Origin of the sequence: Asticcacaulis sp. AC402, from assembly GCF_000495835.1 — a bacterium.
In the GTDB taxonomy this organism is placed as follows: domain Bacteria; phylum Pseudomonadota; class Alphaproteobacteria; order Caulobacterales; family Caulobacteraceae; genus Asticcacaulis.
In genome coordinates, this window is record NZ_AWGC01000001.1 from 169,359 (window position 1) to 225,554 (window position 56,196).

55 protein-coding genes and 1 pseudogene (1 of these 56 cut by a window edge) are annotated in these 56,196 nt (G+C 60.3%); 34 read left to right on the forward strand and 22 right to left on the reverse strand.

Annotation, left to right across the window (positions count from 1 at the left end; genetic code table 11):
* The 5 genes and pseudogenes from ABAC402_RS21885 to ABAC402_RS41200 all read right to left on the reverse strand — a co-directional run.
* Nucleotides 1-582, reverse strand: the 5' portion of a protein-coding gene (locus ABAC402_RS21885) for a Gfo/Idh/MocA family protein (protein ID WP_031235012.1). Its footprint begins 516 nt before the window's first position; only the first 582 of its 1,098 coding nucleotides appear in the window; the start codon lies at nt 580-582; its stop codon lies off the left edge, out of view.
* Nucleotides 575-2,113: a sugar MFS transporter gene (locus ABAC402_RS21890; protein WP_023447753.1), complete on the reverse strand. Its 1,539-nt coding sequence runs from the start codon at nt 2,111-2,113 to the stop codon at nt 575-577. The genes ABAC402_RS21885 and ABAC402_RS21890 overlap by 8 nt, the downstream gene beginning before the upstream one ends.
* A gap of 111 nt (nt 2,114-2,224) precedes the next feature.
* On the reverse strand, nt 2,225-2,977 hold the full coding sequence (locus ABAC402_RS21895; protein ID WP_023447754.1) for a hypothetical protein: 753 nt from the start codon (nt 2,975-2,977) through the stop codon (nt 2,225-2,227).
* A gap of 124 nt (nt 2,978-3,101) precedes the next feature.
* Complete coding sequence (locus ABAC402_RS21900; RefSeq protein WP_031235015.1) at nt 3,102-3,935, reverse strand: helix-turn-helix domain-containing protein; 834 nt, start codon at nt 3,933-3,935, stop codon at nt 3,102-3,104.
* Nucleotides 3,936-4,012: 77 nt separating this feature from the next.
* Nucleotides 4,013-6,161: pseudogene (locus ABAC402_RS41200) on the reverse strand (alpha-glucuronidase family glycosyl hydrolase).
* A gap of 494 nt (nt 6,162-6,655) precedes the next feature.
* Here ABAC402_RS41200 and ABAC402_RS21910 point away from each other — a divergent pair.
* Nucleotides 6,656-7,414, forward strand: coding sequence for a FadR/GntR family transcriptional regulator (locus ABAC402_RS21910; RefSeq protein ID WP_023447758.1), 759 nt, complete (start codon nt 6,656-6,658; stop codon nt 7,412-7,414).
* Nucleotides 7,415-7,416: 2 nt separating this feature from the next.
* Here ABAC402_RS21910 and ABAC402_RS21915 read toward each other — a convergent pair whose 3' ends face one another.
* Both ABAC402_RS21915 and ABAC402_RS21920 read right to left on the reverse strand, forming a co-directional pair.
* Nucleotides 7,417-8,625 (reverse strand): glycosyltransferase family 4 protein, encoded by a 1,209-nt coding sequence (locus tag ABAC402_RS21915; protein WP_023447759.1) that lies wholly within the window; start codon nt 8,623-8,625, stop codon nt 7,417-7,419.
* 367 nt (nt 8,626-8,992) lie between these two features.
* Nucleotides 8,993-9,922 carry a ribokinase gene (locus ABAC402_RS21920; RefSeq protein ID WP_023447760.1) on the reverse strand — a complete coding sequence of 310 codons (930 nt, stop codon included), beginning with the start codon at nt 9,920-9,922 and terminating at the stop codon, nt 8,993-8,995.
* Between the two features lie 105 nt (nt 9,923-10,027).
* Here ABAC402_RS21920 and ABAC402_RS21925 point away from each other — a divergent pair, with 105 nt between their 5' ends.
* From ABAC402_RS21925 to aqpZ, 7 genes are all read left to right on the forward strand, one after another.
* Complete coding sequence (locus ABAC402_RS21925; protein WP_023447761.1) at nt 10,028-10,645, forward strand: TetR/AcrR family transcriptional regulator; 618 nt, start codon at nt 10,028-10,030, stop codon at nt 10,643-10,645.
* A gap of 271 nt (nt 10,646-10,916) precedes the next feature.
* On the forward strand, nt 10,917-11,603 hold the full coding sequence (gene rutB / locus ABAC402_RS21930; protein ID WP_031235017.1) for a pyrimidine utilization protein B: 687 nt from the start codon (nt 10,917-10,919) through the stop codon (nt 11,601-11,603).
* Between the two features lie 9 nt (nt 11,604-11,612).
* Nucleotides 11,613-11,999 (forward strand): pyrimidine utilization protein C, encoded by a 387-nt coding sequence (gene rutC, locus ABAC402_RS21935; RefSeq protein ID WP_023447763.1) that lies wholly within the window; start codon nt 11,613-11,615, stop codon nt 11,997-11,999.
* A 1-nt stretch (nt 12,000) separates the two neighbouring features.
* Complete coding sequence (rutD, locus tag ABAC402_RS21940; protein WP_200862115.1) at nt 12,001-12,825, forward strand: pyrimidine utilization protein D; 825 nt, start codon at nt 12,001-12,003, stop codon at nt 12,823-12,825.
* Nucleotides 12,825-13,904 carry a pyrimidine utilization protein A gene (gene rutA, locus ABAC402_RS21945; protein ID WP_023447765.1) on the forward strand — a complete coding sequence of 360 codons (1,080 nt, stop codon included), beginning with the start codon at nt 12,825-12,827 and terminating at the stop codon, nt 13,902-13,904. The genes rutD and rutA overlap by 1 nt, the downstream gene beginning before the upstream one ends.
* Before the next feature lie 327 nt (nt 13,905-14,231).
* Nucleotides 14,232-15,164 carry a nucleoside hydrolase gene (locus ABAC402_RS21950; RefSeq protein ID WP_023447766.1) on the forward strand — a complete coding sequence of 311 codons (933 nt, stop codon included), beginning with the start codon at nt 14,232-14,234 and terminating at the stop codon, nt 15,162-15,164.
* Between the two features lie 156 nt (nt 15,165-15,320).
* Nucleotides 15,321-16,010, forward strand: coding sequence for an aquaporin Z (gene aqpZ, locus ABAC402_RS21955; protein ID WP_023447767.1), 690 nt, complete (start codon nt 15,321-15,323; stop codon nt 16,008-16,010).
* Nucleotides 16,011-16,043: 33 nt separating this feature from the next.
* Here aqpZ and dinB read toward each other — a convergent pair whose 3' ends face one another.
* Nucleotides 16,044-17,141, reverse strand: coding sequence for a DNA polymerase IV (dinB, locus tag ABAC402_RS21960; RefSeq protein WP_023447768.1), 1,098 nt, complete (start codon nt 17,139-17,141; stop codon nt 16,044-16,046).
* Between the two features lie 243 nt (nt 17,142-17,384).
* On the opposite strand from dinB, the gene ABAC402_RS21965 reads away from it, so the two are divergent.
* The 9 genes from ABAC402_RS21965 to ABAC402_RS22005 all read left to right on the forward strand — a co-directional run bounded on the left by ABAC402_RS21965 (nt 17,385) and on the right by ABAC402_RS22005 (nt 29,147).
* The gene (locus tag ABAC402_RS21965; RefSeq protein WP_023447769.1) at nt 17,385-18,179 is read left to right on the forward strand and encodes a DUF72 domain-containing protein; all 795 of its coding nucleotides are present in this window, start codon (nt 17,385-17,387) and stop codon (nt 18,177-18,179) included.
* On the forward strand, nt 18,176-19,177 hold the full coding sequence (locus tag ABAC402_RS21970; RefSeq protein WP_023447770.1) for a Gfo/Idh/MocA family protein: 1,002 nt from the start codon (nt 18,176-18,178) through the stop codon (nt 19,175-19,177). Before ABAC402_RS21965 ends, ABAC402_RS21970 begins: the two co-directional genes overlap by 4 nt.
* Complete coding sequence (locus ABAC402_RS21975) at nt 19,174-19,875, forward strand: DUF6445 family protein (RefSeq protein WP_023447771.1); 702 nt, start codon at nt 19,174-19,176, stop codon at nt 19,873-19,875. Before ABAC402_RS21970 ends, ABAC402_RS21975 begins: the two co-directional genes overlap by 4 nt.
* Before the next feature lie 284 nt (nt 19,876-20,159).
* Nucleotides 20,160-22,502, forward strand: a complete 2,343-nt coding sequence (locus tag ABAC402_RS21980) for a glycosyltransferase family 4 protein (protein ID WP_023447772.1) — start codon at nt 20,160-20,162, stop codon at nt 22,500-22,502.
* 96 nt (nt 22,503-22,598) lie between these two features.
* Nucleotides 22,599-23,924: a glycoside hydrolase family 130 protein gene (locus ABAC402_RS21985; protein WP_023447773.1), complete on the forward strand. Its 1,326-nt coding sequence runs from the start codon at nt 22,599-22,601 to the stop codon at nt 23,922-23,924.
* A 239-nt stretch (nt 23,925-24,163) separates the two neighbouring features.
* On the forward strand, nt 24,164-25,642 hold the full coding sequence (gltX, locus tag ABAC402_RS21990) for a glutamate--tRNA ligase (RefSeq protein ID WP_031235020.1): 1,479 nt from the start codon (nt 24,164-24,166) through the stop codon (nt 25,640-25,642).
* A gap of 368 nt (nt 25,643-26,010) precedes the next feature.
* Nucleotides 26,011-26,574 carry a gluconate 2-dehydrogenase subunit 3 family protein gene (locus tag ABAC402_RS21995; protein ID WP_023447775.1) on the forward strand — a complete coding sequence of 188 codons (564 nt, stop codon included), beginning with the start codon at nt 26,011-26,013 and terminating at the stop codon, nt 26,572-26,574.
* 54 nt (nt 26,575-26,628) lie between these two features.
* Nucleotides 26,629-28,320 carry a GMC oxidoreductase gene (locus ABAC402_RS22000; protein WP_023447776.1) on the forward strand — a complete coding sequence of 564 codons (1,692 nt, stop codon included), beginning with the start codon at nt 26,629-26,631 and terminating at the stop codon, nt 28,318-28,320.
* Nucleotides 28,321-28,331: 11 nt separating this feature from the next.
* On the forward strand, nt 28,332-29,147 hold the full coding sequence (locus ABAC402_RS22005; protein WP_023447777.1) for a sugar phosphate isomerase/epimerase: 816 nt from the start codon (nt 28,332-28,334) through the stop codon (nt 29,145-29,147).
* 124 nt (nt 29,148-29,271) lie between these two features.
* On the opposite strand, the gene ABAC402_RS40560 is transcribed toward ABAC402_RS22005, so the two are convergent.
* Entirely contained in the window at nt 29,272-29,439 is a 168-nt protein-coding gene (locus ABAC402_RS40560; RefSeq protein ID WP_023447778.1) for a hypothetical protein, read from the reverse strand.
* Nucleotides 29,440-29,850: 411 nt separating this feature from the next.
* Between ABAC402_RS40560 and ABAC402_RS22010 the strand changes: the two genes are divergently transcribed.
* The 9 genes from ABAC402_RS22010 to ABAC402_RS22045 all read left to right on the forward strand — a co-directional run bounded on the left by ABAC402_RS22010 (nt 29,851) and on the right by ABAC402_RS22045 (nt 37,328).
* Nucleotides 29,851-30,144: a DUF883 C-terminal domain-containing protein gene (locus ABAC402_RS22010; RefSeq protein ID WP_023447779.1), complete on the forward strand. Its 294-nt coding sequence runs from the start codon at nt 29,851-29,853 to the stop codon at nt 30,142-30,144.
* A gap of 241 nt (nt 30,145-30,385) precedes the next feature.
* The gene (locus tag ABAC402_RS22015) at nt 30,386-30,796 is read left to right on the forward strand and encodes a hypothetical protein (RefSeq protein ID WP_023447780.1); all 411 of its coding nucleotides are present in this window, start codon (nt 30,386-30,388) and stop codon (nt 30,794-30,796) included.
* Between the two features lie 104 nt (nt 30,797-30,900).
* Entirely contained in the window at nt 30,901-32,775 is a 1,875-nt protein-coding gene (locus ABAC402_RS22020) for an ATP-binding protein (RefSeq protein ID WP_023447781.1), read from the forward strand.
* Nucleotides 32,772-33,242 (forward strand): response regulator, encoded by a 471-nt coding sequence (locus ABAC402_RS22025; RefSeq protein ID WP_023447782.1) that lies wholly within the window; start codon nt 32,772-32,774, stop codon nt 33,240-33,242. Before ABAC402_RS22020 ends, ABAC402_RS22025 begins: the two co-directional genes overlap by 4 nt.
* Complete coding sequence (locus ABAC402_RS22030; protein ID WP_031235022.1) at nt 33,235-34,842, forward strand: response regulator; 1,608 nt, start codon at nt 33,235-33,237, stop codon at nt 34,840-34,842. Before ABAC402_RS22025 ends, ABAC402_RS22030 begins: the two co-directional genes overlap by 8 nt.
* A gap of 301 nt (nt 34,843-35,143) precedes the next feature.
* Complete coding sequence (locus ABAC402_RS22035; protein WP_155847263.1) at nt 35,144-35,719, forward strand: hypothetical protein; 576 nt, start codon at nt 35,144-35,146, stop codon at nt 35,717-35,719.
* Nucleotides 35,720-35,737: 18 nt separating this feature from the next.
* A complete protein-coding gene (locus ABAC402_RS40045; protein ID WP_023447785.1) occupies nt 35,738-35,911 on the forward strand; it encodes a hypothetical protein in 174 nt (57 codons plus the stop codon).
* Between the two features lie 8 nt (nt 35,912-35,919).
* Nucleotides 35,920-36,222, forward strand: a complete 303-nt coding sequence (locus tag ABAC402_RS22040) for a hypothetical protein (protein WP_023447786.1) — start codon at nt 35,920-35,922, stop codon at nt 36,220-36,222.
* 347 nt (nt 36,223-36,569) lie between these two features.
* Entirely contained in the window at nt 36,570-37,328 is a 759-nt protein-coding gene (locus ABAC402_RS22045; protein ID WP_023447787.1) for a sensor histidine kinase KdpD, read from the forward strand.
* Nucleotides 37,329-37,451: 123 nt separating this feature from the next.
* Here the strand turns inward: ABAC402_RS22045 and ABAC402_RS22050 are convergent, their stop codons facing one another.
* The 3 genes from ABAC402_RS22050 to ABAC402_RS22060 all read right to left on the reverse strand — a co-directional run bounded on the left by ABAC402_RS22050 (nt 37,452) and on the right by ABAC402_RS22060 (nt 39,126).
* Nucleotides 37,452-37,634 (reverse strand): DUF1328 domain-containing protein, encoded by a 183-nt coding sequence (locus ABAC402_RS22050; protein ID WP_023447788.1) that lies wholly within the window; start codon nt 37,632-37,634, stop codon nt 37,452-37,454.
* Nucleotides 37,635-37,946: 312 nt separating this feature from the next.
* Nucleotides 37,947-38,669 (reverse strand): response regulator, encoded by a 723-nt coding sequence (locus tag ABAC402_RS22055; RefSeq protein WP_023447789.1) that lies wholly within the window; start codon nt 38,667-38,669, stop codon nt 37,947-37,949.
* Nucleotides 38,670-38,805: 136 nt separating this feature from the next.
* Entirely contained in the window at nt 38,806-39,126 is a 321-nt protein-coding gene (locus tag ABAC402_RS22060; RefSeq protein ID WP_023447790.1) for a 4a-hydroxytetrahydrobiopterin dehydratase, read from the reverse strand.
* 141 nt (nt 39,127-39,267) lie between these two features.
* On the opposite strand from ABAC402_RS22060, the gene ABAC402_RS22065 reads away from it, so the two are divergent.
* Both ABAC402_RS22065 and ABAC402_RS22070 read left to right on the forward strand, forming a co-directional pair.
* Complete coding sequence (locus ABAC402_RS22065) at nt 39,268-41,172, forward strand: glycoside hydrolase family 2 protein (RefSeq protein ID WP_023447791.1); 1,905 nt, start codon at nt 39,268-39,270, stop codon at nt 41,170-41,172.
* 136 nt (nt 41,173-41,308) lie between these two features.
* Nucleotides 41,309-41,662 carry an endonuclease domain-containing protein gene (locus tag ABAC402_RS22070; protein WP_023447792.1) on the forward strand — a complete coding sequence of 118 codons (354 nt, stop codon included), beginning with the start codon at nt 41,309-41,311 and terminating at the stop codon, nt 41,660-41,662.
* 98 nt (nt 41,663-41,760) lie between these two features.
* Here ABAC402_RS22070 and ABAC402_RS22075 read toward each other — a convergent pair whose 3' ends face one another.
* The 5 genes from ABAC402_RS22075 to ABAC402_RS22095 form a co-directional block, all read right to left on the reverse strand.
* A complete protein-coding gene (locus tag ABAC402_RS22075) occupies nt 41,761-42,555 on the reverse strand; it encodes a sugar phosphate isomerase/epimerase (protein ID WP_023447793.1) in 795 nt (264 codons plus the stop codon).
* A gap of 50 nt (nt 42,556-42,605) precedes the next feature.
* Nucleotides 42,606-43,487, reverse strand: coding sequence for a phenylalanine 4-monooxygenase (phhA, locus tag ABAC402_RS22080; protein WP_023447794.1), 882 nt, complete (start codon nt 43,485-43,487; stop codon nt 42,606-42,608).
* Nucleotides 43,488-43,661: 174 nt separating this feature from the next.
* Nucleotides 43,662-43,967 (reverse strand): transcriptional regulator, encoded by a 306-nt coding sequence (locus ABAC402_RS22085; RefSeq protein ID WP_023447795.1) that lies wholly within the window; start codon nt 43,965-43,967, stop codon nt 43,662-43,664.
* Between the two features lie 5 nt (nt 43,968-43,972).
* Complete coding sequence (locus ABAC402_RS22090) at nt 43,973-44,563, reverse strand: hypothetical protein (RefSeq protein ID WP_235079888.1); 591 nt, start codon at nt 44,561-44,563, stop codon at nt 43,973-43,975.
* A gap of 29 nt (nt 44,564-44,592) precedes the next feature.
* Nucleotides 44,593-45,186, reverse strand: coding sequence for a hypothetical protein (locus ABAC402_RS22095; RefSeq protein ID WP_031235024.1), 594 nt, complete (start codon nt 45,184-45,186; stop codon nt 44,593-44,595).
* Nucleotides 45,187-45,435: 249 nt separating this feature from the next.
* Here ABAC402_RS22095 and ABAC402_RS22100 point away from each other — a divergent pair, with 249 nt between their 5' ends.
* Nucleotides 45,436-47,526: a prolyl oligopeptidase family protein gene (locus ABAC402_RS22100; RefSeq protein ID WP_023447798.1), complete on the forward strand. Its 2,091-nt coding sequence runs from the start codon at nt 45,436-45,438 to the stop codon at nt 47,524-47,526.
* Between the two features lie 249 nt (nt 47,527-47,775).
* Here ABAC402_RS22100 and ABAC402_RS39055 read toward each other — a convergent pair whose 3' ends face one another.
* Nucleotides 47,776-48,426, reverse strand: a complete 651-nt coding sequence (locus ABAC402_RS39055) for a LytTR family DNA-binding domain-containing protein (RefSeq protein ID WP_023447799.1) — start codon at nt 48,424-48,426, stop codon at nt 47,776-47,778.
* Nucleotides 48,427-48,669: 243 nt separating this feature from the next.
* Here ABAC402_RS39055 and ABAC402_RS22110 point away from each other — a divergent pair, with 243 nt between their 5' ends.
* The gene (locus ABAC402_RS22110; protein ID WP_031235026.1) at nt 48,670-49,662 is read left to right on the forward strand and encodes an alpha/beta fold hydrolase; all 993 of its coding nucleotides are present in this window, start codon (nt 48,670-48,672) and stop codon (nt 49,660-49,662) included.
* 43 nt (nt 49,663-49,705) lie between these two features.
* Here ABAC402_RS22110 and ABAC402_RS41065 read toward each other — a convergent pair whose 3' ends face one another.
* From ABAC402_RS41065 to ABAC402_RS22120, 3 genes are read right to left on the reverse strand one after another with little or no spacing between them, the layout of a single operon-like run.
* Nucleotides 49,706-49,828 (reverse strand): hypothetical protein, encoded by a 123-nt coding sequence (locus tag ABAC402_RS41065; protein WP_023447801.1) that lies wholly within the window; start codon nt 49,826-49,828, stop codon nt 49,706-49,708.
* Nucleotides 49,829-49,885: 57 nt separating this feature from the next.
* Nucleotides 49,886-51,046: a hypothetical protein gene (locus tag ABAC402_RS22115; protein WP_023447802.1), complete on the reverse strand. Its 1,161-nt coding sequence runs from the start codon at nt 51,044-51,046 to the stop codon at nt 49,886-49,888.
* Nucleotides 51,043-51,927 (reverse strand): response regulator, encoded by an 885-nt coding sequence (locus ABAC402_RS22120; RefSeq protein ID WP_023447803.1) that lies wholly within the window; start codon nt 51,925-51,927, stop codon nt 51,043-51,045. Before ABAC402_RS22120 ends, ABAC402_RS22115 begins: the two co-directional genes overlap by 4 nt.
* A gap of 154 nt (nt 51,928-52,081) precedes the next feature.
* Here ABAC402_RS22120 and ABAC402_RS22125 point away from each other — a divergent pair, with 154 nt between their 5' ends.
* The 4 genes from ABAC402_RS22125 (at nt 52,082) to ABAC402_RS40055 (ending at nt 54,235) form a co-directional block, all read left to right on the forward strand.
* Nucleotides 52,082-52,498 (forward strand): hypothetical protein, encoded by a 417-nt coding sequence (locus ABAC402_RS22125; protein ID WP_023447804.1) that lies wholly within the window; start codon nt 52,082-52,084, stop codon nt 52,496-52,498.
* A gap of 149 nt (nt 52,499-52,647) precedes the next feature.
* The gene (locus tag ABAC402_RS22130; RefSeq protein ID WP_023447805.1) at nt 52,648-52,998 is read left to right on the forward strand and encodes a phasin; all 351 of its coding nucleotides are present in this window, start codon (nt 52,648-52,650) and stop codon (nt 52,996-52,998) included.
* Between the two features lie 36 nt (nt 52,999-53,034).
* Nucleotides 53,035-53,823, forward strand: a complete 789-nt coding sequence (locus tag ABAC402_RS22135) for a 3-hydroxybutyrate dehydrogenase (RefSeq protein ID WP_023447806.1) — start codon at nt 53,035-53,037, stop codon at nt 53,821-53,823.
* 205 nt (nt 53,824-54,028) lie between these two features.
* On the forward strand, nt 54,029-54,235 hold the full coding sequence (locus tag ABAC402_RS40055; protein WP_155847265.1) for a hypothetical protein: 207 nt from the start codon (nt 54,029-54,031) through the stop codon (nt 54,233-54,235).
* Nucleotides 54,236-54,312: 77 nt separating this feature from the next.
* On the opposite strand, the gene ABAC402_RS22145 is transcribed toward ABAC402_RS40055, so the two are convergent.
* The gene (locus ABAC402_RS22145) at nt 54,313-56,166 is read right to left on the reverse strand and encodes an ABC transporter ATP-binding protein/permease (protein WP_023447808.1); all 1,854 of its coding nucleotides are present in this window, start codon (nt 56,164-56,166) and stop codon (nt 54,313-54,315) included.
* Nucleotides 56,167-56,196: the final 30 nt, after the last annotated feature.

Genomic DNA, 56,196 nt, shown 5'->3' on the forward strand with positions numbered 1-56,196 from the left:
GAAGGCGTGGGTCCCGATGTCGCCGGAACAGCCGCCCAGGCCGGAACGCGACGGGTCGGTGCGCCAGTCGGCCTGTTTGTTGGACACGGCCTGCGTCAACCATCCCTGGCTGTATTCAACGACGATCTTCCGCACCTTGCCCAGCACACCGTCGGCGACCAGTTGCCTGGCCTCACGCACCAGCGGGTAGCCGGTGTAGGTATGGGTCAGGCCATACTGTCTGCCGGTGGCGCGGACGATGTCGCGCAGCGACTTGGCTTCTGCCAGAGTCAGGGTCGCCGGCTTGTCGCTCATGACGTGGACGCCCGAGGTCAGGGCTTTTTGTGCGATGGCGAAATGCGAATCGTTGGGCGTGGCGACGCAGACAAAGTCGACCTCGCCGGAACTCAGCATGGCGTCGATGCTGGGCCAGGATTTTACGCCATAGGCCGCAGCACCTTCCGCCGACTTGACCGGATCGCGACTGAAGACGCCACCGGCCAGGACGATCCGGCGATCCAGCTGAGCTGCCATGACGTGGACGGCGCCGATGAAAGATCCCGGGCCGCCGCCGGCCAAACCCATGCGCAGTGGCTTAGTCATCCTTCTTTTCACCCAAAACCACCGGCTTGTAGCCGCCACGAGAACGGAACCAGAAGATCAGGCCCAGATAGACCAGCAGAGTGAAGAGCGGCAGAAGGGCCATTTCCTTCAACGCGTCCTTCTTGGCTGTGACCGAAAGTTCGGTGAAGACCGCCTTGTCGGCGTCTGGTGCCGCGGCGACCTTGGCCTCGTCCAGAGCCGGGTAGCGGCCGAAAATGCTGACCTTTTCCTGGGTCAGATAGGTGGCTGTCAGGGCGGTGCCCTGGGCTTCGTCGTGGCGCTTCAGGCCTTCGCGAGTCGAAGAGTCCTGGGTGGCGCCCAGAAGGACCGTGCCCAGGATACCAGCGGCCAGCATGCCGGCGCCGCCAAACATATTGATGCCGACGGCACCCGCCTTGGGGAACTGTTCAGACGCCACAGCCATGCTGGTGCCCCAGAAGAAGCTCTTGCCAATGCCGTAAAGCGTCGCTGCAGCCAGAATGGCCGGACCGGTCGCGCCGGCCATCATAAAGATGCCGACAGCGGCCAGGGCCGACGCGAAGGCCAGCACCCCCAGCGGCTTGAACTTTTCGATCAGCGTACCAGCGAAGATGCGGATCACGAAGACGATCAGGTTGGTGTAGATCAGCACCCAGCCGGCGGCGAGGCCGATCTTTTGCATTTCCGGCCCCATCAGCTCCGAAATCCAGCTGTCGGTCGCCAGTTCGGTCACCGCCAGCGGCATCATCAGCAGCAGGAGCAGGATGAATAGCGGGCGGCCCGGTGCACGCGCGAAAAAGGCGTAGATCAGGGTCAGGACAGCGACGGCGCCGAAGGTCGCAACCGGCGGCAGCGAGAAGACGCGGCCGATTTCCAGCATGATCAGGGACGACAGGATAAAGGCCGAGACAAAGCCGGCCTCGCCCAGCATGGTGCGGTAGGAGACGCCATGGGCAACGCGTTCGCTGACGGGGAATTTTTGTGCGAGCAGCAGGAAAGTATAGACCAGGATCGGGATGATCATCAGTCCAACCGTAACGCGCCAGCCGGCTTCCGGGGCAAAATAACCCAGGGCCATGGCCAGGAGTCCGCCGAGAATCATGCCGCCTGGCCAACCGGCATGCAGCCGGTTCAGCCATTTCGGCTTGTCATGGCTGTAGACCGTGGCGATCAGCGGGTTGGCGGCGGCTTCGACCGCTCCATTGCCCAGCGCCATGATGAAGGTGCCGATATAAAGCATCCAGTAGCCGTCCGCCATAAACAGCAAACCCAGGCCGACGACGTGACAGATAGCGGCAAACCAGTAGGTCAGCTTGAACCCGACCTTATCGATGACCAGCGAGATCAGGACGATCGAGATGGCGAAGGGCCACAGGCCAACCCCGGCCAGTTCACCCTTCTGGGTCTCGCTGAGGCCGAATTCGGTCCCCCAGTGCCCAATAACCAGGGCGCGCAGAATAAAGCAGAAGGACGTCGCCGTAATGGCGGCGAAGGACATGGCGAACAGACCGCCATTGCCTTTTGTCGCGGAAATTGAGGTATCGGTTGTCAAGGTTCCCTCCCGAGGAGCCGCCGCTTAGGCTGCGGATTTTGACTCGGGAGGTAAGCATAAAGTGTAATCGATTACAAATGGAAATACTGATGAGATAAGCGCTTCGTCGCCCTACCCGGTCAGCCACTGCTCCGCTATGGATTTCCACGCCGGCCAGAAATAGACCCAGCAAGACGCCACCTGCACGGCCGTCATGAAGACCGCTCCCCACACGAAGGCGGGTACCAGGCGGCCAAGATGCATAAGGTCGCGCACTGCCATCATCAGGGTCAGGACGATCGGGGCGGCGTTGAAGGCCAACCAGAAGGTTGTGAAGTTGAACGAAAGACCAACGCTCTCCAGCAGGCCGAGAATGGGGCCGGTCAGCCAACGGCCATAGCCGGCCGTGGTGATGGATATCAGGGCCAGCATCATCAGGCGCTTGTGCGCTTGCGCGTTGGCGCGCAGGACAATGGCGGCGGATGCCAGGACGCCGAACATGACTACGCCAGCCATGGCGATGACCATGAAGGCAGTTTTCGCGCCAGACGTTCCCAGGGCGCGGCGCTCGAAATCGATCTCCGCCCACGGGCCGACAATCAACATGAACATGAGCAACAATATGCCAAAGCTGCCGAAGAGTTTATGCAGCGAGTATTTTCCGGCACGAATGAGCAGGATCTGCACGGTTTGCAGCACCATCCAGCCTACATAGGCAGCGGCATGGATATGGACTATCAGTGGATAGTGAAGGCCCTGCATCCGTTCGTATTTTTTGGCGATGTCGCCGCCAAAACCGGCAAACATGCCGATCCAGATGACGACCATCAGAAAGAGGAAGAAATGGCTGTCCCGGCTTTTGGGGAGCGCTGCTGTGTCCGACATGTCCGTATCTCTGTGAAGGAGGGCTGGCCCCAGTTTACAGGCGGCAGGCCCTTTTTCGGTGGTACGGAACGGACAGGTTACGTGCGTTTCCCGAAAAGGGGCGTCCACCTTATCGGATTGCGCTCTAATCTTCGCGGAAACCGAACCGTCGCTCGGGCGAAGCGGCTTCAACCGTGCGAAAATCGTTGGGCGCCATCTCACAGAATTCGCGGAAATCTCGCCGGAGATGGTGATAGTCATAATAGCCGGCCTCAACGGCCAGGCTGAGCCAGTCATACGTCGGATAGCGATTGCTGAAGCGGACCAGTTTATCGAAACGGGTAATACGAGCGAACAGCTTGGGCGATACGCCAATCCGCTCATCAAAGACGCGGCGCAATTGCCTTGCGCTGATGCCGTGGCGACGGGCCAGCCGATCGATCTCCATCGATGGATGTTGCAACAGGCGGAGCGCTATGGCATCGGCGGCTGCCATCGGACGCTGCCTGCGTTGATGGTGTCGCTGAAGCCAGGTTTCGGCGGCGCGAATCCTGCGGCCGGAGTCTTCTGTATCTTCGACCTCACGGATCAGGCCAGCAAAGTCCGGCGGAAAGACGGCTTCAGCGTCGATGTCGCCATCGGTTAGTTCGCCGAGATTCAGACCCGTAAGTGCGTGCAGCGCGCCGGGCTGAAACTCGATCTGGTAGACGCTGAAATCTCGCCCGCCCTCACGCAGGGTCGTCCGGGTGGGCTGGCCGATCAAAACGGCGCGCGGCTTTCGTCTTGACTCGGTCGCGTAAAGGGGCCGGATCCATTCCGGATCACGGCTGTAAAAGGCCAGGGCCGGCGACGGGCGAGGCCAATAGGGCTTCAGCGGGACGGATTCCGATGTCGCAAAACTCAGTCGGATAATCTGATGTTGACGGATGAGGTGAACCAGGTGGGGACTGGGTGGCAGAAACTCAAACCGGACGAACATGACAAAGCCCCGCAACTTCATTGTTCACCATAGCCTGAATTGTGCGTCAGCAGGTGGTAAAAAACGGTCTGCGTGCTTTACCCCTGCCCCGGCGCGTACGGGAAAACGCGCTTGCGGTAGTCTTCCACGGTGATACCCGGCAGGGTATAGCCCGCCGGCAGAGGCCGTTTTGACACCGACTGGAAATAGGTCAGGCAGGCGTCGCGCCACCACTGGGCCTCGCGCTCCTGAGTTTTCAGGTTGGCGGCTACGGCATCGAAGCGCGCCGCATCGATTTTGCCTGCCAGCCCGACCCAGATCCGACGCATGCCCGACACCTCGTCGACGCCCTGGCTGTAGGTGACAACCAGTTCATCCCACAGCGGCCGACCCGACTTCATCTTGAAGTCCCACGGCACATGGTGGAACCACAGCAGGAAGCGCTCGTCGGTCTTTTTCGGGTCGATCCAGGGCTTGGCGGCGGCAGGGTGATATTGCGCCAGGGCGTTGGAGCCGGTCTTGGTGCGGTCGAAGCCGATGCCGTTGAGATCGGCCCTGTGGTAATAGGCCGGGTTCCATTCGGGCCGGCCCAGTTCCGACACCCACGGTCCCGGACCGTAGTGGTGGCCGGTGTCCATGAGGTGCGCCAGGCCGAGCGGTGTCATGTAGTGAACGACAGCTTCGCGCGAACCCATCATCATGTTCACAACCGGTTCGACGACCGCGGGGTCGTTGCTCCAGGTCAGGCGCGCCCAGTCCCTGGCGATGTCAGCGCTTTTTGCGTCCGGATTCCAGGCGAAACGACCAAAGGCGTACCAGTTGGCCTGGTCGAAGTCCGAGCCCGACCAGTTACGGTCGTCGCCGATGTTGGCCACACCGGCCATACCGGTGAGTTTATGGCCGTCCAGCGTCCCATCGATGACCTTCGCCACGGTCGAGCCCTTGCCCCTGGGCGAAGGTGTCGGCCTGCAGGGCTTCCTCCCACATCGGCGCCAGATAGGCGAGATGAGTGGCGAAACCGAGATATTCCTTGGTTATCTGGAACTCCATCATCTGCTGGGTTTTTGGCATGGCGCCGAACAGTGGATGGAAGGGTTCGCGCGGCTGGAAGTCGATGGCGCCGTTCTTGATCTGGATCAGGACATTGTCGGCAAACTGGCCGTCGCTCGGCTGGAATTCGAGGTAGGCCTGTTTGGCGCGGTCGGTGGCGTCGTGTTCGGAATAGACGAAGGCGCGCCACATGACGATGCCGCCGTGCGGTTTCAAAGCCTTGGCCAGCATGTTGGCACCCTGGGCATGGCTGCGTTTGTAATCGCCAGGACCAGGCTGGCCTTCGGAATTGGCCTTGACGAGAAAGCCACCGAAGTCGGGGATGACGGTGTAGATCTCATTGGCTTTCATCTGCCACCAGGCGGCGACAGCCGGGTCTTCCGGATCGGCGGTTTTCAGCCCGCCCAGTTCCATCGGGGCGGAGAACCGCGCCGACAGATAGACCTTCATGCCGTAGGGCCGCAGAACAGCGGCGATGGCCGCGGCCTTCTTCAGATAGGGCTCGGTCAGGGAGTCGGCCTTGGCGTTGACGTTGTTGAGCACGGCGCCGTTGATGCCGATAGAGGCATTGGCGCGGGCATAGTCGGTGTAGCGCGGATCGACCAGGTCGGGCAGCCGCCACCAGTCCCAGATCGAGTCACCCGCATAACCGCGCTCGACATGGCCGTCGAGATTGTCCCAGTGGTCGAGAACGCGCAGGTCCAGTTTCGGGGCTTCGCGGATGTCGAGGCCGGCGGTCGGCTGGCCCGTCTGGATGAGTTTCAGGTAGCGAAAGGCGCCGTACAGCACGCCGATGTCACTGCCGCCGGCGATGATCGTGACCGGATGGCCGTCAAGGATCGTCGATTTGATGACGAAGCCTTCGCGATCGAGGTCGGCCGGGATAGCAAAACCGCGATTGTCGGCGGGCGTGACGAGCACAATGGCACCGTCTGTGATGGTTTTGCTGGTCAGAGGTGTTGAGCCCAGCATGCCGCCCAAGCCGCGCTGAAGTTCTCTGGCTGCCGCATCGAATGTCGGGCTATTGGCAGTGACAATGACGGTGGCTAGGGTTTTGTAGTCGGAGGTCTTTGCGGCCTCGACCGGTTTGTAGCGCAGCCAGAGGTCATAGCCGTCCTCGCCTCTCATAGGGTCGGCGTGGGCGGCGGTCGTGGCGCAGAGCAGCAGGCAGAAGGCGATCAGCAGTGGACGAAGCATTGGCATATTCCTCCCGGTGCATCCGGTTTTGCTGTTTAGAACCGCGAATGAACACGAATAAGCGCGAATGTTCCGACCGGTTCTGACGCTGCCAAGCTGCCGTTCTATTCAAGTCGTGGAACCACCGATGGACACCGATAAACACGGATTTATTCGCGTTCATTAAAGCGAGATGGCTTTAGGTAGAATCACCATCTCGCTCTAAGTTTTTGTTTTGTCGCGCAATTTATCCGAAAAGCGCGTCACACTTTATCGGATTGCGCTCTAGCGTTCATTCGCGGTTTCAAGCCCTGTTTAGATCAAGCCGCTTCGCGGGATCAGATTGCCCTGAAATCCATGTTTATCGGTGTCCATTCGTGGTTCAAAATCTAATCAGCTCTACCAGTTGAACATCCTCCCGTCACGCAGACGATTCATCGGCAGGCAGTTCCTGCATTAAACTTGTCGTCTGAAATTGCGCAGTATATGAAACCTCACGTCCATATGCATTGCCAATGTCAGTATCCAAAAAGCTCTACCGCCAAATCGCCGATTCCATAGCCGCAGACATCGACTCGGGACGCTACAAGCCCGGTGACCGGCTTCCGACCGAGCGTGACCTGGCTGTTCAGTTCGGCGTCTCGCGCCCGACCCTGCGTGAAGCCTTGATCGCCCTGGAAATCCTCGGCATGATCGAAGCCAAACACGGCCTTGGCATTCTGGTCACCGAAAACAAGGGCAAGGCCGCGCCGATCAGCGATTCCGAAATCGGCGCTTTTGAGTTGATCGAGGCACGGCGGCTGTTCGAAGGCGAGGTCGCGGCCATGGCGGCGACCCTGGTCCATGACGACCAGATCGCCGAACTGGAAAAGCTGGTGCTGTCTATGGACGATCCCGATCCAGCCAAGGCCGAGGCCGCCGACCGCGAGTTCCACATCAGCATCGCCAACATTACCGGCAACGGCGCCATGGTCGCCTGCGTCGAGAATCTGTGGGACTGGCGTTATCGCTCGCCCCTGGCCAAGGCCATCCTGGCGCGGGCGGCGGATCTCGGCATGAAGCAGCGCATCGACGAGCATACCGGCATTATGAATGCACTGAAGGCGCGTTCATCGGTACAGGCGCGTCAGGCGATGCATGACCATATGGACCGGGTGATCGATCACCTGCTGAATGCAACCGAGGTACTTGCGGTCGAAAACGCCAAACAGGCCTGCCATGACCGCCGCAAGGCGATGAGCCGGCGGTTCAAGGCCTTGTCTGCCAGCGGGTAGAACTACCAGTCTATGCCAGTCGCCTCCCGGAACAGGCCCAACTGCTTTTCCAGGCAGAGGGGCAGGCTATAGCTATCGACGATCGTCGCCCGGGCATTGTCGCGTAGCCGCTGCTTGTCGGGATACTCCATCGCCGCCAGGACGTCGTCCGCCACCTTAGCGGGGTCGAAGAAGTCGGTGAACAGGCCGTTTTCCTTGTCGCGCATCACCTCGAGCACGGGGGCCGTGTTCGACGCCACGATGAAACAGCCCATCGACAGGGCCTCCATCAGCGACCACGACAGCACGAATGGATAGGTCAGATACAGGTGTAACGACGAGACGCTCAAGACCGACAGATATTCACCATAGGTCCGCTGGCCCAGAAAGTGGACCCGACCTTCCGGCAGTTCGACCTCCTCCAGCATCTTCTCACGCCACTTGGTTTTGGAACCGCCGACGCCGTAGGAGACCTCATCGCCGCCCATCACCAGGACCGTGGCCTTGGGCCGGCCCTTCAGAATCGCCGGCAGGGCGCGCATGAAGGTCGGAAAGCCGCGCACCGGCTCCAGATTGCGCGCGACATAGGTGATGACCTCATCGGCCTTCGTAAGCACACGGCCGTTATCCAAGGTGATGCTGGCATCCGGTTTCTGTTTGACATGTTCGGTATCGATGCCATCAAAGATGGTCCGAATGCGATCCCGTGCCCAGGCCGGATAGGTCGACTTCTGCCAGTCCATGGCGCTCCAGCCCAGGTCGGCGATCGATTGGGCAATCTGAAGGTGGGAGTTCGACACGCGCAGATGACAGGCGCCGTTCAGGGTCTGCGGCCTGGCCGGATCGAAGGTGGTCATCGGCCCGTCGGGCTCGAAAAAGTACTCGCTGTAAGAGATCAGAGGGGACGTCGGATAGATGTCTTTCAGGAAAAGAGTCTCGCCCCAACCGGGGTGCCCGACCATCAGGTCGGGGATGAACTGTTTGGAAGCCAGTTGCTGGCACACCCGCACGACGGCCTGGCCGTGCAGGACGGCGTCTTCGACGCTGCGCAAGTAGGGGTGGGTGTCCTTTTTCACCTCACGCGGAGCCGGATAGGTCAGTCGCACCACCCCTTTCAGTTCGCGATCGTCGCGTCTCGTGATAAAGGCAACCTGATGGCCGCGCTCGGCCAGATAGCGAGAAATGTGCTTGAATTGCCCCGGCATATTGCGGTGGACGAACAGGGCTTTCATGCGCGCTTCCGGTTATCGTTTTTGCGGTAACCCTGTCTATGCGGTGATGCACAACGGAGCAAGCCTTCACTTAGTCTCTACCGCTTTGCCTGCCGGCAAGGCCGGGGGATAACTAAACAGCGGATGGCCCGGCGAAAAGCTAAACTCTATTTGCGCTCTTTCTTCGCCGCGCTCTGCGCCACGAAACGCACCGCCAGGCGCGCCGGCAAGGGATGGCGCCAGGCGTGGACAATAACAATGGCCCAAGCCAGGCAAGGCTGTAAGCTTTTGCACTGCATGACGGAAGCCGGGGCGCTGATCGTGCCTGAACGAATTGGGCTTAGGCGCCGGTTCGCAGATGTCAGGCAAAGCGAAAAGACTTGCGTGCTCAGAGGGCAATCTGTGGTTGCTGCGCCATCAGTTCGGCCACTTCGGCCGGCGTCGGACAGGCATTGGCCGATGGTTTGGTCACCGACAGGGCGGAGGCGGCGCAGCCATAGCGCATGGCCTCCAGCAGGCCGTCCCCGGCGACCAGACGGGTGACCAGGGCGCCGTTGAAGATATCGCCTGCGCCGGTGGCATCGACCGCCTTGACCTTGTAAGCTGGCAACCGGACCAAGGCGCCATCCATGAGGGCGGCGCAGCCTTCCGAGCCCAAAGTGACCAGGGCCTGTTTAGCACCGGCGGCTATCAACGCATTCAAGCCGGTGATCAGGGAGGCATCGGATACGTCGGAAATGCCGGTCAGACGCATCAGTTCAGTTTCGTTGGGCGTGACGAGGTCCGCCAGGCGCATCAATTCCATCGCCGCCGGATCTACCGGCGCCGGATTAAGCACGGTCAGGACGCCGTGTTGGCGGGCAACGTCCAGGGCGCGGCGAACAGTGGCCAAGGGGACTTCGAGCTGTACCACCAGGGCGGAGGCAGAGGCGATGAGGCTACTGGCGGCATCGATATCGCCGGGTGACAAGAGGCCGTTGGCGCCAGGCGTAACGACGATCATGTTCTGGCCGTCTTCAGCGACCAGGATATTGGCCAGACCGGTCGTGGCACCGGGCATGCCCTTGACATAGTCGGTCAGTACGCCGTTTTGCGCCAGAAAAGCCGTCGCCTGGGGGGCCAGGGCGTCATCACCAACCGCAGCGACCATGTGGGCGGGTGGGCCCAGCTTTGCGCAGGCGACGGCCTGGTTCAGGCCCTTGCCGCCGATAGCCTGGCGCATGGCCTTGCCGATGATAGTCTCATTGGCTTTGGGCAGGGCTGTAACGTCGAGAAAGACATCGACATTGATACTGCCGGCAACGACGATATGCGACATGGCGGTTTTCCCTGTTTCGCGCAAATTTGCATGAAAACAGAAGTTTGCCAGCTTTTTCTGATTGCGCCTTCAAATTTTTACGCAGAAGGCTTAGGGTGGGTGGCCATGGGGAAACCGCTACAGTCACGGCTGAAACAGCGCAATACGGCCAAGATCCTGGACGCAGCCCAGCATGTCTTTGCGACCTATGGTTACCACGGCGCCACTATCGACAAGGTCGCGGCGCGTGCCGACATGTCGCAACCCAACCTTCACAACTATTTCAAAACAAAGGCGGACCTTTATGCCGCCGTACTGGACCAGACGCTGAGCCTTTGGCTGGACCTGATCGGCGATCTCGATCCAGCGGGGGAGCCCCAGGAAGAGCTGCGGCGCTACATCGGTCGCAAGATGGAGCTGTCACGGCAGTTTCCGGAATCGTCACGGGTATTTGCCAATGAGGTTCTGCAAGGCGCTCCGGTGCTGAAGGTGATGCTAAAAACGCGGGTTCGCGATAAAGTCCGTCTGTTTGCCGAGGCGATCGACGGATGGGTGGCGGCGGGAAAGATTCGCAGCGTCGATCCATACCATCTCGTGTTTTTGATCTGGAGCGCGACCCAGCACTATGCCGACTTCGGGGCGCAGATCCGGGTGATCATGGACGTGCCGAAACTGACAAAGGTGCATTTCGAAGCGGCGGAGGAGTCGATATCGGAGATCATCGTGCGCGGGTTGGCCTTGTGAGCTTGGAACCGGCCGCGTAGCGGCAGTTATCCAAAGATTTGGAACCGCGAATGAACGCGAATAGACGCGAATATCTATGGTCATGCCTAAGCTTGTGCGATGGACTCAGAACCTGCAGGCCTTCGGCTTTTCCCTAATTTGCGATTATTCGCGTTCATTCGCGGTTCCAAACGCATTTATTGGACTGCCGAAAAACGCGCTTGCCACGGCCGAAATTCTCTGATTAGCTTATCAATTCACAAGCCTGCATCCGATGAGGAGCAAGGGTTTCATGAGCGCTGACACACCCCCGTTTGACCTGCCCGCTCGGCCGGAAGCGCTCTCGCTCAAGGCGCTTGAGACCGCCGTGATCGTGATCGACATGCAAAACGCCTACGCCTCGCCAGGCGGCTATGTCGATCTGGCCGGTTTCGATATTTCCGGCGCCCGGTCGACCATCGCCAATATCAAACGCACCCTTTCCGCCGCCCGGGAAGCCAGCATCCAGGTGGTCTATCTGCAAAACGGCTGGGACCCCGACTATGTCGAGGCCGGCACGCCGATGTCGCCCAACTGGCACAAGTCGAATGCGCTGAAGACCATGCGACGCAACCCCAAGCTCCAGGGCAAGCTGCTGGCGCGTGGTGGTTGGGATTACGATATCATCGACGACCTGCAACCCCAGCCCGGCGACATCAAGGTCGCCAAGACGCGCTATTCCGCCTTCTTCAATTCGCAGCTCGACAGCATTCTGCGCTCGCGCGGCATCCGAAATCTCATCTTTGTCGGCATCGCCACCAATGTCTGCGTCGAAAGCACCCTGCGCGACGGTTTCCATCTCGAATATTTCGGCATCATGCTGGAAGACGCCACGCACCAGTTGGGGCCGGCTTTCATCCAGCAGGCCACGGTCTATAACATCGAGACCTTCTTCGGCTGGGTCGCCACGGTCGACGATTTCATCAACGCCATTACCTGAGAGGTTCATATGCCCAAGACCGCGATCAACCCACCTGGTTTCCCCAAGCCGCTGGCCCCCTACTCCTCCGGAACCAAGGCCGACGGCATCGTCTATGTCTCCGGCACCCTCGCGATCAACCCGGACGGCTCGATCCATGCCCCGGACGACGCGTCGGCCCAGACCCGCCATATTCTGGAGACCATCAAGAAGGTGGTCGAGGCCGGGGGCGGCACGCTGGACGACGTCACCTTCAACCACATATTCCTGACCGACTGGGCGCATTACGCCGCCATGAACGCGGTCTACGCCGAATATTTCCCGGGTGAAAAGCCGGCGCGCTTCTGCATCCAGTGTGGCCTGGTCAAGCCTGGCCTTGTGGTCGAAATCGCTTCCGTCGCGCATGTCGGTCGCTGAGTTGACCCCTGTTTCAGAAGGCGATTTTCAGTTCATCAACGGGCTGGCCGTAACGGTTTACGGCTCAGGCCCACCCATTATCATGTCACCCGGCCTGGGCGGTTTGGGCAGCTACTGGCGGCCGCAACTGGGCGCACTGAGCGACTATCAGGTCATTCTCTACGACCACCGCGGCACGGGGGAGAGTGCGCGCGATATCGGTGATGATTACAGCGCTTCCGACCTGGCCGACGACCTCTATCGCATCATCACCGGGCTGGACCTGGACGCCGCCCACATCGTCGGCCATGCCGCCGGCGCGGTGGCGGCGTTGCAACTGGCGTTGGACCGGCCCGACAAGGTCAAGTCGGTCACGGCCGTCAATGGTTGGGCCAAGGCCGACCGCTATTTCAAGCGCTGTTTCGATATCCGCCTGGGCATCTATGAGGCCGGCGGGCCGGAAGCTTACTTACGCGCCCAGCCATTATTCCTGTTTCCGGCGGAGTGGATCGCCGAACACCTCGACGACCTGGACGCCCAGGCCGCGCATCATGCGCCGGGTTTCCAGAGCGAAGCGACCCTGCGCGCCCGTATCGGCGCCCTGGCAGAGTTCGATATTTCGAAAAGACTAGGCGATATCGAAGCGCCCGTTCTGGTGATCGGGGCGCTGGATGACATGCTCGTGCCGGTGCGCTGCTCGGTGACTCTGTCGGAAGGTTTGACCGATGCGCAGTTCGTCGGCCTGCCGTGGGGCGGCCATGCCTGCAACGTCACCGTGCCGGAAGAGTTTAACGGATACCTGACACAGTTTCTCACCGCGGTCGAAAGCCTGGAAGGACAAGAGTAATGGAAATTGGCGTCTTCATCCCCATCGGCAACAATGGCTGGCTTATCTCCGAGAACGCGCCGCAGTACATGCCATCGTTCGAGCTCAACAAGACCATCGTCCAGAAGGCTGAAGGCTATGGCCTCGACTTTGCGCTCAGCATGATCAAGCTGCGCGGGTTCGGCGGCAAGACCGAGTTCTGGGAGCACAATCTCGAGAGCTTTACCCTGATGGCCGGGCTGGCCGCGGTGACGTCGAAGATCAAGATCTTCGCCACCTCGGCGACCCTGACTCTGCCTCCGGCGATCGTGGCGCGGATGGCCTCAACCATCGATTCCATCGCGCCGGGGCGGTTCGGCATCAATCTGGTCACCGGCTGGCAGAAGGCGGAATACGACCAGATGGGGCTGTGGCCAGGCGAGCAGCACTATCTCAAGCGCTACGATATGCTGAGCGAATACGCCCAGATTTTGCGCGACCTGTTCGACACCGGGGTGTCGGACTTCAAGGGCCAGTACTTCGAGATGACCGACTGCCGAGTCAGTCCGCGGCCGGCGTCATCGCCCAAGATCATCTGTGCCGGCTCATCCGACGAAGGCCTGGCCTTTTCGGCGCAGTATGCCGACTATGCGTTTTGCTTAGGGGTTGGGGTCAATACGCCGAAGGCGTTCGAGAAGAACAATGTCCGGCTGAAGGCGGCGACCGACAAGACCGGCCGCGAGGTCTCGACCTTCGTGCTGATGATGGTCATTGCCGATGAGACCGATGCGGCTGCCGAGGCCAAATGGCAGTCCTATCGCGATGGCGTTGACGAGGACGCGGTCAAGTGGCTGAAGGCGCAATCGGCGCCCAATGCCGTCAACAAGACGACCAATACGGTGCAGTTGTCTGACACCGTGTCGGCGGTGAACATCAATATGGGTACGCTTGTGGGTTCCTACGCCAAGGTCGCCGCCATGCTGGACGAAATGGCCGAGGTGCCGGGCACCGGCGGCGTGCTGTTGACGTTTGATGATTTTGTGAAGGGGATGGATGACTTCGGCACCAAGATCCAGCCGCTGATGAAAACCCGCCAGCATCTGAAGGTGGCGGCCGAGTAATACCAACCCGCGAAAATCTTGACTCATCGTGGGTTGGCAAGCGCGACTGCGCGCCCGAGCTTTTGCGAGGAGCCATGCGGCGCTTGAGCTGAAAAAAACGAATACCAAGCGTCATTCTTTATGAGGCTTGGTATAAGCCGTATTTTCCCTTTTCCTGCCGGCGGGAAGAGGACGAGAGCGGAACGAAGTGAAGGCGATCGGCGCGGGCCTGCGAGGCTGAGAGGCCTTCCGAAGACGATGGCGCACCGGAAATTGTGCTGGCCCCTCACCCTAACCTCTCCCCGTGAAGAACGGGGAGAGGGGCTTTACGGAGATCTCTCCCACCCCATGCGTAAAATCATCATCGATACCGATCCGGGCCAGGACGATGCCCTGGCCCTGCTTCTGGCCCTGGCCTCACCGGACGAGCTCGACATCCTGGGCATCGTCGCGGTGGCCGGGAATGTGCCGCTGCACCACACACTCAATAACGCCCGCAAGATCGTCGAACTGAGCGGCCGGACCGACATCAAAATCTATGCCGGTTCCGACCGGCCGCTGCGCCAGACCCTGGTCACCGCCGAGCACGTCCATGGTGCTACCGGCCTCGATGGTCCCGATTTACCGGAACCAACCCATCCGGTCGAAACCCAACACGGCGTCGACTTTATCATCGATACCTTGCGAAACGTCACCGACGTGACCCTGGTGACTCTTGGCCCCCTGACCGATATCGCCAAGGCCTTCCAGCAAGCGCCGGACATCATTTCTAAAATTCGGGAAATGGTCATGATGCTGGGCGCCTGGCGCGAACTGGGCAATGTTACACCGACCGCCGAGTTCAACGCCTATGTCGATCCGGAAGCCGTCGATATCGTGTTAAACAGTGGTGCCAACCTGACCCTGCTGCCGCTCGACGCCACACACAAGGTGCAGTCGACCCAGGACCGGTTGCAGGTTCTGCGCGACATGGCCAACCGAACCGGACCGCAGGCGGCTATCATGCTGAAGGCGTCGGAAGCATTCGATATCAAGAAGTTCGGCTGGGATGGTGCGCCGCTGCACGATCCGTGCACCATCGCCTACCTGCTGAAGCCGGAATTGTTCACGGGCCGCGCCGTCAATGTCTCTGTCGAAACCCAAAGTCAGCTAACGCTCGGCATGACCGTGGTCGACTGGTATCGCGCCACCGATCGCTGGCCCAATGCCAACTTCATCCACGATGCCGAGGCGGTGGGTTTCTACGACCTCTTGTTTGAGCGCCTGCGACGCCTACCTTAAGGGTTCACAGGAGAACCCGCATGGTCAAGGCGCTGCGGGTCGACGCAACCGCCGGACGACCAGCGCGACGATCCTGACGCCATAGCCAATTTGCGTAAAAAAGCGCACACTCTCCTGGCGCACGGTGCGCGAAACGATTCCAACAGGGGAAATGTCATGTTCAAGAAGCTTTCGGCGGAAGTTTTTGGTACGTTTTGGCTGGTGTTTGGTGGTTGCGGCAGTGCGGTTCTTGCGGCCGCGTTTCCAGAGGTCGGGATAGGTCTGACCGGTGTTTCCATCGCTTTCGGTTTAACGGTGCTGACCATGGCCTATGCGGTCGGCGGCATCAGCGGTGGGCATTTCAATCCGGCGGTTTCACTGGGTCTGGCGGTGGCGGGTAAGTTCAGTTGGGCGTCCCTGCCGGGCTACTGGATCGCGCAGGTCACCGGGGCGATTCTGGCTGGCGGCGCCCTGTATCTGGTAGCGACCGGCAAGGCCGACGCTACCGTCGGCGGATTTGCCAGCAACGGCTATGACGCCCTGTCACCCGGCGGGTTTTCGATGACGGCGGCTCTGATCATCGAAGTGCTGCTGACGGCCTTTTTCCTGATCATCATTCTGGGCGCGACGTCCGGACGCGTGCCGGCCGGTTTTGCGCCGATCGCCATTGGCCTGGCGCTGACCCTGATCCATCTGATTTCCATTCCGGTCACCAACACGTCGGTTAATCCGGCGCGCTCGACCGGCGTCGCCTTGTTCGCCGAAACGGCAGCCCTGTCCCAACTCTGGTTGTTCTGGGTCGCTCCGCTGGTCGGCGCCACCATCGGCGCGCTGATCTACAGGTTGCTGTGGAACGAAAAAGCGTGAGTTGCAGGGGCCGGTGGTGTCAAACCGCCGGCCCTACAACAGCAGGCTCAACTGCCTCATGTCCTGCGGTTCATCTTCCTCGTCCTCGCTCAATGACGACAGGCTGATCCCCAACAAGCGAATGCTCTTCACCACCGGAAACACACCTTCCAGCAGGTCGCGGCCTATCCGCGTCATCGCGGTCTTGTCGGCCAAGGGCGCAGCGAGCGTGCGCGAACGGGTTATGGTGGTGAAGTCGCTGTATTTGACCTTCAAGGTCACGGTCCTTCCCTTGATCTGGTTGGCCTCGATATGGCGCCAGACCTTGTCGAGGATCGGCTGCAACTGCTCCCAAGCGCCGTCCAGGGTCGAAACGTCTTCGAAGAAGGTGTTCTCACCGCCGACCGATTTGCGCTCGCGGTCAGGCTTGACCTGGCGGTGGCAGATGCCGCGCGAGACGTTGTAATAGTAGCTGCCGGAAATACCGAAGTGCTTCTGGAGGAAGGCCAGGGACTGGTTACGGATGTCCAGACCGGTATAGAGCCCCAGCCGGTTCATCTTCGCCGCCGTCGCCGGGCCGACACCATAGAACTTTTTGACCGGCAGGGTCGCCACAAAGTCTGGTCCCTGGGACGGTTTGATGACGAACAGGCCGTCGGGCTTCTTCTGATCTGAGGCGATCTTGGCCAGGAACTTGTTGTAGGACACGCCCGCCGAGGCCGTCAGTTGGGTTACCTCACGGATGCGGGCGCGGATTTCCTCCGCGATTTGGGTCGCTGAGGCCATGCCTTTCAGGTTTTCCGTCACGTCGAGATAGGCCTCGTCCAGCGACAGAGGTTCGACCAGGGACGTGTAGTCGAAGAAGATGTCGCGGATCTGGTGCGACACCTCGCGGTAGACCTCGAAGCGGTGCTTGACGAAGATCAGGTCGGGGCATTTGCGTTTCGCCGTGACCGAGGGCATGGCGGAATAGACGCCGTGTTTGCGTGCTTCGTAGGAGGCTGCTGCCACGACACCGCGCAGGCCACCGCCGCCGACGGCGACGGGTTTGCCGCGCAGTTCCGGGAAATCGCGCTGTTCCACCGACGCGAAAAAGGCATCCATGTCAACATGGATAATCTTTCTCTGGGGCGGTGTATCGGCACTGTCCATCGTCTGACTCAGGAGACTTGACTCACACCATATAGTTGGAACATTAAGTGAACAACTTATATTTTGACGCCACCCTTATCGGGCGGTAGAGCCTGTTTTAAAAACCTGTCAGGCTGAGCCGAAAAGGGCTGGTTTCGAGAACCGGAGCGGAGCGTACTTAAGTACGTGAGCACCGGAAGCGCAGAAAACAGCCCTTTTGCAGGCCAGCCGGACGGATTTGCATTCAGGCGACAGGAGGGTGCCATGGCAGGAAAGATCTATGTGGGCATCGGCGGCTGGACCTATGAACCTTGGCGCGGGCCCTTCTATCCGGATGGTCTTAGCCAGAAGCGTGAGCTCGAATACGCCGCGGCGAAACTGACCTCGATCGAAGTCAATGGCACCTATTACAGTTCGCAAAAACCTGAGACCTTCCGCAAGTGGCGCGAAGAAACACCCGACGATTTTATCTTTTCGCTCAAGGGTTCGCGCTACTGCACCAATCGCAAGGATCTGAGCCAGTCGGCCGAGTCGGTCGACCGTTTCCTGAACAGCGGCATCAGCGAACTGGGGCCGAAACTCGGTCCCCTCAACTGGCAGTTCATGGCCACCAAGACGTTCGATCCGGTCGATTTCGAGAACTTCCTCAAACTTCTGCCGCCCGAGGTCGACGAGGTTAAGCTGCGCCACGCCGTCGAGGTCCGCCATAACAGCTTTTGCTGCGCCGAATTCGTCGACCTGTGCCGCCGTTACGGTGTCGCCATCATTACCGGCGTCGACGATCCGGACTTCCCGGTGATTGCCGACCTGACCGCCGACTTCGCCTATGTCCGCCTGATGGGCAGCCAGGAGAGCGAGCCGCTGGGCTACACGCCCCAGGCGCTGGACGAGTGGGCTTACCGCGCCCGCACCCTGGCCGAAGGCCAGGTGCCCCATGATCTCGCCACTTTTGGCGGACCGCGGGCCGCGAAGGACCACGACGTCTTCTTTTACGTCATCGGCGGCCACAAGGTGGTCAACCCGCAGACCGCCATGGCACTGATCGAGAGGCTGGCATGAAACGCGTTGTATGGGGTGTTTTGTCGACGGCCAGGATCGGCATGAACAAAGTCATTCCGGCGCTGCTGAAAAGCGACCTGATCCGCGTCAAGGGCATCGGTTCGCGCAGCCTGGTAGCGGCGCAGCAAGCCGTGGCAAAGCTTGGCCTGGAAGAGGCCTATGGCTCGTATGAGGATTTGCTGGCCGACCCCGAAATCGAAGTCATCTACAATCCCTTGCCCAACCATCTCCACGTGCCGATGACTCTGGAGGCGGCCCGCGCCGGCAAACATGTGCTGTGCGAAAAGCCGATGGCGCTGAACGCAGCGGAGATCGAAGCCCTTAGAAGTATCAAAGACATTTATATCCAGGAAGCTTTTATGGTGCGGCATTCGCTGCAGTGGATCGAGGCCCGGCGGCTGATCCGCGCCGGCGCCATCGGCCAGCCGCAGATGATCCAGTCCTATTTCAGCTACGACAATCTCGATCCCGGCAATATCCGCAACAAGGTCGAATGGGGCGGCGGCGGGCTGCTCGATATCGGCTGCTACCCGATCGTCGCCGGCCGTTTCTTCTTCGAGACCGAGCCGGAGCGGGTCATGGCCCTGATCAAGCGTCATGAAACCTTTGGCACGGATGTCATCGCCTCGGCCCTGCTCGACTTCGGTCATGGCCGCCAGTTGACCTTCACCGTCTCGACCCAGGCGGGACGCAGCCAGTGCATCAATGTCTTCGGCACCAAGGCGCGGTTGAGCCTGCCCATCCCGTTCAACCAGCCGCCCGACCGCGAGCAGAACATCGTCATCGACAATGGCGCCACGCTGGACGGCGGCACAGCGGTGACGCACACCCTGCCGCCAGCGGATCAGTATCAGCTGATGGCCGAGGCCTTCTGCCGGGCGGTGCGCGGCGAAGCCCCCCTGCCCTACGGTATGGACGATGCCAGCGCCAATATGCGTATCATCGACGCCCTGTTCCGTTCGGAGCAGTCCGGTGCCTGGGAAGAGGTGGCCGCTTGAGCGAGCCGTTGCAGGTCAATCCCCTGGCCGAGGTGAGCCTGCGACGGGTCGGCCGCGAAGGCCACCCGTTGCTCGTTATCGACGATGTTCTGCTGGAGCCGGACGCCCTGGTGGCCATCGCGGCAGAAGCGCCGTTTTCGCCACCGACCGGCACCTACTATCCAGGCCTGAATGCACCCCTTCCGCGAAGCTATCTCGAAACCCTGCTCCCGGTACTGCGGCCCAGTTTCGAGCGGGCGTTTGCGATCACCAGCGACACACCACTGGTGGCCAACGGCTTCTTTGCCCTGGCCACCCACCGGCTGGAGGATTTCGGTCCGTGGCAGAAGATTCCGCACTATGATCAGCTCAGGCCCGACCACCTCGCCATGGTGCATTACCTCTGCCGCGGCCAGGGCGGCGGAACGGCGTTTTTTCGCCACCGCACCACAGGTTTCGAGTCGGTGACGCAGCAGCGGCGCGAAACCTATCTTATCACGGTCCAAGACGAACTGGACCGCGTCGGCGACAAGCTTTCCGGCTTTACCGGGCCGGATACGCCCAACTTCGATATGACCGATTCCGTCGAGATTCGTTTCAATCGGCTGATTGTTTACCGCAGTAACGTTCTTCACTGCGCCCTGTTTGATGGCGCCAGGCTGGAGGCCAACGTCCACGCCGGCCGACTTACCGCTAACTGCTTTTTCCGGCCGCGCTAAATATCTGGTTTTTCAATATTTTTTCCGCGCACGAAGTCGTGACCGCCGTCGAATAAATGAAAGTCGCCGACGCTTGTGTGCTATGCAGCATGATTGGCCATTTACCGTGATTTCGCTCTTCCCTACTGCTTTTTTATGGGGCAGCAGGCAGTATGGCTGGCAATGTGCAAGGTTTTCAGCTCCTTAGCACAAGTTCGTGATTAGTCCAAATACAGGTGTGAGCAAGTTTAAGCGACTTATTTCGCACTGCGAGGACGTGCGTTTTACACAAGGCGAGGTTAGTTATGTTGCAGTCGAACAGTTTCCAGGCCGCCAAGCGGATCGAAGACGAAGACTACAGCGTAATCGATATCCCGCTACTCAAGGGCGGGCCTCTGCTCAAGGATGGTCACGACCGCATCGTTCGGCTTAACCGTCCCGCCATAATCGGTAACTTTCCGCCGCGGCAATGTGGCCTGGCCACCTTCACGCGCGACATGTTTACCTGTCTCTCCGGCGCCCTGCCCAAGGCGGAATGGAGCGTCATAGCGATGAATGACCCGGGCGCGCACTACGATTACCCTGCAGAGGTCACCCATCAACTGCCACAGAACGAGATTGAGGCCTATCGCAAGCTGGCCGACGCGTTGAACGGCAACGGCACCGACGTGGTGTTCGTCCAGCACGAGTTCGGCATTTATGGCGGTCCGTCCGGCCGCTTTCTGCTGGCGATGCTGGAACGACTGAACATGCCGATCGTCACGACCTTACACACCGTGCTGGAAAGGCCCAATGCCGAGCAGCGACTGGTCATGGATGCCCTGATACGCCTGTCGGACACGCTCGTGACAATGGCGCGCAAGGGCAAGGAAATACTGATGCGCGTTTACAATGTGCCGGAGGCGCGGATCGCCGTCGTCCCCCACGGCGCTCCGTCGCGGCCGCTGCGCGATACCGCCGATTTCAAGGCCGACCTTGGCCTTGCCGGCAAGAAGACACTAACCACCTTCGGCCTGCTGTCGCCGAATAAGGGTATCGAAACGGTTATCCAGGCCTTGCCCGACATTGCGCGCAGCTGTCCCAATGTCGTCTATCTGGTCATCGGCGCCACCCACCCTCATCTGATCCGCAATGAGGGTGAAGCGTACCGTGACAGCCTGAAACAGATGGCGCGGGACCTGGGCGTCGAACGCCACGTCCAATTCATCAACAGCTTCGTCGGCGAAGCCGAACTGGTCAATATTCTTCAGGCCACAGACGTCTATGTCACGCCGTACCTAACCGAGGCCCAGATAACATCCGGCACTCTGTCCTTTGCCCTGGCTCTCGGGCGGCCGATTGTCTCAACACCCTATTGGCACGCTCAGGAAGTGCTGGCTGGCGGTGTCGGCTCTCTATGTCCATTCAAGGACGTTTACGCCTTCACCCTGGCTATTTCAAACCTCCTGGCTTCGGACAAGGCACGAACGACTATGTCGCAGCGCGCCTATCACGCCGGCCTGTCTTCACGCTGGTCAGAAGTCGCCAATGCCTATGTCACGCGCGCTGAAGCCGATCTCGAACGCCGCGCCCGCGAACCGGAAGGCCAGTCCCACGTCATCGGCGAACCGCCGGTTTGGGGCGCTATCGAACGCATGAGCGACGATTGTGGCATCTTCCAGCATGGGAAGTACCGCATGCCTGACCGAGAACACGGTTACTGCGCCGACGACAACTGCCGCGCCCTGTCGCTGGCAGCGCGTTTGTCGACGTTGACAGCCCTAACGCCGCGCCAGCTTGAACTGGCCTACACCTATTGCGCCTTTATGAACCACGCGTGGAACCATGACGCACGGTTCCGTAACTTCATGTCGTTCGGTCGCCAGTGGCTGGATGACGGCGGGTCCGATGACTGCTGCGCACGGTCCTTCGAAAGCCTGGTCGATGTCGCCCGCTCGAATCTGCCGGAAGACCTGCGTACCTGGGCCGTCGACCTGGCCAACGAAGTTGTGTCGAAGGCCATGCAATGGCCGTCGCTGCGCGCGCGTGCCATCCTGGTGCGCAGCCTGATACGCGGGTTCGGCGTCGTCGGTGACGCCCAGGAGGTCCAGGCCCTGGTGCGGAAACTGGGCCAGTCGCTGCACGGAGCCTACCGTCACCATGCCCGCCCAAATCACAAGTGGTTCGAGCCCTATCTCGCCTATGACAATGCCCGCCTCAGCGAAGGCCTGATTCTGGCTGGCCAGTTCCTTGCCGATAATGGCATGCTCAATAACGGCATAGATTCGCTGCGCTGGCTGATGCAACGCCAGACCGACAAGGCCAGCGGTTGTCTGGTGCCAGTGCCGACCTCGCACTTCAAAGACGACAGCCCCTTCAGCGGAGACGTTTCGGGTCGCAACCTGTTCGATCAGCAACCCATCGAGGTGGTCGCGACCGTCGAAGCCTGTCTCACGGCGTGGAAGGTGACCACCGATGTGCATTGGCGCAACGAGGCCCTGCGCAGCCATGCCTGGTTCCATGGCGAGAACGTGCACAGCCTGACGATGGTCACGCCCGACGGCGGTTGTTACGACGGCCTGAACCCAAACGGTTTCAATCGAAACCAGGGCGCGGAATCTATCCTGGCGTACCCGTTGAGCTGGACCGCGTTGAAAGCCGGGCTGTGAACAGGAAGCTCACAGCATAGCAACACCATGATCACCCTCTGTCCCTGCAGGGACAGAGGGTGCCTTAACTTTCGGAACAGACTACAGGAAGCGCAAATGGACGGATTCGTTCGCACGACTCATGGGGAACGCACCTTGACCGAGATGATCATCAGCCCGACGACGCTTCATGCCAACCCCGAGCGGGTCGTCATCCTGCCTTTTTCCATCTCAATCAGCGCACATAACAGTGCCATGGGCGCAATGTCGCGGGTGGCCCGCATCTGCGCCGCCATCATCGAAATGCCGACACAGGTCGTCAAGGCCGAGCTTGAGGTGGTCAATCGCGATTTCACCGGCCGCCACTGGCAGACGCGCGGCATCTTCCTGGAGCGCTTTCGCCAGATCCAGACCATGCAGGGCGGGATGGACGCGCTGGATGAAGACCACCAGGCGCTGATCGGCGCCTATTTCTGCCACGAGTACAGTTATCAGGCCGCTGCCGTTATGAACCCGTCCGTCGTGCCGCATCCGGACCAAACCGGCGCGCCCGTCGGGGCCACTAACTTCATCATGTCAACGCGGACGGTTGGCGAAGGCCATATCTCGACCATTTCCTTTCGCGAAGGCACCTTCCATCCCGACGGCACGGTCAAGCTGAAACCCGACGCCCAGATCGCTGTGGCCGCCAAGCCGAACGGCAATTCGCCTCTGGACGGTGCAGTGACCGTTCACGGACACCAGGGCTGCCCCGTGTCGGAAACGGTATTGTTCCCGGTGACTCGCAACCAGAGTAACGGTCTCGAGGACCTGCGCATGGTCAAGTTCACCGATGACAACGGCGCAACGACCTTTATGGGCACTTACACCGCCTATAATGGCCGCGAAACGGCGTGCGAGTGTTTCGAGACGAGCGATTTCCGCTCATTCAAGCTGACTCCCTTCCGTGGTGCGGCCTCGCAGCACAAGGGTCTGGCCCTGTTCCCGCGCCGCATCAACGGCCGTTACGCCGCGATCGGCAGGCTGGATCATGAAAGCATTTTCTATCTTGAAACCGAAGATCGTCTGACGTGGAACAACGGCGACTTCCTCGTGGGTCCGGTCGAGCCATGGGAACTGATCCAGATGGGCAATTGCGGCTCGCCGATCGAGCTCGACGAGGGCTGGCTGGTGCTGACCCATGGCGTCGGCGCGGTGCGGCGCTATTCGCTGGGGGCGATGCTGCTGGACAAGGACGATCCGCGCAAGGTTCTGGGCCGGTCCAAAGTGCCACTGCTGTCGCCATCTGAAGACAATCGCGAGGGCTACGTGCCGAACGTCATCTACACCTGCGGCGCCATGCGCTGCGGAGACTGGGTGTTCCTGCCATACGGCGTGGCGGATTCGAGCATCCACTTTGCGTCGATCAAGATCAAGGATCTGATTAGGCATTTGGGTATGTAGTATGTTACCTCTCCCCGCGCGCGGGGAGAGGACGAGAGCCGAGTGAAACGAAGGCGATCGGGTGAGGGGCCTTCCGAAGACGATAGAGCACTGGACGGGTTCGCATGCCCCTCAGGCTCGCCGCCCCGCGCCTAACCTCTCCCGTGAAGAACAGAGGGCTTTCTACAGCGATCTTGCCGTCTGCGCCGTTACCGCCTAAAGGAGCGGCTCATTTACGGCTGAAAACGAAAGACTGCACAATGTCCTCTCCGGTTCGCGTCCGCATCGCTCCGTCCCCGACCGGCGAGCCCCACATCGGAACTATGTATACCGCGCTTCTTAACGAAGCCTTTGCGCGCCGCCACAACGGCACCTTCATCCTGCGCATCGAGGACACCGACCAGAGCCGCTCCACGCCCGATTCCGAACGCAAGATCATGGAGGCCTTCACCTGGATGGGCCTGCATTGGGAAGAAGGCCCCGACAAGGGCGGCCCCTATGCGCCATATCGCCAGAGCGAGCGCAAAGAGATCTATCACCGCTATGCCGACAAGCTGCTGAAATCCGGTCACGCCTTCCGCTGCTTTTGCTCGTCCGAACGTCTCGACCTGATGCGCAAGACCCAGCGCATGAAGGGCGAAGCGCCGAAATATGACGGCCTGTGTCTGGCGATCGCTCCAGACGCCGCCGCCAAACGCGGCGAGACCGAGCCCCATGTGCTGCGCATGACCGTCCCAACCGACGGCACCTGCGATTTCGTCGACGGCGTCTACGGCCCTATCTCCATGCCATGGTCCAATGTCGACATGCAGGTGCTGATGAAGTCCGACGGCATGCCGACCTACCACCTGGCCAATGTCGTCGACGACCACGAAATGCAGATCAGCCACGTCATCCGCGGCGAAGAATGGATGTCGTCGACGCCCAAGCACATCCTGCTGTACCGTCATTTCGGCTTTACGCCGCCGCAGTTCCTGCACCTGCCGCTGATGCGTCAGCTCGACCGCTCCAAGCTGTCGAAGCGCCGCAACCCGACCTCGATGTCGTGGTTCGAAGCCCAGGGCTACCTGCCCGAAGCCCTGGCCAACTTCCTGGGTCACTATTTCGTCCGTTTCGAAGAAGGCGAGGACGAGCTGATGACGCGCGAAGAGTTCATCCAGCGTTTCGATATCGCCCAGGTGTCGAAGGCCGGCGCCGTGTTCGACGTCAAGAAGCTCGACTGGATGAATTCGCGCTGGATTCGCGAACGCAAGACGCCGGAACAGTTCCGCGACGAAGTCCTGACCTGGGCGGCGCGCGAAGGCCGCGCCGACAAGATTCTGGAACTGGCGCGCACGCGGGTGGAAAAGCTCTCCGACCTGGCGCCGCTTATCGCCTTCATGTTCGTCGGCCATATCGACCTGACGGCGGAGGCGTTTGACGGGTTGAAGGCGACGCGCGAACAGATGCGTGAGGTTTTGAGCCGATCCTTCGGCCTGATCGACAGCCTGCCGGAGTTTACCGGTGAGTCAATTTTCAACGCGGTGGCCGCCATAGCCAAGGACGTGGGCTTAAAGACCAAGGATGCCGCGCCGATCCTGTTCGTCGCCATCACCGGCACGACCCGGTCTCTGCCGGTGTTCCAGGCGATGGAAGTCCTGGGCCGATCTGTCTGTCGTGAGCGCCTGCGCGCGGCGGTCAAGCTGGTGTCGGACGAGCCAGAGGCCATGGCCGAAGAAGCTGAGGCGGCGGAGGCGTGACGCTATAGAATGCACTCTCCCCGTTCTTCACGGGGAGAGTGCATGCTGAGGTGCGCCTGCAAGAGCCGCTACACTTGAATTTTCAGAAAAACCCCTCGGGCTCGCCGCCGACCGCCGATAGGGTTTCATCGACGATCTTGCCAACGACGTCAACGACAGCGAGAACGAAAACGGTACAATAACACCGAGACTGTAAACCTTTACACGAGATCGGCTTGTAAAGGATTACAATCTTTGCACATCAAGGGGCCAGAAAGTTTCTGCGGGTCCCTTTTTCGTGACAAAATTTTGCATTGTCGGATCGAAATTTCCGTGTCTACATGGCGCCGTCTTATGTCCCGCCAGAGGGCAAAAGACAGGAGAGAAACATGGACCATCTCAGTATGAATCGCCGTATGGCGTTGGGCGCGATTGCCGGCGCGTTCGGCATGACGCTGATTCCCGCCCTGGCGCGCGCAGCCGATCCCGCCGCCTCGGAACTGGGCTTTAAGCCCACCAAGAGCATTTTTACCCCGGCCCAGCGCGCCTTTGTTGCCGCCTACAGCGAACGCATCGTCCCCACTACCGACACGCCTGGGGCAATTGCTGCCGGCGTTCCTGCCTATATCGAGATGATGCTGGGCGACTGGTTCACCGGCAACGAACGCGCGGACTTCATCAAGGGCATCGACGCGGTCGAGGCCCACGCCAAAACCAGCCGCAAGAAGAGCTTCGCCAAGCTGAAGCCGGCCCTTCAGGACGAGATCATCACCGAGGTGATGAACGGCAAGGTGCCGGGCGCCTCCACCGAGTTTTTCTACGCTTCGCGTCAACTGGTGGTTTCTGGCTACTACAGTTCAGAGATCGGCATGACGGTCGAGCGCGTCTACCTGCCCGTTCCCGGCCGCTATGATGGCGATTACAAGTACGAGGGCCGCGTCTTCACCGGCTGATGGCATACGGCCGCGGGTCTGCGCAGACAGACGGCGGCTCCAGGAGAGAAACACATGCAAGACGCGTCTTATGAGTTCGACGCCATCGTCATCGGATCGGGTATCAGTGGTGGATGGGCTGCCAAGGAACTTACCGAAAAGGGCATGAAGGTGCTCATGCTGGACCGTGGTTACATGGTCGAGCACGGCGACTATCCCGGCGAGGGCAAGGGGTCGTGGGAACTGCCCTTCCGTGGCCAAACCCAGAAAGCCGTGGTCGAAAAGGACCACTTCAAGAGCCGGTTCGGCGGCGCCGAAGGCTCCGACAAAACACATTTTTTCAACAATGACCGGCTCAACCCCTATGCCTATGATGAAGGCAAGGACTTCCGCTGGGTTCGTCCGGCCATTGTCGGCGGCAAGTCGATCCTTTGGGGCCGGGTGTCGCTGCGCTGGAACGCTGCCGATTTCGAGGCCAATAAGAAGGATGGCTACGGCAACGACTGGCCGATCCGCTACGACGACATCGCGCCGTGGTATTCCTACGCGGAGTCCTATGCCGGTATTGCCGGCAACCGCGACGGGCTTGATGAACTGCCCGACGGCGAGTTCCAGCCGCCGCATCCGATGAACGTCGCTGAAACCTGGGTGCAGTCGCAGTTCCAGACCAAGGTACCCAACCGTAAATTCATCCATAACCGCGTCGCCAACTTGACTGAGGACAAGCCGGAACAGGGCCGTTCGCGCTGTCAGAGTCGCAGCCAGTGCTCCCGCGGCTGTTCCTTCGGGGCCTATTTCTCGACCCAGGCAGTAACTCTGCCGGCGGCGCGCGCGACCAACAACCTGACCTTGATTTCCGACGCCGTGGTGACCAGCCTCGAATACGATGAAGCCAAAAAGCGAGTCACCGGAGTCCGCGTCATCGACGCCAATACCAAGGAAGCCAAGGTCTACCGCTCACGCATCGTCTTCCTGTGCGCCTCTGCCATGGCTTCGGTGCAAATCCTGCTTAACTCCCGCGCAGACGGACGGTCGGACAGCTTTGCCAACCAAAGCGGGACTCTTGGCCGTTATGTCATGGACCACATCTTCCGGGTCAGCATTTCTGGCGAGGTGCCGGGCTTTGAGCAGTCAATCGAATACGGCCGTCGCCCGGGCGGCATCTATATCCCGCGCTTCCGCAACCTGCGTGATGACCAGAAGGAAGAGGTCGACTTCCTGCGCGGCTATGGCTTCCAGGGCGGCGCCGGCCGCGGGCCGAAATGGCCGGAAGGCTTCGGCGCCGATATGAAGCAGCAACTGCGCGAGTACGGGCCTTGGCGCATGGGGATGATGGCCTTCGGTGAATGCCTGCCCTATCGCAACAACACCCTGACCTTGTCGCCGACTAAGGTCGATCGTTACGGCGTACCTTTGGCCGTATTCAATGTCACCTTCCAGGACAATGAATATAAAATGATGGCCGATGCCAAACAGGAAGGCGTCCGCATGTTGACCGCCGCCGGCCTGAAAAATGTCAAAGCCGAACAGCGCGAGCACGTACCGGGCGACGCCATCCACGAAATGGGCGGCGCGCGCATGGGCCACAGTCCGCAGGACTCGGTCGTCAACAAGTGGAGCCAGGCGCACGACGCGCCGAACCTCTTCATCACCGACGGCGCCCAGATGGCTTCCACGTCCTGCGTCAACCCGTCGATCACCTTCATGGCCCTGACGGCGCGCGCCGCCGACTACGCCGTGAAACAGGTCAAGGCCAACGTCATTTAAAGGAAGTCCCCATGAACGCCTGTCCCCCTTCGCGCCGCGGCTTCCTGATGGGAGGTCTCGCGCTCAGCCTGGCCGGCGCCGGTGTTGCCCAGGCCCACCCCTATCATAATCTGGGCATGCAGCTTTACACGGTGCGTGACGCTTTTCAGGCCGATCCGCTCGCTACGCTGCAAAAGATCAAAACCATCGGCTTCAGTGAGGTCGAAACGGCCGGTCTGGCCGGGCGCAGCGCGGCCGAAATTCGTGGTTTCCTGGATCAGGCGGGGTTGAAGGCCGTTTCCAGCCACGTGGGACACGACGACTGGTTCAACAGGCCCGAAGCGGCGCTGGACGAGGTGGCGACGCTCGGTGGCAAGTACGCTGTACTGGCCTGGCTGGCGCCGGAACGCCGTAATAACTGGGCCAGGCTGGGCGAACAGATGAATCGCTGGGCAGACCTGGCCAAGGCGCGCGGCATCACGGTGGCCTATCACAACCATGACTTTGAATTCGAGAAGACCGCCGAAGGCATGCCGTTTCATATCCTGATGGACGTGACCGACCCGGCCAAGGTGGCGATTGAGCTTGACTGTTACTGGGCCAGCTTTGCCGGCCACGATCCGCTCCATGTCCTGCATGAGCATGGCGACCGCATCAGGCTGCTGCACCTGAAGGACAAGTCGGCTGACGGCAAGATGACCTCGGTTGGCTCGGGCGTGATCGACTATACGGCGGTGTTGAAAGCGGCCAGGGAAAAGGGCGTTACGAACGTATTTGTCGAGCACGATAACCCCACAGACGCCTTTGCCAGCCTGCAGGCGAGCTATGCGTATCTGACCAAGGCGTGATTTACGCCTGGGCCTGTCCGACGCCCGCGGTGTAGCGGCCACTGCAAAAAAACGCCCTCCGGCCAGGGAGCGGCCGAAGGGCGAGTCATGCGGGAGGTGGGATACGCCTGACGACGGACAAACCTTACTTTTCCGTCCCCGGAACCGACGTCTTGGGCAACTTGCCGCTGCCGATACGACCTTCGTTGCGCAGCGCCCGGCCTTTGTCGGCCATCTTGTCGTTGTGCAGGGCCTCGCCCAGCTCTTCCTCGGCGGCGCCGACGGTTTCCTTTATTGTCGATTTAATCGTCATGTCATGTCTCCTGGCAAAAAGGGGTATCGCGGCGACCTCGCCAGCGAATGCAACGACCCTACGCGCCGCCGCATAAGTTTGATGCGCGCGCCTGTTCCCCCATCCATAAAGATCGAATCAAGACGTTGCGACACCGGCCAAACCTGTGGACAACTGTTACGTATTGCAGGCTTTCGGCGCATCTTTATGAGCGCTTTATAAAATCCGCCGACGTCAGCATGGCTTCCTTAAATCCGATGCAGCAATCTTGGATCATCACGTCCACGGTTTCCGGCGCGGCACAGTCCGGGGCTCTTTACCGCCCCCCCTAGCCTAAGACCCCGGACAAGCCGTGCAAGCAATCCGTGGACGTGAGCCCTTTTTTCTCCTCCGAAAAATCTGAACTCGTTTTGTTTGTACTGGAGTCTACCCATGCTGTCTTCCGCGACCAAAGCCGCTGCCAACGTCACGAAAAGCCTGGCCGAAAACGACCTCCGCAACGCCGTCCGCGATGCCAAAGGCAATGGCCAAGATGGCCTGCAAAATGTCAGCGACTACGCCTTGGATGCCGGCCAAAAGGTGCGCAGTTTTGTCGATAAGGCGGTCGACCGGACCCGCGACGCGTCCGACAAGCTGACCACGGAAATCAAGTCCGAACCGATCCGCTCCAGCGCCATTGCGCTCGGCGCCGGCTTTGTTCTCGGCGCGCTTCTCGCCCGTCGATAAGGTTGGCATCGGGCCAGCAGCCCTCCCCTAGAGCGGGATGAGTTTTGATGGAATCAAAATCCCGCTCTAAGTTTTTGTTTTGACGCGCAATTTTTCCGAAAACGGGGACGCCCGTGCGGTGGCGTCCACTTTGTCGGATTGCGCTCTAGTGACAGCCCGATGCCGGAGCGGAACAGGGTGTCCTGGCCATGTTCCGCTCCCAAACTTTTATGGGGCCTGTTTTTTCGCCCGAGAGAACACGATGTCGGTTATCATGCGGCTCATGGAACTGGTGTCGGACAGTCATAGGCTGAAAAATTCCAAGCCGTATGTCCTGCGCGCCCTCGCCGGGATGGCGGTCTTCGTCATGTTGGGCGTGTTCGCCGCCGTTATGGCGGCGCTGCTGGTTGCCTCCCTGTTGTGGCTCATCTACGCGCAAATGCTGGAAGCCGGCGCCGCGATTTCCACCGCTGGTCCGGTGGCCGGAGGTCTGGCGCTGGTCACCATCGGTCTGACCACTTTCGCCGCCCTGCGCACCTGGGCCGCCGTCCGCGCCGATATTGATCTGGTGTTCCATGCCCAGACTCCGGTCGTCAGCAAGGTCGCTGATCGCGTCGGCAGGGTCGCAGACTCGTTTGTTTCCGGCCTGCGCGGTCGTCAGGCCTCGCAGTAGGCCGAAAGCTTGAGCCGCAGGACCGGGCATGCCAATACTGGAAGCCAGTGTCGGAAGCCAATATCGGACGATCTGGTACTATCAAAAAAGCTGGCCGGTTAATCATGCGCTTGCCCTGGGGAATTACTGTAAAAGAGGTCTATCTGGCCTTCTTCGCCGTGATCGCCATCGCGCTGTGCGGCTTCATCATGGTCATCTACGGCCAGTACGAACGCGTCCAGCAGTCGCACAGATACACCATCTACCAGTATGAGAACATACGACAGAGCCGGCAGATCCTGAGCGACGTGGTCGACATGGAAACCGGCGTGCGCGGCTATGTCATGTCGGGCAAGACCAAGTTCCTGGAACCCTACAACAAGGCCAATGACAGGCTGCGCGACGAGATCTTCGCGCTTCGTAACCAAACCTATTACGAGCCCAATTCCTTTGCCGAAACCCATGCCTGGCTGGAGCAGATCGCGACCATCCAGACCCTCCTGGCCAGTCAGGTCAGCTATGTCCAGACGTACGGCCGCACCACCATTTCGCCCAGCGAGATGGACCGCGAAACGGAGCAGATGGACCGCCTGCGCATCACGGTTGAGGCCAGCATCGAAAAACGGCTCGCCATGCTGCGCAAACAGGTCGAGCTGGTCAACCGACAGCGTAACAACTTCCTCTACATCCTGATTTTTGGCACGGTACTGGGGGTTGGCATCCTGCTGGCGGGCACGGTGCTGATCATCCGGCTGGAGAGCGAAAAGGAAAAGGCCGAGGACGAAAACCGCCGCGCTGAATCGCGCTTTCTGGCCGTGATGAACGGAGTCAATGACGGACTCTATGAGCTAAACTTCGTCAACGACACCATGTTCATGTCCAGGGAATTCAAGGCCATGCTGGGCTACGGTGAGAACGAACTGACGGAAATGGCCGAGACCGCAATCAATTTGATCCACCCCGACGATGTCGAGACCTCGCTGGAGGTCCGGCGCGCCTACATTACCAAGAAGACTCCGCACTACAGCAATGTTTTTCGCATGAAGCACAAGGACGGGACCTACCGCTGGATTCTGTCGCGCGGGATCGGGACCTGGGACAGGTTCGGCCAGATCCGCAGCCTCATCGGGACCCATACCGACATCAGCGAACAGAAGGCGCGCGAAGAGGAATTGAGTCAGCTCAATGCCGATATGGAAGCCTTCACCTACATCACCTCGCACGACATGCGCTCGCCCCTGGTCAATCTCAAGGGCTTCTCGCACGAACTGGCGATCGCGGTACATGAGGTCAACGAACTGCTGGAAACGAGGAAGGACCAGATCGGCCAGCCGGCCTGGGACAAGCTGGAGACTATCCTGAAGCGCGATGTGCCCGAAGCCCTTGGCTTCATCGGCAATGCCGTCGATCGCATGGACACGCTGACCACGGCCATTCTCGATCTGTCGCGTATAGGCAAGTACGTTTATCATGACGAGAAGGTCAATGCCCGCGACGTCGTTGAGACCTGCCTGGGCGCCCAGAGCTACGAGATCAGTAATAAGGGTGTCGAGGTCAAGGTCGGGCCCCTGCCGGACCTGATCACCGATCGCTCGGCCCTGGAGCAAATTTTCTCCAACCTTATCGACAATGCGGTCAAATATCTGCGCAGCGACGAACCCGGCAAGATCGAGATCTCCTGTCACGAAACCGGCCGCGACTACATCTTTTCGGTTCGCGACAATGGTCGCGGTATCGCGCCCGAAGACAGCGACCGGGTGTTCAACATCTTCCGGCGGGCACGCAATACCGGCGATGTCCGCGGACTGGGCATCGGCATGGCCTTCGTCAAGGCATCCCTGCGCCGCATGGCCGGCGCGATCTGGTTCGAATCGGCGCTTGACCGCGGCACCACCTTCTACTTCAGCCTGCCAAAGAAATCACTGGATGGACTGCGTCCGCCAGCCGACGAAGGTCGTCAAGTGGTCCAAGCGCTCGCCAACAAGGGAGGCCGGAGATGATGGCAGCCTATGCCCAGCCTTTTTCGGTCGTCATGGTCGAGGACGATCCGGGCCATGCTGCCCTGATCTGCCGCAGTCTCCGACGCGCCGGTGTGTTGAATCCGATAGTCCACCTCAGTACCGGCAGCGAGGCGATCGATTATTTCTTCCCGTCCTTCGGAGCCGCAAAACCGCAGGAGCAAAGGGTCATCATGCTGGACCTGAACCTGCCCGACATTGATGGCTTCGAGATTTTGCGCCGGCTGAAGGCCGACAACGCCACCCAGATGATCCCGGTCGTTGTGCTGACCACCACCGACCATCCGAAAGATGTTGACCAGTGCTATGCTTTGGGGTGCAATGGCTTTATGACCAAGCCGGTCGGCTATGAGGCCTTTTCCGAGGCGATAGGTAAACTGGGGCTGATGCTGACCATCGTGCGCGTACCCCATACTCCCGACGCCGTCCCCGATAATCCCCATGGGTGATGCCACCAATTCCGGAAAACCAACCCCGCATCCGACGATGCATCGCATCCTCTATGTCGAGGACGATGCTGCCCTGGCGCGACTGCTGCAGCGGCGCATGGAACGTGCCGGTTTGACGGTGGAGACGGTAGAAAGCGCAGAGGCCGGACTGGAAGCCCTTAAAGCGTCGGTCTACGACCTCGTCCTGGTCGACTACAACCTGCCAGGCATGAACGGGTTGGAACTGCTCGATCACCTGGGTCAGATGCCGCTTCCGCCACCCGCGGTGATCCTGACCACTGGCGGCGACGAACGCATCGCCCTGGAAGCCCTGGAAAAAGGCGCCGCCGACTACGCCGTCAAGGACGTCAACCAGACCTATCTCGACCTGCTGCCGGCCATCATGACCTCGGCCTTCACCAAGGAGCGGCTGCTGCGCGAAAACGCCCAGCAGCGCGACGAGTTGCAGCACGCCAAGGAGCGCGCCGAGGCGGCCAGCCAGGCCAAGAGCCGCTTCCTGGCGACGATGAGCCATGAGATCCGCACGCCGATGAACGTGGTCACGGGCCTGGCCAGCGTCCTGGCCAAGTCGCCGCTGAACGACGAGCAGAAGAAAATTGTCGATACGTTGCGCACCAATGCCGACCTGCTGCTGAAGCTGATCAACGACCTGCTCGACATCAGCCGCATCGAGGACGATCACATCGACCTGGAGCAACTTCCGTTCGAGGTCTCGGCCATCCTGCGCGACATTCGCGTCATGTTCGAACAGGATGTCGCTCGCAAGGGCCTGACGCTTCACGTGGACGACACGTCGCACGGCGCGGTACTGATGGGTGATCGGACGCGGCTTCAGCAGGTTTTGATGAATCTGGTCAGCAATGCTTTGAAATTCACCGATTCGGGAGAGATTTCCCTGCGTGCCGAGGCGACCTCCGACGGCGACGACCATATGATTCTGCATATGACCGTGAGCGATTCCGGCATCGGCATCGAGCGGGAAAAGCTTCCGCTGATTTTCGACAAATTCACCCAGGCGGACGAGACCATCACCCGGCGTTACGGCGGCTCTGGCCTTGGCCTTTCGATCGCCCGGTCGCTGGTCGAACTCATGGGGGGCGATATCCGCGTCGAAAGCCGGCCGGGCGAAGGTTCGATCTTCCACATTACCTTGCGGCTACAGCGCGGCGTCGCCCACGAGGCAATGCCCGAGCCGGAGATGCCGCGACGCCGGCCGATGGAGGGTGAGGTTAAGCCGATGGTGCTGATCGTCGAGGACTATGCTCCGAACATCATGGTGCTTTCCCTGATGCTGGAGGAGTTGGGCTACGATGCCGTGGCGGCGGCATCGGGTGTAGACGCGATCCACATCTTGCGGGCACGAGAACGGCCTTTTCACGCCATCCTTATGGACGTCCAGATGCATGGCATGGACGGTCTGGAAACCACCGGCTGCATCCGTGAGCTGGAGGACGAAGACCAGCGCAACACCATTATCGGCGTGACGGCCCATGCCCTGGCCGGAGACCGAGAACGCTGCCTGGCGGCGGGCATGGACGACTATATCTCCAAGCCGGTTTTGCCGGATATCCTGGCGATGAAACTGGGCCAGATTCGGTAAGGCTTTTGAACCACGGATAGACACGCATTTCAGGCAATGTCTGACCGCGTCGCGAAGCGGCATTGGCATTCTGGAATTCCGAACGTTGTTTCGCGTTTCAAATAGCCCTGCCGTCCCAGGAGCAGCCTGATCTCGGAAACACCTGAACATCCGTGTTGATCCTTATCCATCCGTGGTTCAAAACGCCTTACAAGCTCCTTACAGTCGCACCCCAGCTTCGACACTGCGCACTTGCAGACCTTAGAATATCGTCGGTTCAACCGGGGGCGTACGTCGCCCCGAACAGGAAGCGATGAACGTGATGGCCGATCAAACCGATCATACCCTGCGCGCTGCCGCACCGGCGACCTCGCACCTCGAGGACGTCGAGAAGGTAGCGCGTGATTTGCGCAAGCTGCTCAACGGCTGCGAAGGCGCCCGCCTCAAGGCTGACGTCAAAGCGCAGATCGAAAACCTCAATGCCTGGACAGACGCATATCTCGACGGCCTCAATGCCGTTCAGAAGCTGACCCATACGGGTCTTGACACGCTTCACGACGCGCAGAAGGAGCTGGCCCTAAGTCTGGAGGACTATCTCCGTCTGGAAGACGAAGGGGGCACTCCCGCAACGCGCGACCAGCAGCACCGCACAGACGAGGTGTCACGTGCCCTGCGCCGCATCACCATGTTGATACCGGCCTTTGACTCGACCTTTGCTGATACCAGCCTTGCTGAACCTGATCTTCCAGATCCTGGCGAGCCGACACCCGACCCGGTGCCGGATCCGGGCCAGCCCGAAGTGCCGTCAGACCCGCAAGAGCCGGAAACCTCTCCGGATCTGCAGCCCGACATTCCGCCCGTCACCCAACCTGAAGTGCGCCGGCCCGGCGCCGTCTGAGGCAGCAAGGATCTCGCCATGCATGTGCACATCGCCCCCTACCCCACCCGCCAGCAGCCGGCGCCGATTGGTCAGCCCAGCCTGGACGGTGAAATCTATGACGACGATCTTCCGCCGGAACTGTTCGACGAGGACGAAGACCGCGAAGATCTGGTGACCTACATTCACATCGCTGAACATGTTGAGGACTGAACCAAACCATGACTACAAGGCGCAGTTTCGGACTTGGACATCTTCTGCTGGTCCTGGCAATCATCGCAGCGATAATCGCCGTCATCTGGTTCTACAACAAGAGTCATACCACGACCGTCGGTGACCATGTCGGTGAAGCGATAGACGCCGTGCCCACGGCGGCAAGCAAGGCCATCGAAGACGTCAGGGACAGCGACACCCTGTCCAGCGTCGGCGAGAACCTGGAAGAGGCTGGCGACGACGCGGCCAAGGGTCTGCAGAAGGCCGGCAAGTCGACGTCCAGCGCCATGTCGAAAGCTAAAGCGGAATGAGTTTTGATGGAATCAAAACCCCGCTCTAAGTTTTGGTTTGTCGCGCAATTTAGCCGAAAACGGGAGCGCCCGTGCGGTGCAGCACACTTTATCGGATTGCGCTCCGGGGACGGCCAGGATTAACAGGAACGGAGACGACACCCATGAAAGGCATTTTACTTTGGCTGGTGGGCGTGCCAATCCCTACCCTCATTCTGCTCTATCTTTTCGGCGTGATGAGATAGGCCTGTACCGGACCCCTTTTGGGCAGGGCGGTAATCCAGAAACAGGCGCAAGGCATGAGCCCTGCTCCCTGTTTTCTTTTTCGGTGCGGTAGCGTTGGCCGCACAATCGCGTTAGAAACCTTCATGCCTGCCAACGAAATGTCCTCTCCGTCGCACGATGAAATCCGCGAGTACCTGCACCGACAGATGCTGTCGTCAGTGTCCCACGACCTCAAGACACCCCTGGCCACGATTATCGGTTCGCTCGAGGTCATGACGCTTCTGGACGGCAAACTGTCAGAGGACAAGCGTAAGACCTTGGTCAGTTCCGCCCTTACGGAAGCCTTCCGGCTCGATTATTTCATCACCAACATCCTGGACATGGCCAAGTTCGAGGCAGACGCGGTGCGCCCGCGCTTCGAATCGGCTCATCTGGGTCAGATGATTCAGGACTCTCTGTCGCGGTTGGGGCCGCTAAAAACGCGCGGCGAACTGGAGATCACGCCGGTCGGAACCCACGACGAGATCGTCACTGACCCGATGCTGGGCGCACGGGCGATCGGCCTGGTTCTGCACAATGCCTTCAAGTTCGGCAGCCGCAAGGCACAGAAGTCGCGAGGAAAGGAACCGCCTCTGGTCGAGGTTGCCTATGGCATGAAGGACGGGTACGGCTTTGTCCGCATCCGCGACCATGGCGAGGGCATCCCCGACGACCAGCAGGTAGCCGTCTTCGACAAATACACCCGACTGCAGAAGTCCGATCAGCAGGCTGCCGGCACTGGACTGGGCCTGACCATATGTCAGCATATCATGCGGCTGCTCCATGGCCGGATCGAGCTGGCCAACCATTCCGAAGGCGGAGCCGTATTCACGCTGATCTACTCGGATAACCGCAAGCCGTAATTCTGAACCTGCCACGCGGCGGCAAGGCTTGTCCGTTGGGACCACGACGCGTCGGGATCGGGTCCAGTTCGACAAAAAGCCGGCCGCAAGGGCCGGCTTTTGTTTGTCAGATGCGCGCTGCCGTCATAACGGTGGATTGGCGCTACGACCGGTGATCATGCGGTAGACCAGGCTGGCGATAAACAGCACAACAAAGATAACGGCAATGAACTTGGCGATTTCGGCGAATGTCCCGGCCAGGCCGGTAAAGCCGAAAAAGGCGGCAAGGACCGCCAAGATAAAGAAGGTTACAATCCAGTTCAGCATGGTGTTCTCCTGTCAGGCCACCGGCCTGGAGCCGGGGTCGAGGATAGGATAGGCTCGCTCCGATAAATATACAAAGGCGAGCATCGGTTGCAAAATAAGGAAAACATCAAACCGTTCAAGTGAAATACCGCACATTGGAGCGCGATCCGATAAAGTGGACGCCACCGCACGGGCGCTCCCGTTTTCGAAGAAATTGCGCGGCGAAACAAAGGCTTGGAGCTGGGCTTTGATTCCTTCAAAACCCCGCTCTAAAAAACCAGGGCCGGCGTTCTGCCGGGCCTGGTCTCCACTACCAACAGACAGACTTGGTGCTTAAGCTCCGCTGACCTTTGCCGGCTCCTGTGTGATCAGGTCCATGCGGTAGCCGATACCGGATTCCGATACGATCGACTTGCCCAGCCCCGGTCGGGTCTCCAACTTGTCGCGGACCTGGCCGATATAGACGCGCAAATACTGCGTATCCTCGAGGTGCGCAGGTCCCCAGACCTCTTTTAGTATCTGCTTGTGCGTCAGCATACGGCCGCGATTGACCAGGAAAAAGCGCAGCAGGTCGTATTCCTTGGGCGTGAAGCCGATACGCTCGCCGTCAATAAAGACTTCGTGGCGGACCAGATCCATGCGGATCGGGCCATGAACGATTTCTGGTTCCCCGACTTCCTTCACCGCCGACTTGCGCAGGTTGGCATTAATGCGGGCCAGCAGCACTTCTGCGGAAAATGGCTTGGTGACATAGTCGTCGGCACCAACGTTCAACGCCGGCGCGGCATCGGCATCTTCCGAACGCGCGGTCAGCACGACGATCGGCACATTCGACCATTCGCGGATCTTGGCGATGACTTCCTTGCCATCGATATCCGGCAGGCCGAGGTCGAGCAGGATAAGGTCGGGGCGGACTGAGGCGGACAGGCGCAGGGCCTGTTTACCACTGTCGCACTCGCATACCTTGAAATCTGCGGCTTCGAGAAAAATGCTCAGCATCTTGCGGATTTCGTCTTCATCATCCACAATCAGAACTGTGTTTTTCTTTTCCAGCATGTGACGTCCCAAATGGTAAAATAAGCACGTCCCCGGATAACGGAAAATGGATAGAGCCGCCCCGAAGAATGTATAACATGTAGGAGGTCAAATATAAAAAATAAATGCGAGTTGCCTGGGGAGGGTCCGGGCTGTTTCATGCCGGCGAGGTCGCCGGACTGACCCCGCTGGACAAGGCCGCCTGTTCGATGAAACGTGCCAGGGCCTGGTCGCGGTCAGTGACCGCATCGGCATCATGCGTGGTTAGGCGAATCTGCACCCGGTTATAGACATTGAACCATTCGGGATGGTGGTCGAGACGGTCAGCTTCGGCAGCGACCGCTACCATGAAGGCAAAGGCCGCCTTGAAGTCGGCAAAGCTAAGGTCAGCGCGGATGGACTTGCCGTCCGGATCGATCTTCCAACGCGGGCAGTCCTGGGTCAGGGCCAGCAATTCGTTTTCCTTGAGCTTGTGCACGGCGGTCGCCTCCAGTTTTGCCGCATCATGAACCCAAAACCATCAAACGCCAATGGCCTTGGAACCCTCAGACGGTAAAGCCGTTGTCAGGCGTCGAACGGCGGGTTAAGTCCATTGAAAACAAATATACGGGAGGTCGTCTTGAAGGTACTGAAACACTGGGTTCTGGCTTTTGTGATGGCGACGGCGCCGCTAGGCGCACCCATGGCCGTCCTGGCCAACCCGGCGGCCCCCGCGGATAACGCTACCTACGCCGATGTCACGCCGCAATATATCCTGGTCAATGGCGATCTGCGCACAGGTGTCAGCCTGTCCGGACCGTGGCACTGGTCGCTCGACCCCTACCGTGATGGCCTCTACGACTTTCACGGCAAGCCCCACGACCCGACCAAGGGCCGCGCCATGGACATCAGCGTCGCCGACGCCATGGCGAAAAACCCCAACGCCCTGTTCGAACACGACATCCACCGCGCGCCGGTGACCCAGGTGCCGGGCTCGTGGATCGGTTACGACCCGGAGACGCGCCACTACGACGGGCTGATGTGGTATCTGAAGACCTTCGACGCGCCCGCGCGTTCGGGCAAGCGGGTGTTTCTGCGCTTTGGCGCCGCCGATTACCGCGCCGATGTCTACCTCAATGGCCGCAAGGTCGGCAGCCACGAAGGCGGCTTCACCCCCTTCAGCTTCGAGGTCACGGATATCCTGCGCGACAAAGACAACAACCTGATCGTCGCCGTCGATTCCAAGCGCTCCGCCGACACAGTGCCACCGACCATCACCGACTGGGAAACCTATGGCGGCATCACCCGCGATGTCCGTCTGGTTATCACGCCGCAGACCTTTGTCGATGACGACTTTATCCGCCTCACGAAGGACGGCCGCTTCGCCGTCGATGTCGCCCTGGAAGGCGCCGGCAAGGCTGGAACCGCGGTCGAGGTGGCCATTCCGGCTTTGAAACTGACCTTGAAGGGCACGACCGACGCCCATGGCCGCGTATCGCTGAGCGCCGCCGCGCCGAAAAGCCTGAAGCGCTGGTCGCCGGACACGCCGGTGTTGTACGATGTCACCGTCAAGGCCGGCGACGATACCGTCAGCGACCGCATCGGCTTTCGCACCATCGAGGTCCGCGGCGCCGATATCCTGCTGAATGGCGAACCCATCTATCTGCGCGGCATCTCGCTGCACGAGGAAGAGTTCGGCACCTCGCCCCAGCGCATCATTACGCAATCGGCGGCGCGCGCTTTGCTGGGCGAGATCAAGTACGGGCTGAACGGCAACTATGTCCGGCTATCGCACTATCCCCATTCGGAGGTGATGACGCGCATGGCCGATGAAATGGGCCTGTTGGTGTGGTCCGAGGTTCCCGTCTACTGGACGGTGAAGTTCGACAGCCCAACCGTGCTGAAAGCCGCCCAGCGCATGCAAGCCGAGAACATCCTGCGTGACCGCAACCGCGCCTCGATCATCATCTGGAGCATCGGCAACGAGACTCCGATCAGCGACGCCCGCAACAGCTTCTACACCGCCATGGCGCAGCACGCCCGCGCCATCGACGGCACCCGGCTGGTCTCGGCGGCATTGCTGAGCCACCGCCAGATCGTCGACGGTCGTATCGACATCACCATCGACGACCCGATCGTCTCGGAACTGGATGTGCTGGCGGTCAACACCTATAACGGCTGGTACGGCAACGATAAAATCGAGGACGTGCCCAACACGGTGTGGCACAGCGCCTCGGGCAAACCCTTGTTGCTGTCGGAGTTCGGCGCCGATGCGCAATACGGCCATTTCGATGCTGACCATCACAGCCGCTTCAGCGAGGACTATCAGGTCGATTTCTACAACGGCACCCTGGCCATGGCGGACAAGATTCCGTTCCTGCGCGGCATGTCGCCGTGGATTTTGAAGGATTTCCGTTCACCGCGCCGCCAGACCACCTGGCAGGAGGGCTGGAATCGCAAGGGCTTGGTTTCGGAAACCGGCCAACGGAAAAGGGCGTTTTTCGTGCTGAGTGAGTATTACCGGAAAAAAGCGGCGGAGCACTGAGGTTTTTTATACCTCCCCGCGCCTCTTCGCGTGGGGAGGGGGACCGCACGAGCGAGCCAGGCCGCAGGCCGCCAGCGAGTGAGATGTGGTGGTGGGGCGACTTTACGAAAACGCCGTAGATTGATAGTTTGAGACCATGAAAAGGGACATCCGCAAATTGGCCCTCGCCAAGGAAATGCGGCGCGAGCTAACGACGCCGGAATTCCTTTTGTGGGATAGACTGAAACACAGGGATGGCGATGGAATCGCTTTTCGCCGCCAGCATCCCAAAGGGCCTTATATTCTCGACTTCTATTGCCACAAGGTCAAACTATGCGTCGAAGTCGACGGAGCCCTTCACGATCCTGACCGCGACGAACGCCGAGACCGCTGGCTGAACGAGCAGGGTATCGAAGTTTATCGCATTCCTGCAGGAGAGATTTTTCGTGATCCGGACGGGGCAGCTGACGGTGTTTGGCTGACCGTCGTAGCACGGCTGAGCCAAAAGTAAGTCGCCCCGCCACCGCACCTCACTCACTCCGCCTTCGGCTACGTTTCGTTCGAGCGGTCCCCCTCCCCACGCAAAGAGGCGTGGGGAGGTATAAAAAATTACCCCTTCAGATACCTATAGCTGCTGGCCAGACTGGCAAACCCATCAGCCGGATTGTCGTGCTCGACATAGACCTGTTCGACGCCCTTGGCCTTGGCGACGGTGAGCACCTTGTCCCACGGGATGATACCTTCGCCGACCGGAGCCATGTCACCTGATGGCGTCTTGTCCTTCAGGTGCAAAGTCTTGATGCGGTCGCCGTGTTCTTCCAGCACATGGACCGGATCGTGGCCGGCCAGGCTGCACCAGTAGCAATCGAGCTCGATGATCACCAGGTCGGGATCGGTCTTCTCCAGCAGGATATGGAACGGCATCTCCGGTCCCTTGCCGGCAAACTCGAAATCGTGGTTGTGATAGCCAAAGACGATCCCGCGTTCCTTGGCCAGTTCGCCCCAGCGATTCATCCGATCGGCCCACATCGCCCAGTCGCCGCGCTGATCCTGCGGGATCCAGGCCAGAACCGCATATTTGGCACCCAGTACCAGATTGTCGTCCAGGGTGGCTTCCGGTTTGGACATCAGATCGGACAGGCCGACATGGGTTGCAGTCGCCTTCATATCGGCTTCGTCCAGCGCCGCCTTGAACTGTAACGCCGTCATCCCGGCCAGGTTGGACGTCTCGATATGGCGATAACCGATGGCGTGGAGCTTCTTGAAGGTCCCGACGGGATCGGCCTTCAGCGCATCGCGCACGGTGTAGAGCTCGACACCCGGGTCATACAGGGTTTGGGCGGCGCGGGCGGTCCCGGCAATAGCCAGACCTGACAGGCCCAGCAGCAGATGACGGCGATTCATGAGGCGTCTCCTTAGGGTTTTCGCCATAGGAGCACCCGAACGGCCGGCTGTCAAAGCGCCTTATGATAGGCGCCGGTGCCGCGATGGAAGATCCGGTCACTTTCCAGCACATCCGAGGGCCGGAATTCCGTCTGGCCGTTCAGTTCGTCATAGATCGGCCCGAAGTCGGTTTGCGCCAGTTCAAACAGGCTGTCGATCGACGGCAGGACGAAGTAGCTCTCCTGGAACTCGTCGATGCGGTAGTGCGTCCGCATCACGCGCTTCAGATCAAAGCCGATACGATTGGGCGAGGCGTCGTCGAGCGCAAACACCGTCTCGGTAAAGGACGACAGGATGCCGGCGCCGAAGATGCGCAGGCCCTCGGGTTGCTCGACCAGGCCGAACTCGACCGTGTACCAGTAGAGCCGCGCCAGCCGGTCCAGCACGCCCAGCTTTTCGGCGCGCAAGCCGCCTTCGCCATAGGCCTGCATGAAGTCGGCCATGACCGGGTTCATCATCATCGGCACATGGCCGAAGATGTCGTGAAAGACGTCGGGTTCCTGCAGATAGTCGAGTTGGTGGCGCTTGCGGATGAACTGGCCGGCCGGGAAGCGGCGGTTGGCCAGGTGGTCGAAAAAGACGTCATTGGGCACCATGCCCGGCACCGCCACGACCTGCCAGCCGGTCTTGGCGGTCAGGACCCCGGACAGGGCGTCGAAATCCGGGATGGTATCATTAGTGATGGGCAGGTCGTTCAGGCCGTCGAGATAGGCCTGGCAAGCTCGGCCCCGGACTCTCTCGATCTGGCGGTCGAACAACATTTTCCACGTGGCGTGTTCGTCGGCTGTGTAATCCTGCCAATTCTGAGGAATGGTCCAGTCCGGCCGTTCGGGGACATAGCCACCAACAATGCCGTGTTTTTCATCAGGAACCGTAAAGGACGGGTCATCCATGGCGCATCTCCGTTGGAGACAGTGTGCCGCCAAATGGTTTCAAATGCAATTATCATTTGCGTGAGGGGAAGAAAGTCGCGCTACCACCGCCCTGCGCCTTCGCTTCGCTGCGGCTTCGGGCGGTCCCCCTCCCCGCGCAAAGAGGCGCGGGGAGGTATCAGAAAGCGCTTCTTCTTACCCACCTGAGTCGGCGATCAGCTTCTTCATCGCGTCGAGATAGGTAATGTAGGCTTTGCGCCCGGTGTCGGTCAGGGTGACCGTCGTCTGCGGCTTCTTGCCGACAAAGGCCTTGTCGATCGACACATAGGCCGCTTCTTCCAGCTTGCGCAGTTGCACCGACAGGTTGCCGTCGCTGGCCTGGAGCCGCTGTTTCAGGACAGTGAACTCCGCGGCACCCGCCGTCGACAGGTAGGCCATGATCCCCAGTCGCAGCCGGCCATGGATCACGTCGTCTATGGATTCGATGTTGAACTCGTCCATGGCGCTCAGGCCTTCTCAGCCTTCATCAGGATATAGCCCGGCAAGCTCGCCAGCAGCAGCAGGCAACCGGCATAGGCCAGCATCTGCTCCGGCATGGCGGCCATCAGGCCCAGCACCGGCGCTGCCACGAAACAGCCCAGAGCGACCAGCTTCAACCAGGCCAGGCCTGACATCCGGGCATCGACCCACCAGCCGACGCCGTACAACACGATCAGGATCGGCGCGATGAAGGACAGGGCCATGGTCTCATGGGTCTGGTAGACCACCAGGATCACCGTGATGAGGGAGGCGCCAATGCCAAGACCTACCGCTGACCAGACCGAACTGGAGGCCTTGCCGGTGGCCGATACCGGGCGTCGGCTGCGGTTGAGGAGAACCGCGATGATGCCAAAAAGACCACCGCAGCCGAACCAGATGCCAAGACTGACCCAGGCCTGCTGGGGCAGAACGCCGATCATCAGCAGATACTGGCCAACCGAGGCCAGGCCGAACAGGATTCCTGCCCACAGCAGGGTGGCGCCGCTTCGTAACGGGCCGGCATTGCCGGCCTCCGCCAGCGCTTTCATGTAGGCGATATCGTCATGCAGATTGGACATGGCTGATTCCTTTTTGGTGAGAGTGGACATTACAGCGCGGGCTTGCGCAACATCAGGGTCAGGCCGGGCAGGACGGCGAAGACGGCGACGCACAGGGTATGGACCAGGTATTGTTGTGCCGTGCCGGCCAGAGTGGCGACATAGACGGCGCACAGGAAAGCGCCGATGGCCAGCAGGTTGGGCCATTTGCGCCCCGACATGACCGCCGCCAGGCGCCAGCCGATGCCGTAGATACAGAGTGTGATCGGCGACGAGATGAAGGACGCCTTATCGCCGACGCCGAACTGTATCAGCATGGCAATAATGGCGCCGACCAGGAATAGGGCGCCCAGGATCAGACTGCCCCAGATGGCGCGGTAGCGGCGAAAGCCCGGGTGAACCTTCACCAGCGGATCGACCCCCACCTTGAGGATGACGCCGAACAGCAGGAAGGCCCCCGTCGCGCCCATCCAGACCAGGCCGATCATGCCGGGATGGGCCAGATGCACAGCGCCCGACAGCACAAGATAGTTGACGAAGCTGGCCGCACCGAAGGATAGGCCAGCCCAGAAGGGCATGCTGCCGTCGATGATGACGGTGTCGGTTTCCGACTCTTGAGAAGCTGTCATGGTGAGAGTGGACATCTGAGGTCTCCGGGTTGCGATGATCCCGGTCTAAATGAAGTGCTTTATTTTGTAAAGTACTTTCTCGTTGGCGCAATGTGACTCTTTTGTAATGCGACGCGCGATGAAAGTCGGGTAGTTTCGCCGGAAATCTATTGTTCGAACGCAAGTTTATTCGAGGCGGGGCACATGACGCGGACTTCCCTAACGGCACTGGCATTGGTATGGGCGCTGAGCACAATCACCGCTTCGCCAGGTTTGACCCAACCCATGACCACTGTCGCCAAACCCACAGCCTCCAATCCCGCCGATCTGCCCAGGGATGCGCCCGATCCGCGCGCCTTTCTGGATGAGATCGACGGCGAGGCCGCCATGGCCTGGGTCCACGCCCATAATGCCGCCAGCCTGGCGAAGTTGGGCCAGAACCCGCTGTTCGAACAGTACCGCACCGAAGCGCTGAAGATCCTGGAAGCGACCGATCGCGTGCCGGCGCCGAACTTCGCCACCGGTGGCTTTGTCGACAACTTCTGGCAGGACAAGGACCACGTCCAGGGCCTGTGGCGCCGGACGACCTGGGACGCCTACAAGAGCGGCCAGCCAGACTGGCAGACCATCCTCGATATCGACGCCCTGGCCAAGGCTGAGGGCAAGACCTGGGTCTATGGCGGCTCCTCCTGCCTGCCGCCGGCCAATACCCGCTGCCTGATCTCGCTGTCCGACGGCGGCACCGACGCCGACGAAATCCGCGAATTCGACGTCACGACCAAGACCTTCATCAAGGATGGCTTTTTCCTGCCCGCCGGCAAGCAGAACGCCAGTTGGCGCGACGCCGACACGATCTATGTCTCGCGTGAATTCACGCCCGGCGAGTTGACTGAGTCCGGCTACGCCTATGTCACCAAGGTGCTGAAGCGCGGCCAAAGTCTCGATCAGGCCATCGAAATCCACCGTGGCGAAAAGACCGATGTCTCGGCCGGACGCTATCCGGTGCGCGACATTACCGGCGCCTATGTCGCCGACGCCTCCTACCGCTATCTCGACTACTACCATTCAGAGTACAGCTTCCACGATGGCGAGCGCACCGTCACCTTCCCGCTACCGACGACATCGAGTTTCTCAGCCCTGCACGAAGGCCAGATCGTCTGGTGGCTGAAGGAAGACTGGACCAACGCCTCGGGCAAGGTCTTCACGGCCGGTTCGGTCATCGCCTTCGATTTCAAACAAGGCCTGGCCAATCCGATGGCCATCGAACCCGACCTGCTGTTCCAACCCAGTGATCACGAAGCCGTCGAAGGCATCAGCCAGACGCGCAACCGCCTGATCCTGACCCTGTCGGCCAATGTCGTCGGCGAGATCCGGTCCTACACGTTAAAGGACGGGCAATGGTCGTCTCTCCGCATTGAGCTGCCGGAAAACTCGACCCTGTCGGTCGGCTCGGCCGATGACGAGAGCGACCGAGTTTTCGCCTGGTCCAGCGGCTTCCTGCAGCCCTCGACACTTTATCTGGCGGACGCCGCGACCGGCAAGGTCGAAAAGCTGCGCACCGCGCCGGCGCGCTTCAATGCCGAAGGCCTGCAGGTCCAGCAGCACTGGGTAACGTCCAAGGACGGCACGCGCGTGCCCTACTTCCTGGTTGCCCGCAAGGACATCAAGCTGGACGGCACGACGCCGACCCTGCTTTACGCCTATGGCGGCTTTGAAGAGTCGATGCAGCCGTCCTATTCGGGCAGTCTGGGCAAGCTGTGGCTGGAACAGGGCGGCGCCTATGCCCTGGCCAATATCCGCGGCGGCGGCGAGTTCGGACCAAAGTGGCACGAGGCCGGGCTGAAGACCAACCGCCAGAGGATCTTCGACGACTTCGCCGCGGTCGGCGAAGACCTGATCGCGCGCAAGGTGACGACGCCGGAACATCTCGGCATCATGGGCGGGTCGAACGGCGGCCTGCTGATGGGCGTGCAACTGACCCAGCGTCCGGACCTGTGGAACGCCGTGGTGGTCCAGGTGCCGCTGCTGGACATGGTCAACTACACGCGCATGTCGGCCGGCGCCTCGTGGCAGGGCGAATACGGCAATCCCGACGATCCGGTCGAAGGGGCGTTTTTGCGCTCGATCTCGCCCTATCACAATGTGAAGGCGGGCGTTGCCTATCCGGAACCCCTGTTCGAGACCTCGACCAAGGACGACCGCGTTGGTCCGGTCCATGCCCGCAAGATGGCGGCTCTGTTCGAAGACATGGGCCTGCCGTATTACTATTATGAGAACACCGAAGGCGGCCATAATGCTGCGGCCAATCTGCAGGAAACCGCCCGCCGCTATGCCATTGAGTATACGTATCTGGCTGAAAAGCTGATGAAGAATTAGGGTTTTAACCACGAACCACACCAACGAACACGAACTTCAGGGTGTGCAGGAACCTACCGCGTAGCGGCCTTTTACGCTTTTCAGGAACCGCGAATGGACGCGAATAAACGCGAATGGTGAAGCCGATCTATTCGCGTTTATTCGCGTCCATTCGCGGTTCCAATACTTCAATGGCTTACAGCCGCTGCGCGGAGTCAGGACGTGCCTGAAGTTCGTGTCGGTTCGTGTCGTTCGTGGTAAAAATCTTACCTATGCCGGCGTCACAGTCTCCAGCCATTGGTCGAAGGCCTTACGGCGGTGGCGGCTCAGCGGCAGGCTCAGGCCGGTCACCAGTTCCACCTTGTCGCCCCACGTCTTGCGAATCGCCTCGCCCGACACCCAGTGCGAGCGGTGAATCTGGAACCCGCCCGGCAACAAACCCTGAGCGTCAGCCAAGGTCATATGGATCAGGGCCTCGCCCGTCGGCGTATGGACCCGCAGATAGTGGTCCTCCGACGACAGGGCCAGCACCGGCTGGCCGCGCAGCTCGCGCGGCAGCTTCGCCCGGAAATCCGCCGTACCGTCAACGACCTGCGACGCTTCGATCTGGCCACCGTCGCGGATGCGCCCCCACGACAAGACCAGACTGACCGCCCGGAAAATCAGGGTCATCAGCAGGTTTTGCCATATCAGATTCACGGGATCGATCTGGCCGGCGACCGCCGGGGCAAACACCGCAAGGCTGATATAGACCACGACGGCACCGGGCACGGCCAGGACGGCATCGACGCACAGGGCTGCCCATAGGGGCCAATAGCCCTGGAACCAGCGGCGCGCCACGGCGTAGGACAGCCCGATTGAACCGGCCCCAATCACGCTGACGCACAGGGTGAAGTGCACCAGACGCTCGGCCAGGGTCATGCCGGTATAGCTGCCGAACGGCCCGATCAGTCCCAGGACCAGGCCCGTGACCGGCAGGCTCGCCAGGATCTGCCAGCGCAGCAGAGGCGCTGAACGGTAGTTCAGGAAGGACGGACCCAGAGGTTGTGCTCCATCGGCGAAAAACGGCTGCCAGTGGCGAAATCAACCTGCCATTGGCGAAACACCGCGAGACATAGAACGCCGCTATCGCGTAGGCAAGGGACCTCATTTCAGGGGATACCCGTGCTTAAAACTGTGCTTACAACCCTTATCGCCGCGCCCGTCGTTGTCGCCATCGCTATCGGCGGCGTCCTAACCTTTACCGGCCCCAAAACGCCGCCGCCCATCGACGCCATCGAAAGCGCCAACGCTCCGCTGGCCGCCTTCGCCCGCGAACAACCGGCGCCGCAATACCTGACGGCGCGCGACGGCGAAAAGCTGGCCTACCGTTTCTTTGCGGGCAAGCCCGGCGGCGGGGTTGCGGTCGTCGTCCACGGCTCGTCCGGGACCACGGTTGCCATGCAGGGCATTTCCAAAACCCTGTCGCTACGCGGCGTGACCGTCTATTCCGTCGACCTGCGCGGACATGGCCTCAGCAAGGGTCCCGAAGGCCGTCTCGGCGATATCGTCCACCGCGGTCAGTACGAGGAAGATCTGGCCGATTTCGCCGCCCTGGCGGAACGTGAGCACCCCGCCGAAAAGCGGCTGCTGCTGGGCCATTCCATGGGTGGCGCGATCGTCCTGCGTACCGCGGGCTTTCCTGCCTATGCCCGGAACTTCGACGCCTACCTGGCCCTGTCGCCGGTCATCGCGCCGGGCTCGGCCCTGGACCAGCCAAATCAGGGCTGGGTTACGGTCAGTATTCCGCGCATTGTGACCTTGAGCATCCTGAACGGCTTCGGCATTTCGGCCCTGGATCATCTGCCGGTCCTGGCCATGGCGGTTCCGCCGGGCGACAACAATATGCGGCCGAAAACCTACAGCCATGCCCTGCTGGCTTCGGCAAACCCGCCGCGCGACTGGCAGCCGGCCTATGCGGCAATCACGGCGCCAGCGCGCGTCCTGATCGGCACGAAGGACGAACTGTTCCGCGCCGAAATGTATCCGGGTGAATTGGGCAAGGCGAATGCGAACATCCCGGTGACCCTGCTGCCGGAGGTCACCCACATGGGCATCGTTTATCAGCCGCAAGCCCTGGAGGCGGTGGCGATGACGGCGGAGGATCTGCTGAAGTAACGTCCTGAACCTGCCGCGCTGGGGCGTAAGGACAAACCAGAAATTATGCCGCTGCCGGGCCGTCGTTGTGCAAACACGCCGCCTGTCTGGCTTCGAAATCGATCAGGATATCGGCAAATGCGATGCTTTCCAACGGCCGGGAATTGTTCTCGATCACCTTGGCCATGCGGAAGCGCCAGAGCAGTGGCGTCCACTTTATCGGAGTGCGCTCTAAACCACGACGTCAATCCCCGCTGGTGCGGGCGACCACAGCAAGCGAATCTTCGAAGTCCATCAGGATGTCGGCATATTCTCCCGGCGTCAGGCGCTGGTTCATCATCTGCTGACCCATGCGGTAGGTCCAGAAGGAACCAATGTGAGACAGGATGCCGATGTTTTCGCCCAGCTCGTAGAACAGACCCGGTCCGTCCAGCAGGAAGCGGCGGAACGGCCCGGGATTCTCGCCTTCGACCAGGGCATGATAGGCCTGGTCGTAGACATTCAGCGTGCGGCCGACATTGGCGATGGCGTTGACGATGCTGCGCGCCAGGCGTGGCCGCGATTCCTTCAGGTATTCGCGCAGGTTCTCGTCGGAAGAGCCGATCGGCTGGTAACTGGCCAGACCTTCCAGCACCTTGCGCATCTCCTCCTGCAGTTCCAGGTGGCGCCACTTGAAATACAGAAAGCCGCGCCACGAGAAAATGCCATCAGAGAATTCCTCGTCCGTCATCCGCAAGGTCTTTTTCAGGGGCCACAGCTCCTTGTCGAGCTCATTAGCCAGAATCTTGCCGGCCAGTTTTACCGATGCGCCTCCAACAATCGCGTCACCGAAAGCGGTCGCGACCAGGCGTTCGATCTCTTCATTGGCGAAGCCGATCATGCGCTGGACGTCAAAGGGCGAAATCTTGAGATAGCAGGCGCCAGGACGATAACCATTGCGCGAGAGGTGTTCGCGCACCAGGAACGGATCAAGCGACGGCGAGGCGTCGAGCAGGCGAAGGATCTGGACATCGCTGTTGCCGCTGATGTCATCCGTGTTGAAATAGTTGCGGCAAAAGCTGTCAAACCCCATCTGGTTGACCAGAATCGACCGGCCACCCAGCTTCAGGTCCAGCGGATCGAAGGGCAGGATGACCTTGGTTGCCGTACGTCGCGCGCGGGCAAACTGGTCGCGTTCATTTGACCGCAGGGTGTGTTTGACCAGGATCGCTTTGTTCAGCTGCGAGTCACGGAAGAAGGGCTTGAGTTGGTACTCCTTCTCCTTCGAAGAGTTTATATAAATCTGCGACAGGTTCAGGACGCGTGACGTCGACGCGGTTTCGCCGAGATTGGCGAGGTTGCGAACGTCGCGATTGGTGGCGTTGGCGATGCCATTTTTCGCATCGGCTGGGGCGAAAGCGTTCATGACACCTTCCGTTTGCGGCGCTGGTCAACAAGGCGGTTTAAATGCGACACGATACTCACAGCCTCTGCATGCTCTCCAAAAGGTACGTCGTTCAGCCGGATCAGTGCGTCGAGATGCACATCAAGAACTTCTGCCTCCGCCTCGTCACCGAAACATCGCACATACTCGTTTAAAGAGTGTGTAGCCTGTTCAATCAGGTTCAGCCGGATACCCTGGACCTGCGCCTGCATGTGCAGCAGGCGACCGGTCATCTGATCCATAGCCAGAGGATCAATTTTCTCCTTCCTTGCAAGGGCATGGCGTAGTTCTACCACCTCGGCGGTCAGCGCGTCGCGCAAGTTTGCATCATCGGCGCGACGCAGAAGACCCGGAAACAGGCCGGCCTTGCGTTGGCGGCGATCAGGTCCGACAAAACTCGGCGAGACGACGAACCGGCGTTTGCGCGTCAGCGAATGAATGACGGCCTTAAGCAGCGAAGCGGTCGAAAAAGGCTTGATGACGAAATTGTTGATGCCGGCATTACGCGCCATGGTGACGTCGCGCTGGCGCTGGCGGCCGGTCAGCATGACGATCGGCACTTCAGGATTGGGAAAGCGGTTGTCACCGTTGTTGGCGGCCTGACGGATGTCGCGCACCAGATCGACGCCCGACTGCCCTGGCAGTTCCCAATCCATCAAAATCAGGTCGGGATGGTGAGTCTGTATCTGTTCGACGGCGTCCTCGGCGGAGCGGGCGAAGGTCAACTGGGAAAAGCCCGTGGCACGCAACAGTTCCTGGACCAGGCGGCGCGAAGAATCATTGTCCTCGACGATGAGAACACCGACGGCGTCGCAATCTATCTTGCGCAACCACCTCTGTGTCTGTGAATGCGGCGTCGCCATCCGAACCATCTTCCGCGCCCTCCCTCCAATGGATACCGCACGCTAGACAATATAGTTGAGAACTTTGTAATTAAGTCTTTGAATTTATGGTTAATTATACTTGAATATCGGCTGCGAACCGATTCTTAACGCAGCTGTGGCAAGGTCGTCCGTCATGAACCGCCGTCTTATCCTGTCAGCCCTTTTGTCGACCTTGTCAGCCGCTGTTACGGGCCTGGCCTTTGTCCCGTCAGCACAGGCCGGTGCCCCCAAGAAAAAGGGCGGCGGGCTGGGTTATAGTCAATTTCCAATGATCAGCGTCTCCATCAGGGGCGCTGGTCACCGCCACGGATCGATGAGCGTCGAAGTCGGACTTTATTGCGAAGACCCGAAGCTGACCGAAAGGGTTAATCTGTACCGCCCACGGCTGATGGACGCCTATGTCACCAAGCTGCAGGGCTACGCCGCAAACCTTACCGCCACTTCGCTGATCGATACCGACTATGTCGGCAATCAGCTTCAGGCGGTCACAGACAAGGTGCTGGGCCGCACGGGCGCAAAGCTCCTGCTGGGCTCAATTCTGCTGAACTGACTCTCGTTTTGCCGCACGTCACATTCTTAAAACTTGGACGCCCGCCCAGTAGCTGCCACTTTCGAGACGTGGTGAGCTTTTGCATTGCACACAAGCCTGAAAGCCGCCATATAGTGCAAGCAGTTGAGCGTCCCGTGGAGCGCGCGTAAATGACTTCGTCGCCTTTCGAAAACGGCCTGAGGCTGATGGAAGCCCAGCAGCAACTGGCAGCACGCAGCCTGATCCACCTGATCGAAATGATCAGCACCACCTCACACCGCTATGCTTCCGAAACCAACGCCTTTACCGAGGAAGCCTTGGACCTGATGCGTGATGCCGCCCAGACGCGCGATCCTGCCGCCCTGGCCGAGCTTCAGCAGAAATGGGCTCAAACCTGCCTGAAATACGGCCAGAACCAGAGCCGCGCCGCCATGACCTTCGTCGAGCAGTGCGGTCAGCAGGCGCTGAACACAGCCGCTCGCCGTGCCGCACGTACCGATCCGGCGGCAACTAAAGAATAAGGCCAGAGAAGAGGCCAGAGAAAAGGACTAAGCAAGATGACAGGTTTGACAGGCAAAACTGCGCTGGTCACCGGGTCCACCAGCGGCATCGGACTGGCCATTGCCAGGGGGCTGGCCGCCGAGGGTGTCAGAATCATGTTGAACGGCCTGGGCGATCCGGGCGAGATCGAAGTCCTGCGCGCCGACCTGTCCAAAACCTACGGTGTCGACGTGCTGTTCGACGGCGCCAATCTGCTGCGCGCGGACGAGATCGGCGGGCTGATCGGCGCCATCGACGCAAAACTGGGGGGTGTTGATATCCTGGTCAACAATGCCGGCATCCAGCATGTCTCCCCGATCGAGAGCTTTCCGCCGGAAAAATGGGACGCCATCATCGGTCTGAACCTGACCTCCAGCTTCCATACCGTCCGTCTGACCTTCGAAAAGATGAAGGCGCGGCGCTGGGGCCGAATCGTCAATATGGCCTCGGCCCATGCTCTTGTCGCTTCGCCGTTCAAGTCAGCCTATGTCGCCGCCAAACATGGTCTTTTGGGCTTCACCAAGACCATCGCCCTGGAAGGGGCCGAGTTTGGTATCACCTGCAACGCCATCTGCCCAGGTTACGTCAAGACGCCCCTGGTCGAGAAGCAGATTCCCGATACTGCAAAGGCCCGCGGCATGACCGAAGCGCAGGTGATTCGCGACGTTCTGCTGGCGGCGCAACCGACAAAGGCGTTCGTCCAGGTCGAGGACGTGGCCGCACTTGCCGTCTTCCTGTGTTCGGACGCTGGCAAAGCCATCAATGGTGCGCCTCTTCCGATCGACGGCGGCTGGGTGGCGGCATAGCCATTGCTGCTCAGGATGTGTCGAAACGTGACAGCCAATTGAGATGGGCCAGGCCGAAAAACCGGTTTGACGTCCTGCTGCCAACCGAATAGTGTTTTTCTACAAGCTCTTACCGGTTTTTTATTTTTTTCTGCGGGCAATCGCAACGCTTCCGTATTTGCGCTATGATCATAGTCCCGAACCCTATGGTGAAAAGGACCTCCAAATGATCAAGCTGACCTATACCAAGATTCTGCCGCTCGTCGCCGCCGCCGCGTGCCTGGCCGTTGCCGCCTGCGAAAAGAAGACCGAATCCACGACCACGACGGAAACCACGACCGAAATGGCGCCGCCGGCTGACACCGGCACGGCCATGTCCGACATGGGCATGTCGGAAACCACGACGATGACCAGCACTTCGACCTCGATGTAATTGAGGCTTCGACGTAAGTCTTTGCGGGGAGCCCCCCGAAAGCGAAGGCCCCGGACCGAAAGGTCCGGGGCTTTTTGCTATTCCACCTCGGCCTCAACCTTGGCCAGGGTCTCACGGGCTTCATCGGCGGCGCGCTGGCGTTCCCACATGGCGTAGTACAGGCCGTTCAGCTTCATTAACTCATGGTGACGGCCGCGTTCGGCCACCACGCCGTCCTTCAGCACAAGGATCTCGTCCGCCCCGACCACGGTCGACAGACGGTGGGCGATGACAAGGGTCGTGCGGTTTTTCGACACATCGTCCAAAGACGCCTGGATTTCGCGCTCGGTATGGGTGTCCAGCGCCGAGGTCGCCTCATCCAGGATCAGGATCGGCGGCGACTTCAACAGGGTGCGGGCGATGGCCACGCGCTGCTTCTCACCGCCCGACAGCTTCAGGCCGCGCTCGCCGACCTCGGTCTGGTAGCCCTTGGGCAGGGTCGAGATGAAGTGGGCGATCTGGGCGCGTTCAGCGGCGTCTTCGACCTCTTCCGTCGACGCGGCCACATTGCCATAGGCGATGTTGTAGGCGATGGTGTCGTTGAACAGCACGGTGTCCTGCGGCACCATACCGATCACCCGGCGCAGCGAGGCCTGGGTTACGGTTCGGATGTCCTGGCCGTCGATCTCAATACTGCCAGCCTTGATGTCGTAGAAGCGGTAGAGCAGCCGCGACAGGGTAGACTTGCCGGCGCCGGACGGACCGACCACGGCGACTGTCTTACCGGCAGGAACCTCGAAACTGACGCCTTTGAGGATTTCACGGTCGGGATCATAGGCGAAGTATACGTCTTTGAAGACGATAGCGCCGTCAGTCACCACCAACTCGGTGGCGGCCGGTGAATCGACCACCTCCTGCGGTTCGTGCAGCAGGTTGAACATGGCCTCCATGTCGATCAGGCCTGTCGAGATTTCGCGATAGAGCGTGCCGATAAAGTTCAGCGGGATCGATAGCTGCATCATAAAGGCGTTGATCATGACAAAATGGCCGACCGTCTGGCGTCCCGCTGCGACTTCCATGGCCGACATAACCATGACCACGGCCATTCCGATCGAGAAGATCACCGACTGGCCGATATTGAGCCAGGCCAGGGAGGTGTAGGTCTTGATCGCCGCCTTCTCGTACTTGCCGGTAGCGCGATGATAACGGTCGGCTTCGAGCTGCTCGTTGCCGAAATATTTGACGGTTTCGAAATTGAGCAGGCTGTCGACCGCCTTGGACATCGAGTCCGAGTCGGCGTCGTTCATGTCCTTGCGGATGCTGATGCGCCAGTTCGAAGCGATGATCGAGAACCAGACATAGATAATCACAGTCACGACGACGACGACGACGTACCAGAAGCTGAACTGGTAGGCCAATATTACCGCGGTAAGGACGAATTCGATGACGGTCGGGATGCCGACCATCATGGTCAGGCGGATGATGGTTTCAATACCGTTCTTTCCGCGTTCGATTACCCGCGACAGGCCGCCGGTGCGGCGTTGCAGGTGGAAGCGCAGGCTCAGGTTATGCAGGTGGACGAAGGCGCGGTTGGCCAGGCCGCGCACGGCGTGCTGACCGACCGCCGCGAACAGGGCGTCGCGAATGTTGTTGAGCACCTGCGACACCATCCGGGCGACGCCATAGGCCACCACCAGGATGATTGGCCCGGCCGCCAAAAGGCCCCAGAATTGCACGTCACCGCCGCCGGTCAGGGCATTGGTCGCCCATTTGTACGTGTAAGGAATAACAACCGTGAGTATCTTGCCAGCCAGCATGAACAGCAGGGCGAACACCACCTGGGCTTTCAGATCGGCGCGCTGGACCGGCCACAGATAGGGCGCAAGGAAGTTGACCGTTTCGGTGAACTTGGCCTTGGGCTTGGGGAAGGGAGTGGTCGCCGGTGCGGACATTAAATCAGGCTTTCTGGCAATCAGGCTTTC

What these genes read in the sequence shown, in the direction of transcription:
- ABAC402_RS21895 (WP_023447754.1), bottom strand. Translation starts at nt 2,977, where the DNA reads ATGTCGGACACAGCAGCGCTCCCCAAAAGCCGGGACAGCCATTTCTTC.
- ABAC402_RS21900 (WP_031235015.1), bottom strand. Translation starts at nt 3,935, where the DNA reads ATGTTCGTCCGGTTTGAGTTTCTGCCACCCAGTCCCCACCTGGTTCAC.
- ABAC402_RS21910 (WP_023447758.1), top strand. Translation starts at nt 6,656, where the DNA reads ATGTCAGTATCCAAAAAGCTCTACCGCCAAATCGCCGATTCCATAGCC.
- ABAC402_RS21915 (WP_023447759.1), bottom strand. Translation starts at nt 8,625, where the DNA reads ATGAAAGCCCTGTTCGTCCACCGCAATATGCCGGGGCAATTCAAGCAC.
- ABAC402_RS21920 (WP_023447760.1), bottom strand. Translation starts at nt 9,922, where the DNA reads ATGTCGCATATCGTCGTTGCCGGCAGTATCAATGTCGATGTCTTTCTC.
- ABAC402_RS21925 (WP_023447761.1), top strand. Translation starts at nt 10,028, where the DNA reads ATGGGGAAACCGCTACAGTCACGGCTGAAACAGCGCAATACGGCCAAG.
- rutB (WP_031235017.1), top strand. Translation starts at nt 10,917, where the DNA reads ATGAGCGCTGACACACCCCCGTTTGACCTGCCCGCTCGGCCGGAAGCG.
- rutC (WP_023447763.1), top strand. Translation starts at nt 11,613, where the DNA reads ATGCCCAAGACCGCGATCAACCCACCTGGTTTCCCCAAGCCGCTGGCC.
- rutA (WP_023447765.1), top strand. Translation starts at nt 12,825, where the DNA reads ATGGAAATTGGCGTCTTCATCCCCATCGGCAACAATGGCTGGCTTATC.
- ABAC402_RS21950 (WP_023447766.1), top strand. Translation starts at nt 14,232, where the DNA reads ATGCGTAAAATCATCATCGATACCGATCCGGGCCAGGACGATGCCCTG.
- aqpZ (WP_023447767.1), top strand. Translation starts at nt 15,321, where the DNA reads ATGTTCAAGAAGCTTTCGGCGGAAGTTTTTGGTACGTTTTGGCTGGTG.
- dinB (WP_023447768.1), bottom strand. Translation starts at nt 17,141, where the DNA reads ATGGACAGTGCCGATACACCGCCCCAGAGAAAGATTATCCATGTTGAC.
- ABAC402_RS21965 (WP_023447769.1), top strand. Translation starts at nt 17,385, where the DNA reads ATGGCAGGAAAGATCTATGTGGGCATCGGCGGCTGGACCTATGAACCT.
- ABAC402_RS21970 (WP_023447770.1), top strand. Translation starts at nt 18,176, where the DNA reads ATGAAACGCGTTGTATGGGGTGTTTTGTCGACGGCCAGGATCGGCATG.
- ABAC402_RS21980 (WP_023447772.1), top strand. Translation starts at nt 20,160, where the DNA reads ATGTTGCAGTCGAACAGTTTCCAGGCCGCCAAGCGGATCGAAGACGAA.
- ABAC402_RS21985 (WP_023447773.1), top strand. Translation starts at nt 22,599, where the DNA reads ATGGACGGATTCGTTCGCACGACTCATGGGGAACGCACCTTGACCGAG.
- gltX (WP_031235020.1), top strand. Translation starts at nt 24,164, where the DNA reads ATGTCCTCTCCGGTTCGCGTCCGCATCGCTCCGTCCCCGACCGGCGAG.
- ABAC402_RS21995 (WP_023447775.1), top strand. Translation starts at nt 26,011, where the DNA reads ATGGACCATCTCAGTATGAATCGCCGTATGGCGTTGGGCGCGATTGCC.
- ABAC402_RS22000 (WP_023447776.1), top strand. Translation starts at nt 26,629, where the DNA reads ATGCAAGACGCGTCTTATGAGTTCGACGCCATCGTCATCGGATCGGGT.
- ABAC402_RS22005 (WP_023447777.1), top strand. Translation starts at nt 28,332, where the DNA reads ATGAACGCCTGTCCCCCTTCGCGCCGCGGCTTCCTGATGGGAGGTCTC.
- ABAC402_RS40560 (WP_023447778.1), bottom strand. Translation starts at nt 29,439, where the DNA reads ATGACGATTAAATCGACAATAAAGGAAACCGTCGGCGCCGCCGAGGAA.
- ABAC402_RS22010 (WP_023447779.1), top strand. Translation starts at nt 29,851, where the DNA reads ATGCTGTCTTCCGCGACCAAAGCCGCTGCCAACGTCACGAAAAGCCTG.
- ABAC402_RS22015 (WP_023447780.1), top strand. Translation starts at nt 30,386, where the DNA reads ATGTCGGTTATCATGCGGCTCATGGAACTGGTGTCGGACAGTCATAGG.
- ABAC402_RS22020 (WP_023447781.1), top strand. Translation starts at nt 30,901, where the DNA reads ATGCGCTTGCCCTGGGGAATTACTGTAAAAGAGGTCTATCTGGCCTTC.
- ABAC402_RS22025 (WP_023447782.1), top strand. Translation starts at nt 32,772, where the DNA reads ATGATGGCAGCCTATGCCCAGCCTTTTTCGGTCGTCATGGTCGAGGAC.
- ABAC402_RS22030 (WP_031235022.1), top strand. Translation starts at nt 33,235, where the DNA reads ATGGGTGATGCCACCAATTCCGGAAAACCAACCCCGCATCCGACGATG.
- ABAC402_RS22035 (WP_155847263.1), top strand. Translation starts at nt 35,144, where the DNA reads ATGGCCGATCAAACCGATCATACCCTGCGCGCTGCCGCACCGGCGACC.
- ABAC402_RS40045 (WP_023447785.1), top strand. Translation starts at nt 35,738, where the DNA reads ATGCATGTGCACATCGCCCCCTACCCCACCCGCCAGCAGCCGGCGCCG.
- ABAC402_RS22040 (WP_023447786.1), top strand. Translation starts at nt 35,920, where the DNA reads ATGACTACAAGGCGCAGTTTCGGACTTGGACATCTTCTGCTGGTCCTG.
- ABAC402_RS22045 (WP_023447787.1), top strand. Translation starts at nt 36,570, where the DNA reads ATGCCTGCCAACGAAATGTCCTCTCCGTCGCACGATGAAATCCGCGAG.
- ABAC402_RS22050 (WP_023447788.1), bottom strand. Translation starts at nt 37,634, where the DNA reads ATGCTGAACTGGATTGTAACCTTCTTTATCTTGGCGGTCCTTGCCGCC.
- ABAC402_RS22055 (WP_023447789.1), bottom strand. Translation starts at nt 38,669, where the DNA reads ATGCTGGAAAAGAAAAACACAGTTCTGATTGTGGATGATGAAGACGAA.
- ABAC402_RS22070 (WP_023447792.1), top strand. Translation starts at nt 41,309, where the DNA reads ATGAAAAGGGACATCCGCAAATTGGCCCTCGCCAAGGAAATGCGGCGC.
- ABAC402_RS22075 (WP_023447793.1), bottom strand. Translation starts at nt 42,555, where the DNA reads ATGAATCGCCGTCATCTGCTGCTGGGCCTGTCAGGTCTGGCTATTGCC.
- phhA (WP_023447794.1), bottom strand. Translation starts at nt 43,487, where the DNA reads ATGGATGACCCGTCCTTTACGGTTCCTGATGAAAAACACGGCATTGTT.
- ABAC402_RS22085 (WP_023447795.1), bottom strand. Translation starts at nt 43,967, where the DNA reads ATGGACGAGTTCAACATCGAATCCATAGACGACGTGATCCATGGCCGG.
- ABAC402_RS22090 (WP_235079888.1), bottom strand. Translation starts at nt 44,563, where the DNA reads ATGTCCAATCTGCATGACGATATCGCCTACATGAAAGCGCTGGCGGAG.
- ABAC402_RS22095 (WP_031235024.1), bottom strand. Translation starts at nt 45,186, where the DNA reads ATGTCCACTCTCACCATGACAGCTTCTCAAGAGTCGGAAACCGACACC.
- ABAC402_RS22100 (WP_023447798.1), top strand. Translation starts at nt 45,436, where the DNA reads ATGACCACTGTCGCCAAACCCACAGCCTCCAATCCCGCCGATCTGCCC.
- ABAC402_RS39055 (WP_023447799.1), bottom strand. Translation starts at nt 48,426, where the DNA reads ATGACCCTGGCCGAGCGTCTGGTGCACTTCACCCTGTGCGTCAGCGTG.
- ABAC402_RS41065 (WP_023447801.1), bottom strand. Translation starts at nt 49,828, where the DNA reads ATGGCCAAGGTGATCGAGAACAATTCCCGGCCGTTGGAAAGCATCGCA.
- ABAC402_RS22115 (WP_023447802.1), bottom strand. Translation starts at nt 51,046, where the DNA reads ATGAACGCTTTCGCCCCAGCCGATGCGAAAAATGGCATCGCCAACGCC.
- ABAC402_RS22120 (WP_023447803.1), bottom strand. Translation starts at nt 51,927, where the DNA reads ATGGCGACGCCGCATTCACAGACACAGAGGTGGTTGCGCAAGATAGAT.
- ABAC402_RS22125 (WP_023447804.1), top strand. Translation starts at nt 52,082, where the DNA reads ATGAACCGCCGTCTTATCCTGTCAGCCCTTTTGTCGACCTTGTCAGCC.
- ABAC402_RS22130 (WP_023447805.1), top strand. Translation starts at nt 52,648, where the DNA reads ATGACTTCGTCGCCTTTCGAAAACGGCCTGAGGCTGATGGAAGCCCAG.
- ABAC402_RS22135 (WP_023447806.1), top strand. Translation starts at nt 53,035, where the DNA reads ATGACAGGTTTGACAGGCAAAACTGCGCTGGTCACCGGGTCCACCAGC.
- ABAC402_RS40055 (WP_155847265.1), top strand. Translation starts at nt 54,029, where the DNA reads ATGATCAAGCTGACCTATACCAAGATTCTGCCGCTCGTCGCCGCCGCC.
- ABAC402_RS22145 (WP_023447808.1), bottom strand. Translation starts at nt 56,166, where the DNA reads ATGTCCGCACCGGCGACCACTCCCTTCCCCAAGCCCAAGGCCAAGTTC.